Source organism: Planobispora rosea (assembly GCF_014648175.1).
GTDB lineage: Bacteria > Actinomycetota > Actinomycetes > Streptosporangiales > Streptosporangiaceae > Planobispora > Planobispora rosea.
Window position 1 is genome coordinate 1 of record NZ_BMQP01000012.1, and the last position, 57,671, is coordinate 57,671.

37 protein-coding genes and 1 pseudogene (1 of these 38 running past the window's edge) are annotated in these 57,671 nt (G+C 73.1%); 24 read left to right on the forward strand and 14 right to left on the reverse strand.

Annotation, left to right across the window (positions count from 1 at the left end; all coding sequences use genetic code 11):
* Positions 1–253, forward strand: a 253-nt coding sequence (locus IEZ08_RS13980) for a GGDEF domain-containing protein (protein WP_373294349.1), incomplete at its 5' end; no start/stop codon positions are given.
* Positions 254–277: 24 nt separating this feature from the next.
* Here IEZ08_RS13980 and IEZ08_RS13985 read toward each other — a convergent pair.
* Entirely contained in the window at positions 278–862 is a 585-nt protein-coding gene (locus IEZ08_RS13985) for a dihydrofolate reductase family protein (RefSeq protein WP_068928034.1), read from the reverse strand.
* A gap of 89 nt (positions 863–951) precedes the next feature.
* Positions 952–1,554 (reverse strand): NADPH-dependent FMN reductase, encoded by a 603-nt coding sequence (locus tag IEZ08_RS13990; protein WP_068928033.1) that lies wholly within the window; start codon positions 1,552–1,554, stop codon positions 952–954.
* 148 nt (positions 1,555–1,702) lie between these two features.
* Between IEZ08_RS13990 and IEZ08_RS13995 the strand changes: the two genes are divergently transcribed.
* Positions 1,703–5,314, forward strand: coding sequence for an AfsR/SARP family transcriptional regulator (locus tag IEZ08_RS13995; protein WP_189242271.1), 3,612 nt, complete (start codon positions 1,703–1,705; stop codon positions 5,312–5,314).
* Positions 5,315–5,367: 53 nt separating this feature from the next.
* On the opposite strand, the gene IEZ08_RS14000 is transcribed toward IEZ08_RS13995, so the two are convergent.
* Positions 5,368–6,399 carry an N-acetylglucosamine kinase gene (locus IEZ08_RS14000; RefSeq protein ID WP_189242272.1) on the reverse strand — a complete coding sequence of 344 codons (1,032 nt, stop codon included), beginning with the start codon at positions 6,397–6,399 and terminating at the stop codon, positions 5,368–5,370.
* A gap of 79 nt (positions 6,400–6,478) precedes the next feature.
* On the opposite strand from IEZ08_RS14000, the gene IEZ08_RS14005 reads away from it, so the two are divergent.
* The 7 genes from IEZ08_RS14005 to IEZ08_RS14035 all read left to right on the forward strand — a co-directional run bounded on the left by IEZ08_RS14005 (position 6,479) and on the right by IEZ08_RS14035 (position 15,476).
* Positions 6,479–7,348 (forward strand): MurR/RpiR family transcriptional regulator, encoded by an 870-nt coding sequence (locus IEZ08_RS14005; RefSeq protein WP_229803097.1) that lies wholly within the window; start codon positions 6,479–6,481, stop codon positions 7,346–7,348.
* Positions 7,349–7,412: 64 nt separating this feature from the next.
* A complete protein-coding gene (locus tag IEZ08_RS14010) occupies positions 7,413–8,261 on the forward strand; it encodes a sugar isomerase domain-containing protein (RefSeq protein ID WP_084780805.1) in 849 nt (282 codons plus the stop codon).
* Positions 8,262–8,394: 133 nt separating this feature from the next.
* Positions 8,395–9,795 carry a cellulose binding domain-containing protein gene (locus tag IEZ08_RS14015; protein WP_189242273.1) on the forward strand — a complete coding sequence of 467 codons (1,401 nt, stop codon included), beginning with the start codon at positions 8,395–8,397 and terminating at the stop codon, positions 9,793–9,795.
* Between the two features lie 48 nt (positions 9,796–9,843).
* Complete coding sequence (locus tag IEZ08_RS14020; RefSeq protein WP_068928029.1) at positions 9,844–11,136, forward strand: extracellular solute-binding protein; 1,293 nt, start codon at positions 9,844–9,846, stop codon at positions 11,134–11,136.
* A 4-nt stretch (positions 11,137–11,140) separates the two neighbouring features.
* Positions 11,141–12,121 carry a carbohydrate ABC transporter permease gene (locus IEZ08_RS14025; protein ID WP_189242274.1) on the forward strand — a complete coding sequence of 327 codons (981 nt, stop codon included), beginning with the start codon at positions 11,141–11,143 and terminating at the stop codon, positions 12,119–12,121.
* Positions 12,118–12,942 (forward strand): carbohydrate ABC transporter permease, encoded by an 825-nt coding sequence (locus IEZ08_RS14030; RefSeq protein WP_068928028.1) that lies wholly within the window; start codon positions 12,118–12,120, stop codon positions 12,940–12,942. The genes IEZ08_RS14025 and IEZ08_RS14030 overlap by 4 nt, the downstream gene beginning before the upstream one ends.
* A gap of 188 nt (positions 12,943–13,130) precedes the next feature.
* Positions 13,131–15,476 (forward strand): MMPL family transporter, encoded by a 2,346-nt coding sequence (locus IEZ08_RS14035; protein ID WP_176728637.1) that lies wholly within the window; start codon positions 13,131–13,133, stop codon positions 15,474–15,476.
* On the opposite strand, the gene IEZ08_RS14040 is transcribed toward IEZ08_RS14035, so the two are convergent.
* The 4 genes and pseudogenes from IEZ08_RS14040 to IEZ08_RS14055 all read right to left on the reverse strand — a co-directional run.
* On the reverse strand, positions 15,421–16,707 hold the full coding sequence (locus IEZ08_RS14040; protein WP_189242275.1) for an endonuclease Q family protein: 1,287 nt from the start codon (positions 16,705–16,707) through the stop codon (positions 15,421–15,423). The two genes, IEZ08_RS14035 and IEZ08_RS14040, sit on opposite strands and share 56 nt — an antisense overlap.
* A gap of 162 nt (positions 16,708–16,869) precedes the next feature.
* The gene (locus IEZ08_RS14045; RefSeq protein ID WP_189242276.1) at positions 16,870–17,691 is read right to left on the reverse strand and encodes a hypothetical protein; all 822 of its coding nucleotides are present in this window, start codon (positions 17,689–17,691) and stop codon (positions 16,870–16,872) included.
* Positions 17,688–18,500 (reverse strand): ABC transporter permease, encoded by an 813-nt coding sequence (locus IEZ08_RS14050; RefSeq protein WP_068928027.1) that lies wholly within the window; start codon positions 18,498–18,500, stop codon positions 17,688–17,690. Before IEZ08_RS14050 ends, IEZ08_RS14045 begins: the two co-directional genes overlap by 4 nt.
* 26 nt (positions 18,501–18,526) lie before the next feature.
* Positions 18,527–19,216: pseudogene (locus IEZ08_RS14055) on the reverse strand (ABC transporter ATP-binding protein); the annotation flags it as partial.
* Positions 19,217–19,383: 167 nt separating this feature from the next.
* On the opposite strand from IEZ08_RS14055, the gene IEZ08_RS14060 reads away from it, so the two are divergent.
* Entirely contained in the window at positions 19,384–20,535 is a 1,152-nt protein-coding gene (locus IEZ08_RS14060) for a sensor histidine kinase (RefSeq protein WP_068928025.1), read from the forward strand.
* Positions 20,532–21,191 carry a response regulator gene (locus tag IEZ08_RS14065; protein WP_068928024.1) on the forward strand — a complete coding sequence of 220 codons (660 nt, stop codon included), beginning with the start codon at positions 20,532–20,534 and terminating at the stop codon, positions 21,189–21,191. Before IEZ08_RS14060 ends, IEZ08_RS14065 begins: the two co-directional genes overlap by 4 nt.
* 77 nt (positions 21,192–21,268) lie before the next feature.
* On the opposite strand, the gene IEZ08_RS14070 is transcribed toward IEZ08_RS14065, so the two are convergent.
* Positions 21,269–22,306, reverse strand: coding sequence for a LacI family DNA-binding transcriptional regulator (locus tag IEZ08_RS14070; protein ID WP_068928023.1), 1,038 nt, complete (start codon positions 22,304–22,306; stop codon positions 21,269–21,271).
* Between the two features lie 387 nt (positions 22,307–22,693).
* Here IEZ08_RS14070 and IEZ08_RS14075 point away from each other — a divergent pair, with 387 nt between their 5' ends.
* The 7 genes from IEZ08_RS14075 (at position 22,694) to IEZ08_RS14110 (ending at position 31,806) form a co-directional block, all read left to right on the forward strand.
* Positions 22,694–24,451 (forward strand): ABC transporter substrate-binding protein, encoded by a 1,758-nt coding sequence (locus IEZ08_RS14075; protein ID WP_068928022.1) that lies wholly within the window; start codon positions 22,694–22,696, stop codon positions 24,449–24,451.
* Positions 24,452–24,520: 69 nt separating this feature from the next.
* Positions 24,521–25,516 carry an ABC transporter permease gene (locus IEZ08_RS14080; RefSeq protein ID WP_068928021.1) on the forward strand — a complete coding sequence of 332 codons (996 nt, stop codon included), beginning with the start codon at positions 24,521–24,523 and terminating at the stop codon, positions 25,514–25,516.
* Positions 25,513–26,406 carry an ABC transporter permease gene (locus IEZ08_RS14085; RefSeq protein ID WP_068928020.1) on the forward strand — a complete coding sequence of 298 codons (894 nt, stop codon included), beginning with the start codon at positions 25,513–25,515 and terminating at the stop codon, positions 26,404–26,406. The genes IEZ08_RS14080 and IEZ08_RS14085 overlap by 4 nt, the downstream gene beginning before the upstream one ends.
* Entirely contained in the window at positions 26,403–27,344 is a 942-nt protein-coding gene (locus tag IEZ08_RS14090) for an ABC transporter ATP-binding protein (RefSeq protein WP_068928019.1), read from the forward strand. Before IEZ08_RS14085 ends, IEZ08_RS14090 begins: the two co-directional genes overlap by 4 nt.
* On the forward strand, positions 27,344–28,225 hold the full coding sequence (locus tag IEZ08_RS14095; RefSeq protein ID WP_189242278.1) for an ABC transporter ATP-binding protein: 882 nt from the start codon (positions 27,344–27,346) through the stop codon (positions 28,223–28,225). The genes IEZ08_RS14090 and IEZ08_RS14095 overlap by 1 nt, the downstream gene beginning before the upstream one ends.
* Positions 28,226–28,310: 85 nt before the next feature.
* The gene (locus IEZ08_RS39540; RefSeq protein WP_229803098.1) at positions 28,311–30,836 is read left to right on the forward strand and encodes a glycoside hydrolase family 2 protein; all 2,526 of its coding nucleotides are present in this window, start codon (positions 28,311–28,313) and stop codon (positions 30,834–30,836) included.
* A 130-nt stretch (positions 30,837–30,966) separates the two neighbouring features.
* A complete protein-coding gene (locus tag IEZ08_RS14110) occupies positions 30,967–31,806 on the forward strand; it encodes a hypothetical protein (RefSeq protein ID WP_189242279.1) in 840 nt (279 codons plus the stop codon).
* Between the two features lie 38 nt (positions 31,807–31,844).
* Here IEZ08_RS14110 and IEZ08_RS14115 read toward each other — a convergent pair whose 3' ends face one another.
* Together IEZ08_RS14115 and IEZ08_RS14120 are read right to left on the reverse strand one after the other, a co-directional pair.
* Positions 31,845–32,501: a response regulator gene (locus IEZ08_RS14115; RefSeq protein ID WP_068928016.1), complete on the reverse strand. Its 657-nt coding sequence runs from the start codon at positions 32,499–32,501 to the stop codon at positions 31,845–31,847.
* Positions 32,498–33,697, reverse strand: coding sequence for a sensor histidine kinase (locus IEZ08_RS14120; protein WP_229803099.1), 1,200 nt, complete (start codon positions 33,695–33,697; stop codon positions 32,498–32,500). Before IEZ08_RS14120 ends, IEZ08_RS14115 begins: the two co-directional genes overlap by 4 nt.
* Positions 33,698–33,903: 206 nt before the next feature.
* Between IEZ08_RS14120 and IEZ08_RS14125 the strand changes: the two genes are divergently transcribed.
* Genes IEZ08_RS14125 through IEZ08_RS14135 form a run of 3 tightly spaced genes read left to right on the forward strand, consistent with a single transcriptional unit; the run spans position 33,904 to position 36,181 of the window.
* On the forward strand, positions 33,904–34,290 hold the full coding sequence (locus tag IEZ08_RS14125; protein WP_203863168.1) for a hypothetical protein: 387 nt from the start codon (positions 33,904–33,906) through the stop codon (positions 34,288–34,290).
* Complete coding sequence (locus IEZ08_RS14130) at positions 34,287–35,756, forward strand: multicopper oxidase domain-containing protein (protein WP_189242280.1); 1,470 nt, start codon at positions 34,287–34,289, stop codon at positions 35,754–35,756. Before IEZ08_RS14125 ends, IEZ08_RS14130 begins: the two co-directional genes overlap by 4 nt.
* A 32-nt stretch (positions 35,757–35,788) precedes the next feature.
* The gene (locus IEZ08_RS14135) at positions 35,789–36,181 is read left to right on the forward strand and encodes a nuclear transport factor 2 family protein (RefSeq protein WP_189242281.1); all 393 of its coding nucleotides are present in this window, start codon (positions 35,789–35,791) and stop codon (positions 36,179–36,181) included.
* A gap of 7 nt (positions 36,182–36,188) precedes the next feature.
* Here the strand turns inward: IEZ08_RS14135 and IEZ08_RS14140 are convergent, their stop codons facing one another.
* Positions 36,189–37,448 (reverse strand): ArgE/DapE family deacylase, encoded by a 1,260-nt coding sequence (locus tag IEZ08_RS14140; protein ID WP_229803100.1) that lies wholly within the window; start codon positions 37,446–37,448, stop codon positions 36,189–36,191.
* 2 nt (positions 37,449–37,450) lie between these two features.
* Positions 37,451–38,398 carry a methionyl-tRNA formyltransferase gene (locus IEZ08_RS14145; RefSeq protein ID WP_068928013.1) on the reverse strand — a complete coding sequence of 316 codons (948 nt, stop codon included), beginning with the start codon at positions 38,396–38,398 and terminating at the stop codon, positions 37,451–37,453.
* Between the two features lie 170 nt (positions 38,399–38,568).
* On the opposite strand from IEZ08_RS14145, the gene IEZ08_RS14150 reads away from it, so the two are divergent.
* A complete protein-coding gene (locus tag IEZ08_RS14150; protein WP_068928012.1) occupies positions 38,569–39,912 on the forward strand; it encodes a lysine N(6)-hydroxylase/L-ornithine N(5)-oxygenase family protein in 1,344 nt (447 codons plus the stop codon).
* Positions 39,913–39,987: 75 nt separating this feature from the next.
* On the opposite strand, the gene IEZ08_RS14155 is transcribed toward IEZ08_RS14150, so the two are convergent.
* Positions 39,988–41,145, reverse strand: a complete 1,158-nt coding sequence (locus tag IEZ08_RS14155; protein ID WP_084780801.1) for a FecCD family ABC transporter permease — start codon at positions 41,143–41,145, stop codon at positions 39,988–39,990.
* A 2-nt stretch (positions 41,146–41,147) separates the two neighbouring features.
* Entirely contained in the window at positions 41,148–42,149 is a 1,002-nt protein-coding gene (locus IEZ08_RS14160) for a FecCD family ABC transporter permease (protein WP_068928011.1), read from the reverse strand.
* Between the two features lie 272 nt (positions 42,150–42,421).
* On the opposite strand from IEZ08_RS14160, the gene IEZ08_RS14165 reads away from it, so the two are divergent.
* Complete coding sequence (locus IEZ08_RS14165; protein ID WP_068928010.1) at positions 42,422–43,474, forward strand: iron-siderophore ABC transporter substrate-binding protein; 1,053 nt, start codon at positions 42,422–42,424, stop codon at positions 43,472–43,474.
* A 63-nt stretch (positions 43,475–43,537) separates the two neighbouring features.
* Positions 43,538–57,671, forward strand: partial view of a non-ribosomal peptide synthetase gene (locus IEZ08_RS14170; protein WP_229803101.1) — the 5' portion only. The gene runs 2,381 nt beyond the window's last position; the window shows 14,134 of its 16,515 coding nt (coding positions 1–14,134); the start codon lies at positions 43,538–43,540; the stop codon falls past the right edge of the window.

Below are 57,671 nucleotides of genomic sequence, written 5' to 3' on the forward strand. Positions count from 1 at the left end.
GGTGGCGGCCGAGCCGGTGCGGGCCGGGGGGCGGCCGGTGCCGGTGACCTTCAGCGCGGGGGTGGCCTGCCGGACCGCCGGGCAGAGCCTGGAAGCCGGGCAGACTCTGGGGGCCGGACAGGGTCTGGAGATCGGGCAGGGTTTGGAGGAACTGCTGCATGCCGCCGACGAGGCGCTGTACGCCGCCAAGCGAGCCGGCCGCAACCGGGTCGAGCTGGCCGGAGGCCTCAGCTCGCCCGGTGTCGCGGCCTGACGTTCACTCGCGATTCGCTCCCGGTCAGCTCTCGCTGTCCGTGTCCCCGTCCGTGGCCGCAGCCGCGTTCAGCGGCCGGTAGGTGAGGACGACGACGCCCGACTCGAAGGCCGTCGTGTCGACGAGCTCCACGGAGCCGGTGCTCTCCTTGCGGAACAGGGGCTCGCCCTCGCCCTTGATGACGGGGTAGATCCAGATGCGGTACTCGTCCAGCAGGCCGTGCTTGGCGAGGTCGTCGGTCAGCCGGCCGCATCCCCAGATGAGGATGTCCTCGCCGGGCTGCTCCTTGAGCCGGGTCACCTCGGCGATGAGGTCGTCACCCGGGATGATCGACGAGTTGTTCCAGTCGGCGGGCTTGTCCAGGGTCGAGGAGACCGCGTACTTGGCGATGCTGTTGACGTGGTCGGCGTAGGGGTTGCCGCCCATGTTGGGCCAGGCCTGCGCCATGCCCTCGTAGGTGACGCGGCCCAGCAGCAGAGCGTCGGCCCCGAGCGCGAGGTTCAGCGCGTACGCCATGGCGTCGCCGCTGTTGTACTGCATCGACCACAGGTGGGGGTCGTCGATGAAGCCGTCGAGGGTGGCGTACGTCGAGCAGATGATCTTCCTCATGGTTTCCTCCGTAGGGGGTGGATCGCGTCATCGGAAAGATCTTGCTGGAGCAAGATCTCACACGGCGAGATGTGGTGGGGAGAGGTGACTTATACGGGATAGGCGTGCCTGGCCCGGGCGTCCCGTAGCGCGCGGGCCCACCACGACAGCCGGTCCAGCGTGGCCGCGACGGCGGTGTTGCAGTCCGCGGTGGCCTTGGGCCAGGTGCCGTCGGCGGCGAACAGTTCCCAGTAGCGGGGCAGGAGGACGGCGTCGCGGATGGTGACGGCGTCCAGCTCGGTGAAGATCTGGCACAGCTGGCCGACGGCGTGCAGGCCGCCGGACTCCCGGCCGTAGGCGACGAAGGCGACGGGTTTGGCCCGCCACTCCTCGCAGTACCAGTCGATGGCGGTCTTGAGCGGGGCCGGGAAGCTCCGGTTGTACTCGGGGGTGACCACCACGAAGGCGTCGGCGGCGGCCAGTCGCGCCGCCAGCGCCAGAACCCGTGCGGGGACGGGGTCGTCCTGGTCGATGAGGGTCTGCGGCAGGCCGGTCTCGGCCAGGTCGATCAGGTCGACGTCCAGGTCCCCGCGTCTGCGGGCCCGGGCGGTGAACCAGCCGGCCACGGTGGGACCGAACCGGCCGTTGCGGGTGCTGCCGATGATGACCGCCAGGCGCAACCGGTCGTTCTCCGCCGTCTGCGTCCGCCTCATCTCTCGCCTCCTTCGCGCTCGTCTCCGGTTCGACGTGTCCTACTGTGCCGGGGGCCCTTTACGGCTTGTTTCCGATCGCCTTACGGCTCCCGCCGGACAGGCGGTAAACACCGGTGAACCGGGGCGGCGTGTGGTTATCGTGGCTTTCATGCGTTTTGGGGTGCTGGGGCCGCTGGCGGTGTGGACGGACGGCGGCGAGCCGGTCCCGGTCCCCGGGTTGAAGGTCCGTGCCCTGCTGGCCGACCTCCTCGTGCACGAGGGGCGGCCGGTGCCCGCCGACCGGTTGATCGACGACCTGTGGGGGGACGACCTCCCCGGCAACCCGCCGGGCGCGCTGTCGGCCAAGGTCTCCCAACTGCGCCGGGTGCTGGAGGACGCCGAGCCCGGCGGCAGGGAACTGGTCGCCCACCATCCGGCGGGATACTCGCTCAAGGCCGTCACCGACGCCGACCGGTTCCACTCCCTGATCGCCGAGGCGGGCCGGGCCGGTGATCCCGGGACCAGGGCGGCGCTGCTGGCCGAGGCCCTGGCGGTGTGGCGGGGACCGGCGTTCGCCGACTTCGCCGACGAGGCGTTCACCAGGGCCGCCGCCACCCGCCTGGCGGAGCAGAGGCTGGCGGCGCAGGAGGACTGGGCGGAGGTACGGCTGGCACTGGGCGAGCACGCCTCGCTGGCCGCGGACCTCGGCGAGACGCTGGCGGAGCATCCCCTCCGGGAGAGGCTGCGCGCCGCGCACATGCGCGCGCTCTACCGCGCGGGACGGCAGAGCGAGGCGCTGAACAGCTACGAGGAGCTGCGGACCCTGCTCGCCGACGAGCTGGGGCTGGATCCGGGTCCTGAGCTGGTGGCCCTGCAGCGGGCGATCCTGACCCAGGACCCGGCACTGGCCGCGTCCGCCGTACCCGGCAGCTCCGGGGCGGGGACGCCCGTACCGGACTCTTCGGCGGCGGGATCGGTGGCGGGATCGGCGGCGCCGGGTTCCTCCGCGGCGGGGGCACCCGTGCCGGGCCCCTCCGCGGCGGGGCCGGTGGCGCCGGGTTTCTCGGGGACGGGAGCGGCGAGACCCGCCACGAACCTGCCCGCGCCGGTCGCCGGCCTGATCGGCCGGGAGGACGCGGTCACCGAGATCATCGCCCGGCTGGAGACGGACCGGCTGGTGACGCTCACCGGCCCCGGTGGGGTGGGCAAGACCCGGCTGGCCCTGGAGACGGCCCACCGCCTGGTCGAACGCTCCGCCGGTCCCTCCACCGGTCCCTCCACCGGCTTCTCCACCGATTTCTCCCCCGGCTCACAGGCGTCCTGCGGCCACGCGGCGGTCCACGGCGATCCCGCCGACCGGGCCGCTCCCCTCCCCGACGGGGTGTGGCTGGTGGAACTGGCCGCGCTCGACCGGCCCGCCGACCGGGACGCGGTGGCGAGGGTGGCCGAGGCGGTCATGGTGGTGCTGGGCGTCCGGGACGGCGCGGGCCCCGCCGAACCGGGGGCGCCGGCGACCGCCGCGGACCGGCTCGCCGAGGCGCTGCGCTCCCGGCGGCTGCTCCTGGTGCTGGACAACTGCGAGCACGTGGTGGAGCCGGTCGCCGAGCTGGCGGAGCTGCTGCTCCGGACCGCCCCGGGGGTGCGCCTCCTGGCGACCAGCCAGGAACCCCTCGCCCTGCCCGGAGAGGTGGTCTGGAACGTCCCGCCGCTGGAGGTCCCCGACCGGGCCGCCGGACTCCCCGCGTCCCACGACCATCCCGATCACGACGATCTCGCCGAGCTGGCCCGGGTCGGCTCGGTCCGGTTGTTCGTGGCGCGGGCGTCCGCCGCGGACCGGGGGTTCACCCTCGACGCGGACACCGCCCCGGCGGTCGCGGTGTTGTGCCGCCGGCTGGACGGCATCCCGCTGGCCCTGGAGCTGGCGGCGACGCGGGTGCGGGCGCTGGGCGTGCAGGGCCTGGTCGACCGCCTGGACGACCGGTTCCGGCTGCTGGCCACCGGCTACCGGGGTGCCCCGCCGCGCCAGCGGACCCTGATGGCGATGATCGACTGGAGCTGGGAGCTGCTGACCGATCCCGAGCGCGTCGTCCTGCGCCGCCTGGCCGTACACGCCGACGGCTGCACTCTGGAGGCGGCCGAGGCCGTCTGCGCCGGGGACGATCTCCCGGCCGCGGACGTGCTGGACCTGCTGACCCGCCTGGTGGACCGCTCTCTGGTGGTCATGGCCGCCGGGACCGGAGAGCCCCGGTACCGGCTGCTGGAGTCGGTGGCGGCCTACTGCGCCGACCGGATGCGGGAGGCGGGGGAGTCCGAGCGGGTACGGCGGCGGCACCGCCGTTACTACACCGATCTCGCCGAGCGGGCCGAGCCGCGGTTGTACGGGCACGAGCAGCGGCGGTGGTTGTGCCGGCTCGACGCGGAGGCCGCCAACCTGCGCGCCGCGCTCACCGCCGCGGCCGGGGACGGGGACGCGGACGGTGCGCTGCGCCTGGTCAACGCCCTGGCCTGGTACTGGTTCCTGCGCGGGCGGCTGGGCGAGGCCCGCCGCTCCTTCGCGGTGGCCCTGACCGCGGCCGGGGTCCCCGGTGCCGTCACCCGGCCGCCGGCGTCCCACCCGGGAACCCCGGAGGCCGGTCCCTCCCCCGCGCTCCTGGCCAGGGCGCTGGCCTGGGACACCGGGATCGCGTCCCTCCGCGGGGACGCCGCCGGCTGGGAGGAGCGCCGCCGGGCGGTCATGGACCGCTACGAGGACGTCGCCGACGATCCGGGCGGGCGGGCCAGGGCCGAGTGGTTTCTCGCTTACACCGGGATCGATCTGGGCGATCTCGCGGTGGCCGGTGAGCTGCTGGACCGGGCGCTGCCGGTCTTCGAGCGGCTCGGCGACCGGTGGGGCACGGCCGCCGCCCTCGCCGCCCGGGCGAAGCTCGCGCACGTCCGCGGTGACCTGGAGGTGATGCGGCGGGACGGCGAGCGCAGCGCGGAGCTCTTCGGTGAGCTGGGCGACCGCTGGGGCCGGTTGGAGGCCACGGGCTGGCTCGGCGGGCTGGCCGAGATGACCGGTGACCTGGAGCGGGCCGAGCGGCTCCAGCGGGACGGGCTGCGCCTGGCCGAGGAACTCGGGCTGTGGACGGAGGTCGCCGGGCAGCTGGGCTGGCTCGGCTGGACCGCCCTGCAGCGCGGTGCCTACGCGGAGGCCATGGAGCTGTGTGAGCGGGCGCTGCGGCTCTTCACCGAGCAGGGACACCAGTCCGGGCGGATCTTCGCCCTGATGGGGCTCGCCTTCGCCGCCCGCAGGGACGACGGGCTCGACCGCGCAGAGGCTCACCTGCGCGAGATCCTGGAGCGGACCCCGCAGGACGACGCGGGAGGGACCCCGCCCCCGTACCTGCCAATGATCATGACCGAGCTCGGTTTCGCAGCCGAGGGGCGCGGCGACGCCGCGGCGGCTCTCGGCCTGCACCTGGAGGCCCTTGACCTGGTGGCGAAGATGGACGCCTCCCGGGACATGCCGATCACCCTGGACGGGCTGGCCGGGGCCCTGAGCCTGGCCGGGCACCACGACCGCGCCGCCCGGCTTCTGGGCGCGGCGGCCGCGATCCGCGCGTCGAGCTCCATACCGATCTCCTCCGCCGAACGCGGTGACGTCGACCGGATCACCGCGCGGGTCCGGGACGTCCTGGGCGACGACCGGTTCGCCGCCGAGTCGCAACGCGGTGCCGCGCTGACCCCCGAGGAGGCGCGGTCCCTGGCGATGCCGCCGGGACCGGGCGCGGCGGGCTGACGCGGGTTCACCAGGCCGCGAGGTCCGGTGCCGGTCATGCCGTCCGGTGCCGGTCATGCCGGATGGACGAAGCGGTGATGGAGTCCGGCCGCCTCCCGCGGGTCGAGGAGGAGCCTGACCGCCAGCCACGCGGCGGCCCCGGCGCCGTCTCCCGCGACGGTGACCGGTGCCTCCTCCCACCGCCGCCGGAGGAGGTCCTGTACGGCACGGCGCACGGGCCCCTCACTCGTCAGCACGCTTCCGGCCAGCACGATGGGGGTGCGGTCACCGGGTTCGCGGACCCGGGACACGGTCGCGGCGAGCCGGGCGGCGGCCTCGGCCACGATGGCCTCGGCATCCGGGTCTCCGGCGGCGGCGGCCTCGCTCACCAGCGGGGCCAGTTCGGCCAGCGCGATCGGCGGCCGGGCCTGAACCGCGGTGGCGAGCAGGTCGGCCGTCTCCCTTCCGGGGACGACCGGAACGGCCGTCTCCCGGTCCGCGGTCCCGGGCGTCTCCCGGTCCGCGGCCCCGGCCGTCCCGGTGGCCGGGGCGAGCAGGTGGCGCACCACCGCCCGGCTCAGCGGCCCCGGCTCTCCCGCCGACTGCCTGACGGCGAGGCGTGCCGCCGCCCGGCCGAGCCAGAAGGCGGAACCCTCGTCGCCGAGCAGCCAGCCGTACCCGTCGGCCAGCGCCACCGGCCGGCGGTCAATAATTTTCGCCGCGATGGCCCCGGTGCCGGAGATCAGCACCGTCCCGGACGGCATGGCCGTACCCGCCGCGAAGGCCGCCGCGGCGTCGCCGACCGCACGGGGGGCGACCGCCAGCCCGCAACCGCGCAGGGCCTCCTCGAAGGCCGTGTGCACGGCCGGATCGTGCAGCATCCCCAGGCCGGCGAGCCCGACGGTCACCGCCGTGACCTCGGCCGGATCCACTGACGTCAGGGCCTCGCGTACGGCGAGGGCGAGGTTGGCGAACGCCCGGGGGGCGCCGAGCGCCATGGGGTTGCCCCCGCCCGCCCGGCCCCGGCCCGCCACGGCTCCCGCGGTCGTGACGGCCACCGCACGAGATGATGTCCCACCGGCGTCCACGCCGAGTACCACGGTCATGACAAAAATTATTCACCAAAAGCCTTGACCGCGGGAGAGTCTGAGCATAATTTTCACCATCACGAGGGAGGGGACGACGGTGGAGCTCCTGAGCAGGATCAGGGCCGAGCAGGCCGAGATGCCCGAGGCGCTGCGGAAGGTGGCCGAGGTGATCCTCGCCGATCCGGCGGAGGCCGCGCGGTCGACGATCGTCGACCTGGCCGAGCGGAGCGGCACCTCGACCGCCACGATCACCCGCCTCTGCCGCGCGCTCGGCTTCGGCGGCTACGCCGAGCTGCGCGTCGCCCTCGCCACCGAGACCGGCCGGGTCGCGCAGCAGCCCTGGGAGACCGACATCGGGCAGGAGATCCTGCCCGATGACGGGCTCGACCGGGTGCTGAGCGTGGTGTCGGGCAACGACATCCGGCTGATCCAGGAGACCGCGTCACAGCTCGACCTGGCCACCGTGGAGAAGGTCGCGGGAGCGATCGCCCAGGCCGGCCGGGTGCTGCTGTTCGGGGTCTCCAGCAGCGGGGCGGTGGCCAGCGAGATGGAGTACCGCCTGCAGCGCATCCGCATCCCCACCTGGTGCAGGTCCGACGCGCACAGCGCGCTCACCGACGCCGCGCTGCTCGGCCAGGGCGACGTGGCGATCGGGATCTCGCACAGCGGCAGGACCCGCGAGGCCATCGAGGTGCTCGCCGAGGCGGGCAGCCACGGGGCGATCACCGTGGCGGTCACCTCCCACCCGAGGTCACCGCTCGCCGAGGTGGCCGAGCTGGTGGTCACCACGTCCAGCAGGGAGACGACCTTCCGCGCCGAGGGCTTCGCCGCGATCCACTCCCAGCTGCTCGTCCTCGACGTGATCTACGTCTCGGTCGCGCAGCGCACCTACGAACGCACCCGGAAGGCGTTCGACCTGACCGTCCGCGCGGTGACCGGGCACCGGCTCCCGGAAGGAGACACATGACCGATCTCGCCGAGGTCGTCGGCAGACGCAGCACCGTGGTCACGCGGCCGGCAGAGGAGGGCGCATGACCACGGGAACCGGTGTGGCAGGGGGGAGCACCTCCCCTCCGGACCCGGATCCGCCGGATCCCGGACCGTCGGCCCAGAACCCGGCGGTGCCGGACTTCCCGGACCCCGACGTGTACGTCCGGCACATCGCGGACCTCGTCCGGTCCATCCCCGTCGAGCAGGCGGGACCCATCAAGGCCGCCGCCGCCCTGGTCGCCGGGGCGCTGGACGGCGGGGGCGTCATCCAGGCGTTCGGCTCGGGCCACTCCGAGGCGGTCGCCATGGAGATCGCCGGCCGCGCGGGCGGCCTGGTGCCCACCAACCGGCTCGCGCTGCGGGACATCGTCCTGTACGGCGGAGCCGACCGGAGCGAACTCGGCCGCTACGACCTCGAACGCGACCCCGCGGTCGCGCACCGGATCCTCGACGCCGCCCCCGTCGCGGACGGCGACCTGTTCGTCATCGTCTCCAGCTCCGGCGTGAACGGCGTCGTCGTCGAACTGGCCACCCTGGTGAAGGAGCGCGGTCACGACCTGATCGCCATCACCTCTCTCGCGCACAGCTCCGCCGCGCCGGCCAGGCACCCCTCGGGCCGCAGGTTGTGCGACCTCGCCGACGTGGTGCTCGACAACCGGGCGCCGTACGGCGACGCGGTGCTCCCGCTGCCCGGCGGCGGCGCCGTGGCGGCGGTCTCCACGATCACCTCGGTCCTGCTCGCCCAGCTCGTCGTCACCGGGGCCGTCGCCGAACTGCTCGCCGCCGGCCGGGTGCCGCCGGTCTACCTGTCGGCGAACGTCCCCGAGGGGGACGCGCACAACCTCGCCCTGGAGGCCCGGTACGCGGGCCGCATCCGCCGGGGCGGTTGACGGAAACCGGCGAAGGCCCGCTCCGTCCCGCGGGGAACCCGGCGGAGGGCCCCGCGCACGCGCCGGACATCGGGCGAGGGCTTCCTCGCCGTGCCATCGAACACCTCGGGGGCTGCTCAGAAGGAGATCCACCATGTCCAGAAACCCCCTGAAGGTCATCCTCGCCTTATCCCTCCCCCTCGTCCTGGCGGCCGTCGCCCTGGCCGCACCGGCCTCGGCCGCCCAGGCGCTGCGCCTGCAGTACAGGACCAGTTCCACCGGGGCCGTCACCGCCCAGGCCGAGCCGTGGTTCAGGCTCGTCAACGACGGGACCGCGCCCGTCCCGCTCAGCCAGGTGAAGATCCGCTACTACTTCACGGGCGAGACCTCCTACCGCTTCGCCTGCTCGTGGGCCGTGGTGAGCTGCTCCACCGTGACCGGGCACTTCGTCCCGCTGGCGAGCCCCGCCCCGGGAGCCGACCGCTACCTGGAGGTCGGCTTCACCTCCGGGACGCTGGCACCCGGCGCGAACACCGGCGACATGCAGCTGAGGTTCCACCGCGCCGACTGGCAGAACTTCACCCAGTCCGACGACTACTCCTTCGGCGCGAGCCGTACCTCCTACGCGGACTGGGACAAGGTGGCCGTCTACGTCGGCGGGCAGCTCGCCTGGGGCACGCCCGCGGGCGGCGGGGGCGGGGACCCCACACCGACGCCCACGCCCACCGTCACCCCGACCGGGAACCCCGGCGGGCAGGGCACGCTGTTCGACGACTTCTCCTACACCGGCTCGTCCGACCCCCGGCTGGCGCAGCGCGGCTGGACCGTGCGCTCCGCCTCGGGCGGCCCCGGCGTGCCGGGCGCGACCTGGTCCCCCGGCGCGGTCGGCTTCCCGTCGGTGAACGGCGGCCAGGTCCTGCAGCTCGACTCCTCCACCGACGGCACCGCCGCGGGCACCGTCCAGGCCGAGCTGTCGACCACCGCGCGCAAGTTCCACGAGGGCACCTACGCCGCCCGGGTGAAGTTCAGCGACACGCCGCTGTCCGGCCCCGACGGCGAGCACGTGGTGCAGACGTTCTTCACCATCACGCCGCTCCGGCAGAACATGGACCCGGACTACGGCGAGCTGGACTTCGAGTACCTGCCCAACGGCGGCTGGGGCGAGCCCGCGAACATCCTCTACGCCACCAGCTGGGAGACCTACCAGGCCGACCCCTGGCAGGCCGTCAACACCCACACCGAGGAGCGCACGAGCTTCGCCGGCTGGCACGACCTGGTCATCCAGGTCTCCGGCGGCCGGATCAAGTACTACGTCGACGGGCGTCTCTTCGCCGACCACGGTGACATCTACTACCCCGAGACCCCCATGTGGATCATGTTCAACCAGTGGTTCATCGACCTCCAGGGCGGCTCCGCCCCGCGTACCTACCGGCAGCAGGTCGACTGGGTCTACCACAGCAGGAACGAGGTCGTCGCGCCCGCCGAGGTGCTGAACCGGGTCGGCGCGTTCCGCGCGGCCTCGACGTCGTTCGTCGACACCGTCCCCGGCTCCTGAGCCCCGGCGCGGCCACCCCCCGATGATCCCCCGAAAAGAGAAGGCACCATGAGAAACCGCCTCCTGGCCGCCTCGGCCGTACTGGCCCTGGCCGCAGGTGCCGGCGCCTGCGGCTCCGGCGCGGACTCCGGCTCCGGTTCCGGCGGCGCGCCCGCCACCGGCGCCGCGAGCGGCGCACCGGCCAAGCTCACCGTCTGGATCATGGACGGGAGCGTCACCGACGAGCTGATCAAGCAGTTCGAGACCGACTACGAGGCCGCCCGCCCGAACGTCGACCTCGACATCCAGATCCAGGCCTGGGACGGCATCGGCGAGCGCGTCACCGCCGCCCTGGCCAGCACGGACGCCCCCGACGTGATCGAGGTCGGCAACACCCAGGTCGCCCAGTACGCCGCCAGCGGCGGCGTCAGGGACCTCACCGACAAGGTCGCCGATCTCGGCGGCGCCGACTGGATCCCCGGCCTGGCCCAGCCCGGCAACATCGACGGCAGGCAGTACGGCATCCCCTGGTACGCCGCCAACCGGGTCGTCGTCTACAACAAGGACCTGTTCGCCGAGGCCGGGATCACGGCCCCGCCCACGACCCGCGACGAATGGCTGGAGATCACCGCCAGGCTCAACAAAGGCGGCAACCAGGGCATCTACCTCACCGGTCAGACCTGGTACGCGCTCGCCGGGTTCATCTGGGACGAGGGCGGCGACTTCGCCGTCAAGGAGGGCGACAGGTGGAAGGGCGCCCTCGACACCCCGCAGGCGATGGCCGGGATGGACTTCTACAAGCGGCTCCAGGCGCTCGGCAAGGGGCCGAAGGACGCCGACGAGGCCAACCCGCCGCAGCACGAGGTCTTCGCCCAGGGCAAGGTCGCCCAGATGATCAACGTGCCGGGCGGCGCGGCCCGGGTGCTGGAGGTCGAGCCGGACATGAAGGGCAAGATCGGCTTCTTCCCGATCCCCGGGAAGACGGCCGACAAGCCCGGCGCGGTGTTCACCGGCGGCTCCGACCTGATCATCCCGGAGGCGTCGAAGAACCACGACGCCGCCTACGAGGTGGTCAAGGCCCTGGCGGGCGAGAAATTCCAGACCGACCTGGCCAAGGCGATGAACTTCGTGCCGAACAGGACGTCGCTGGCGCACGTGCTCGACGCCGACGAGGGCACCGCCGCCATGGCGAAGGGCGCCTCCAACGGCAGGGCCACCCCCAACACGCCCAACTGGGCGGCGGTGGAGGCGACGACGGTGATCAAGCAGTACATGACCGCGGTGCTCACCGGGAAGGACCCCGCGGCCGAGGCCCGCAAGGCCAGCGAGATCATCACCGAGACCCTCAACAGCGGGTCCTAGCGTGATGGCGGTCGCCCAGACCCCGGCCCCGCCGCGAGAGCGGCGGGCGCCGAGGCTCCCCGGCCGCGCGCCCCGCCGCCCCGGGGACCCCCGGGGCCCGCGGCGCCTGTGGCCCTACCTGCTCATCGCCCCGGCCGTGGCCGGAGGCGTCCTGCTGCTCCTCTACCCGATGCTGCGCGCCGCGGTGATCTCCTTCCAGCGCTTCCGGATGGGCGAGCTGGTCAGGGGCGGCGCGGCGTTCATCGGCCTGGACAACTACCGCGAACTGCTGGCCGCCGAGGAGTTCTGGGCGGTGGTGGCGCGCACGTTCGCCTGGACCGGGATCAACGTGGTGCTCATCATGGGGATCTCGACCGCCGTCGCCCTCATGCTGCTCCGGCTGGGCAGGCGCATGCGCGTCGCCCTGATGAGCGTCCTCGCCCTCGTGTGGGCCACGCCGGTCATCGCGGCCACAACGATCTTCCAGTGGTTGTTCCAGTCCGAGCTCGGCGTCGTCAACTGGGCGTTGACGAGCCTGGGCTTCGACTCCTTCCGGGGATACTCCTGGTTCGCGGACGGCACGGCGATGTTCGGCGTGCTGGTGGTCCTCGTGGTCTGGCAGTCGGTGCCGTTCGCCGCGCTCACCCTCTACGCGGGCCTGACCACGATCCCGGCCGAGCTGTACGAGTCGGCCCGGATCGACGGCGGCACCGGACGGCAGGTCTTCACCAAGGTGACCTTCCCGATCCTGCGCCCGCTGTTCGCGCTCGTCACCTCGCTGGAGATCATCTGGGTCTTCAAGTGCTTCCCGCAGATCTGGGTGCTCAGCCAGGGCGGGCCCGACGACGCGACGACCACGCTGCCGGTCTACGCCTTCAAGATCGCCAGGGTGCTGCACCGCTACGACCTCGGCTCGGCCGTGGCGATGCTCACCGTCGTCATCCTCGCCGTCGCGCTGGTCGGCAACCTGCGGCGGATGCTCAGACAGGAAGGGGCCGAGTCGTGAGGCCGCGCAGGGTCGTTCTCAACGTCGCGGCGGCGGCGGTGCTCGCCGTGATGATCTTCCCGGTCTACTGGATGTTCGCCACCGCCTTCAAACCGACCGCGGAGATCCAGAGCGAGACGCCCGGCCTGTGGCCCGCGCATCCGACGCTGGAGCACTTCGCCACGGCCGTGGGCGCCGACGGGTTCTGGACGTTCTGGCGCAACAGCCTGGCCGTCACCGGCGCCGCCGTCCTGCTGGCCCTGGTGGTGGCGCTGCTGTCGGCGTTCGCCGTGGCCCGGATGCGCTGGCGGGGCAGGGGTCCCTTCATCGTCATGGTCTTCGCCGCGCAGATGGCACCCTGGGAGGCGCTGCTCGTTCCGATGTTCGTCATCGCCAGGGACGCCGAGCTCCTCGACTCGCTGGCCATGCTCACCGGCGTCTACTTCATGGTCACGCTGCCGTTCACGATCGTGACCCTCCGCGGGTTCCTCGCCGCCGTCCCGGCCGAGGTGGAGGAGGCGGCCCTGGTCGACGGCTGCACCCGGTTCGCCGCCTTCCGCAGGGTGATCTTCCCGCTGCTCGCCCCCGGCCTGATGGCCACCTCGCTGTTCGGGTTCATCACCGCCTGGAACGAGTTCGCGTTCGTCAACGTGCTCATCATCAAGGACCAGGACAAGCGGACGCTCCCGGTGTGGTTGTCGTCCTTCCGCGACGTGTTCGGCACCGACTGGGGCGCCACCATGGCCGCCGCCACCCTGTTCGCCCTGCCGGTGCTGGTGCTCTTCCTGTTCCTGCAGCGCAGGGTCGGCGCCGGCATGATCTCTGGTGCGGTCAAGGGGTGAGCCCGGGTGAGGTCACGGGGTGACCCCGGGCGCGGTCAAGGGATGATCCAGCCTCGGCCACGGCTCGTTCTCGTCTCCCGGAGAGGCCGCCTCCCGTTGTTACAGTCGGTGATCGAATGATCGCGTAGTGACGGAGGGTGGCGGCCGGAGGCCGGCGGCGGTCTTCGACCGCTCGCGAAGGAGGACGGGTGCTCCACAGCCATCCGGGGACCACGCTCGAACCGCCCGCGGACCCGTCGGGGCGGGCGTCCGGTCCCCCGGGGCCGGGCCGTGTCGTACGGCGCCGCCGTCTGATCCTGTGGCTCACCGCCCTCTCCATCGCGCTGGCCGTCCTCGCCGGTCACGACGTGCACGACCGGCTGACCTTCGGCGGCGAGACGGCATCCGGCGCGGAGGCGGAGCGCGCGGAGAGGCTGCTGGCGGAGGGGTTCGGGACGGGCGTGCCGCACCTCGTCCTGATCGCCCGGGGCCCGGGGCCGGTGGACCGCGCCGACGTCGCGGCGGCCGGGAGGGGCGTGACGGCGCGGCTCACCCGCGATCCCGGCGTCATCGACGTCATCTCCTACTGGGACACCCGCTCGCCCACCCTGCGCAGCCGGGACGGCCGGGGCGCGCTCATCCTGGCCCGGCTGCGCGGCGACCACAGGGAGCGGACCGGCACGGCGGACCGCCTGGCGCCCGTCCTGGCCGGTGCGCACGGGCCGCTGACGGTCGTCCTGACGGGGGAGACACAGGTCAAGGCCGAGGCGCGGAGCCGGAGCGAGCGGGATCTCCGTACGGTGGAGTTCATCACCGTCCCGCTGACCTTCGCCATCCTCCTGCTGGTCTTCGGCAGCCTCACCGCCGCCGCGCTGCCGATCCTCGTCGGCGTGTTCGCGGTGACCGGGACCATGGCGGTGCTGCGCCTGCTCACCGAGTTGACCGAGATCTCTGCCTTCGCGATGAGCATCGCCAGCGCCCTCGGGTTCGCCCTCGCGGTGGACTTCAGCCTGTTCATCGTCACCCGCTTCCGCGAGGAACTGGCCGCCGGGCGCGAGGCCGCGGACGCGGTCCGGGTCACCATGCGCACCACCGGCCGGGCCATGGCGTTCTCCGCGCTCACGGTGACGATGTCGCTGGCCGCCCTCCTGCTCTTCCCGTTCATGATGTTCCGCTCGGTCGCCCTCGGCGGCATCGCGGTGACCCTGCTGGCCGCGGCCGGGAGCCTGGTGGTGCTGCCGGCGGCGCTCACCGTGCTCGGCCGGCGCGTCGACAGCCTCGCCGTGCCGGGGCCGTGGCGGGCCGGGCGGGAGCGGGGGACGGGCGGCGGGTGGTTCCGCCTGGCCACGGCCGTGATGCGCCGCCCGCTTGCCGTGGCCGTCCCCACCGTCGCGCTGCTGGCCCTTCTCGGGGCCCCCTTCCTCGACGCCCGCTTCGGGCTCTTCGACGACCGGCTGCTCCCGCCGGACGCCCCCGCCGCGCGGGCGACCGAGGAACTGCGCCGGGACTTCGACGCCCGCGACAGCGTCTCGGCCACCAGAGTGGTGCTGCCCGGGCTCCGGGTGACGAGCGGTGACACGACCGGGTCCGGCGACGGGGTGGGAGGCACGACCGGGTCCGACGGCGAGGCGGGGGGCGCGGGCGCGGCGCACGCCCGGCTGGACGCCTACGCGCGGAGCCTGTCGGCGCTGGACGGGGTCCTCCGGGTGGACACGGTCACCGGCTCCTACCTCGACGGGAGGTTCTCCGGACTGCCCCCCGGCCCGCCGGAGCGGTTCACCGGCCCGGCCGGGACCTGGCTGGCGGTCTCCACGGCGTACGAGCCCTACGCGGTGGAGAACAGCGACCTGGCCCGCGACCTGCGCGCCGTCCCCGCCCCCGGGGAGGCGGCGGTGGGCGGCCCCGGAGCCCAGCTGGCCGACATCCGGCAGGCCGTCGCGGACACCCTGCCGCTGGGCCTCTCCCTGGTCGCCCTGGCGACCTTCGTGCTGGTCGCCGGGCTGACCGGCAGCGTGGTCCTGGCGGTGAAGGCCCTGCTGATGAACGCGCTCAGCCTGGGCGCGACGTTCGGCGTGCTGGTCCACGTCTTCCAGGAAGGGCACCTGCGCGCCCTGGTGGGAAGCTTCACCGTGTCGGGCACGATCGACGCCCTGGTGCCCGCCCTGATGTTCTGCATCGCCTTCGGGCTGTCCATGGACTACGAGATCTTCCTGCTCTCCAGGATCACCGAGGAGTACCGCCGCACCGGGGACACCGTCACGGCGGTGGCCCTGGGGATGGAGCGCACCGGGCGCCTGTTCACCTCGGCAGCGGTGATCTTCGCCGTGGTGATGGCCTCCCTGGCGACCTCCAGCCTCGTCCTGCTCAAGATGGTCGGGGTGGGCCTGGCGCTGGCCGTACTCCTCGACTGCACGCTGATCCGCGGGCTGCTCGTCCCCGCGGTCATGCGCCTGGCCGGCCGGGCGAACTGGTGGTCTCCCCGCCGGTTCCGGAGACCGGTCAGAACAGGGTCGGGGGAGAACCCGCGCTCACCGGTCCCGGCTCGCCGGGCTTGAAGAGCCGGATCGTGCCGAACACACCGTCGTAGCCGGGCTCCCGGATCACCTCGCAACGGCGCAGCCGGGCGACGGCCTCGGCGAGCGGCGGCGAGTGGGCCGCGATCTCGCCCGGCGTCAGATCCTCCAGGATCGTCAGCTCGGGGCCGAGGGCGGTGGTGAGCCGGTCGACCTCCGCCACGACCTTCTTGCTCTTCGGCCCCACGCCGAGGATCTCCCCCACGATCTCCGGGAGCGGGACGGCGCTGTGGAAGCCGGCGGCTCCGGCCGGACGGGCGCCGTCCGGGCGGTCGGCCAGATCCTCGACCCGGCTCAGCACGCCGACCGTGAGCTTCCTGCCGCACACGGGGCAGATCCCGCCGCGTTCCCGTGTCTGCCGGGGCTCCAGCCGGACCCCGCACTTGCGGTGCCCGTCGACGTGGTACTTGCCCTCCTCGGGGAAGAACTCGACCGATCCCGCGTGCCCCTCGCCGGTCCGCAGCGCCTCCAGGACCGCGAAGTAGTCCAGGCCGGTCTCGAACACCGTGGTCTCCCGGCCGAGCATCGGCGGCGAGTGCGCGTCGGAGTAGCTGACCATCCGGTAGCGGTCGAGGCCGGAGACCCGCCAGTTCATGGCCGGATCGCTGGAGAGTCCGGTCTCCAGCGCGAAGATCTGGCCGGACAGGTCGCCGTAGCACTCCTCGATCGAGTCGAACCCCGCCTTGGACCCGAGCACCCCGAACCACGGCGTCCAGATGTGGGCGGGCACCAGGTAGGCGCCCTCGCCGCCGCCGAGGGTGATCTCCAGCAGGTCGCGGGCGTCCAGCCGGAGGGTCGGCCGTCCGTCCTCGTCCAGGTTGCCGAACCGGGCGAGCTCGCGGTTGAGCGTCCCGGCCACGTCGAAGTCCGGCGCGTACAGCAGGTGGTGGATCTTCCGGGTGCGCCCGCCGCGGGCGTAGACCGTGGAGACCTCCACCGAGAGCATGAACCGCACCGGCGCGGACGCGACGCTGGGCGGGAGCGTGCGGGAGATCTCCCCGTCCAGGTCGTCGCGGAGCCGGAACAGTCCGGGCTCCGCGGGCACCAGGTTCTCGCGCAACTCGGCGAACCACACCGGATGGGTGAAGTCACCGGTGCCCATGAGCGTGATGCCCTTGCGCCGCGCCCACCACGTCAGGTGCGTCAGGTCGCTGTCCTTGCTGCAGGCCCGGGCGTGTTTCGAGTGGATGTGCAGATCGGCATGGAAACGCACCTTCACCATCCTGTCGCAGTCCGGTCGGCCACGCCGGGGTGCGGGAACCGCCGTGGCCTCCCCGCTCCGGCCGTCACCGGGAACGTTCCGCCCCGGGGACCCGTCGCAGGCTCTCTGCCCGCGGAACCCGGGTGAATGCCTGATTCAGGGAACCCGCGGCATTCAGGGAACCCGCGGCATCCGGGGAACCCGCGGCATCCGGGAACCCGCGGCGGAAGGCGGGAAGACCGCGGCGAAGTCCTCTCCTCCGGCCAGACGCCCGATCAGACGGTGTACGGCGGCGGGCCCGCCGGCGGCGCTCATCCACCGGCTCACCCGGCAGGCGGACCGGGCGTAGAACCGCTCACCGTCGGTGGCCGCGCGCGGCCGTTCCCCCGGCATCCCGGGAAGGACGACCCCGGGTTCGGCCAGGCACCGGTCCGGGGCCGTCTCCGGCGCGAGGTAGCGCGGGTCGCCGGAGACCACGACGGCCAGGCCCTCGTCGAACCACTTCGGCACACCTGCCGTGCCGAGCCGGCTGTCCAGCTCGACGTGGGACAGCTCGTGCGCGGCGATCACCGGGTGGATGCCGCGCGGCGACAACATCACCGCGCGGTTGAGGATCGCGATGCCCCGCTCCCCGCCCCCGCCGATCCGGCGGTAACAGTCGTCCGTCGCGCAGACCAGGACGCGCGGCGCACTCCCCCGGCCGCCGTAGAAGTCGCGGACGCGCCGCCCGGCCGCCTCCATGATCTCGATCACCTGCCGTCGCCGGTCCGGCGGCAGGTCCGGCTCGGCGTACAGACCCGGCGCCACCTCCTCCAGCCCGTAGCAACCCGGGCAGGTCACGGCCACGACGGACGGGAAGGCCACCGCGACCACGGCGACCGCCGCGACGAGCAGCCCGCCGAGCCCGGCGAGCAGCCAGGCCCACCTCCTGCGCACCACGTCCGCGAGCCGCCGCGCCGGCCACCGCCGGCGCCGGTCCGTCCGGCCTGCCCTCACGCGTCCCTCCGCGTGAAGGAGACCATGCCGGCCGCCACCGCGACGACCGCGTACCCCGCCAGCACGGCCAGCGCCACGAGCGGCGGGAGCGCTCCGGCGCCGGCCTGCGTGGCGACGGGGTCACCGGCGATCTGCCGTACGAGGGCTATCGGGAACAGCGCGAAGACCCGCGTGTTCCACGGCTCGGGCAGGACACCGGCCACGCCGGGCAGGACGAACAGCAGGACGGCGACCGAGGCGACCCCGCCCGCGGTGGACCGGGTGACCGTACCCATCCCCAGCCCGAACAGTGCCAGCACGGTCACCGAGAGCCCGGCCGCGAGCAGCAGGGGCAGGTCGGCGGTGAACGGGCCGGCGTTGAAGCCCATCGTGCGCTCACCCGCGATGATCCGGCTCACCGCGTACGTCGCCAGCAGGACCGCGTGGCCGACGACGAGCGTCAGGACCGTCAGGACGCCCGTCTTGGCCAGGAACAGCCGCCGCCGGTCGGGGACGGCGACGAGACTGGTGCGGACCATCCCCGTGGCGTACTCGGAGGTGATCGCCAGCACGCCGAGGACGCCCAGCACCATCTGCAGGAACGGAAGGAACCCGTCCTCCGGCGCCGCGGCGCGGAAGGCGGCCCGCGCGGCCGGGTCACGACCGTCCCAGACGGTCCCGACGTAGTAGGTCCAGACGGCGCCGAGGAGCACGATCGCGGCGGCGGCGCCGAGCGCGTGGTGGGTGGAGCGGACGGAGCGCAGCTTCAGCCACTCCGAGGACAGGACGCCGGTCGTCTTCGGCCGCCCCGGGGACAGGGCGCCGGTCATCGGGGTGCCCCGTACTCGACGCTCCCGGCGGTCAGTGCCAGGTAGGCGTCCTCCAGCGTCGGATAGCGGCCCGTCAGCTCCTCGACCGTGGTGTCGGCGATGAGCCTGCCGCGGCCGATGACGACGAGACGGTCGGCCGTGAGCGCCATCTCGCTCATCAGGTGGCTGGAGAGCAGCACCGTCCTGCCCTCGGCGGCGAGAGAGCGCAGCAGCTCGCGGATCCAGCGCACCCCCTCGGGGTCGAGCCCGTTGACCGGCTCGTCGAACATCAGCACCTCCGGGTCCCCCAGCAGCGCGGCGGCGATGCCGAGCCGCTGCTTCATGCCCAGCGAGAACCCGCCGACCAGCCTCCGCGCGACCCCCGTCAGCCCGACCGTCTCCAGCACCTCGGCGACCCGCGACGGACCGATCCCGCCCGCGAGGGCCAGGCAGGACAGGTGGTCGAACGCGTTGCGCCCGCCGTGCACCGCGGTGGCGTCCAGCAGCGCCCCCACCGTGTGCGCCGGCCGGGGGAGCGTGGCGTAGCGCCGCCCTTTCACGAGCGCCTCCCCGGAGGTGGGCGCGTCGAGCCCGAGCACGATGCGCATCGTGGTCGACTTGCCCGAGCCGTTCGGGCCGAGGAAACCGGTCACGTGTCCCGGCTCCACCCGGAAGGACAGCCCGTCGAGGGCGGCGGTGTCCCCGTAGCGTTTGGTCAGCTCTCTCACTTCGATCACACACCGACGTTCTCGTACGGCGGGCGCCCCGCACATCGGACCGGGGTATGACCGCCCGGAGGCTGAGGCCGGGCGGCCCGCGGCCGGATACCGTCGGGGATGTGGACACGGCCCCTTCCCCTACCGTCACGCGTGTGGACACCGCCCCTTCCCCTACCGTCACGCGTGTGGACACGGCCCCCTCCCCCTTCGCCCGGCGGCTGAGCCGTGGTCAGCTGATCGTGTTCGACTGCCTGGCGGGAGCGGCCGTCTCACTCTTCCTCCTCACGATCGCGGCCCGTTCCGCCGCCCCGGAGTGGGCCAGGCTCGCGCTGCCCCTCGCGCTCGGGCTGCCGCTGGCCGTGCGGCGGCTCTGGCCGAGGACCGTCTTCTGCGTCGTGCTCGTACCGGCGGTGGCGGCCATGGCCCTCCAGGTGACGGCCGCCGCGTACGTCGCGCCCGCCTATGCGCTCTACACGGTGGCGCTGACCAGCCGGCGCGGCGGGCGGACGCCGTCCCAGGGCGTCACCGGGCTCGCCGTGGCGGTGGTGGCCGGGGTGGCGGTGGCGGGGACGCCCGCCCCGTCGACCGGGCTCTTCGGCGGCGTCATGTTCGGTGTGGCGGCCCTGGTCGGAGCCTGGACGGTGGGACGGGCCGTCGGCGAGCGCCGGGCCTACGCCGCCTGGACCGCCGAGCGGCTGGCCCGCGACGCGGTGGTGGGGGAGCGGCTGCGCATCGCCCGGGAGCTGCACGACGTGGTCGCGCACAGCATGGGACTGATCGCGATCAAGGCGGGGGTGGCCAACCACGTCGTGCGCACCCGCCCCGAGGAGGCGCACGACGCGCTGCGCGTGATCGAGACCGAGAGCCGGAGCGCGCTGGTGGAGATGCGCCGCCTGCTCGGGGTGCTGCGCGCGGACCCGGCCGGTCCGGGTCCCGTCCCGGGCATCGCCGGGCTCCCCGGCCTGGCCGAGCGGGCGGGGTCGGCGGGCGTCACCGTCGAACTCGACGTGCGCGGCGCCGACGGGCTGCCGGAGGGGGTGGGGCTGTCGGTGTACCGGATCGTGCAGGAGGCGCTCACGAACGTGGTCAAACACGCGGCCCCCGGGCACTGCCGGGTGGCGGTGGAGGCCGTCGGCGGCCGGGGCGGCAGGCGGGTGCGGATCGAGGTGACCGACGACGGCCCCGGGTACGGGACACCGCCGTCGGAGGGGGAGGGGCACGGGTTGATCGGGATGCGGGAGCGGGTCATGCTGTACGGCGGCGCGTTCGAGGCCGGTCCCGGGCCGGGACGGGGCTTCCGTGTGGCGGCCTGCCTGCCGTACGAGGAAAAATCGTGATCCGGGTGCTCATCGCCGACGACCAGGCCCTGATCCGGGGCAGCTTCCGGGTGCTGGTCGAGTCCGAGCCCGACCTGACGGTGGTCGGTGAGGCCGGGACGGGGGCCGAGGCCGTCGAGCTCACCATGCGGGAGAGCCCCGACGTGGTGGTGATGGACGTGCGCATGCCCGAGATGGACGGGATCGAGGCGACCCGGCGGATCGACGGCCGGGCGAGGGTGCTGGTCGTGACCATGTTCGACCTCGACGCCTACGTCTACGCGGCCCTGCGCGCCGGGGCCGGCGGCTTCCTGCTGAAGGACGCGCCGCCGGCCGACCTGCTCGCCGCGATCAGGGTGGTGGCCTCGGGCGAGGCACTGCTCGCACCGGCCGTCACGCGCAGGCTGATCGAGGAGTTCACCCGCGTCCCCGTCCAGCCGGTCGTCCGGGGACTGGAGGGGGTGACCGAGCGGGAGCGGGAGGTGCTCACGCTGATCGCCCGCGGCCTGTCGAACGCCGAGATCGCCGCCCACCTGCACCTGAGCCTCGCGACGGTCAAGACCCACATCGGCCGCCTGCTCGCCAAACTCGCCGCGCGCGACCGCGCCCAGCTCGTCATCGCCGCCTACGAGAGCGGCCTCGTCACCCCGGCGCGAGGCGATGTCCGGCCGGGATGAGAGGCGGTCCGCGGGGGCGGCGATGTCCGGCCGGGATGAGGCGGTCCGCCGGGGCGGTGACGTCCGGCAGAGGCGGGTCAGCCCGCCGGGGGCGGGGCGGTGCTGCCGCGGGGGACGAGCCGGGCCGCCCGGTCCTCGAAGCCGGTGATCTCCCCGCCGGTGACCTCACCCTCCCCGGCGACCAGCGAGAGCAGGGTCCTGGCGGCGTGGGCGCCGTAGGCGGGGATGTCACGGCTGAGCGCGGTCAGCGCGGGGCGGACCACCTGGGAGAGCGGGGAGTCGTCCCACGCCACGATGGACAGGTCCCCCGGCACGTCGAGCCGCATCTCCTGGGCCGCGGACAGGCCGGCCACGGCCATGATGTCGTTGTCGTAGACGATCGCGGTCGGCCGGGCGGGCGAGCCGATCAGGCGGCGGGTGGCCCGCGCGCCCTCATCTCCGGTGTAGTCGGTGTGCATGATGGTGTGGCTCTCCAGCCCGAGCTCCCGGCACACGGCGGTGAAGGCCTGGTCGCGCAGGACGGTGTGGACGAGCTCGGGCAGCCCGGCGACCCGGGCGATCCGGCGGTGCCCCAGCGCCGTCAGATACTCGACGGCCTCCCGGACGGCCACGGTGTCGTCGGACCAGACGGGTACGAGCGTGCCCGCCTCCGAGGGGTGGCCGAGCACGACGACCGGCAGCCCGAGTTCCTCCAGCTCGGTGACGCGCGGGTCGGAGAAGCGCAGGTCCACCAGGATCGCGCCGTCCACCCGCCGCTCGCCCCACCAGCGCCGGTAGATCTCCACCTCCTGCCCGGGATCGGTCACCACCTGGAGCATCAACGCGTACGACCGGGCCGAGAGCTCGCTCTCGATCCCGCTGATCAACTCCATGAAGAACGGCTCGACGCCCAGGATCCGGGCCGGGCGGCACACGGTCAGGCCGATGGTGTGGGCCCGCGCCCCGCTGAGCGCGCGCGCCGCGCTGTTGGGGCGCCAGCCGATCTCCTCGGCGATGGCCTTGATGACGGCCCGTTTCGCCTCCGACACCCCGGGGCGGTCGTTCAGCGCGTAGGAGACCGCCACTTTGGACACGCCCGCCCGGCGAGCGATATCGGCGATCGTCGGTCGCTTCACTGAACCCCCTGGTTGAACCGATTAATCATGTGTCGAGCAGACTTTACTCCCGGTGTCCGCGCGCGGTAGCACTCTCTCTGTCCCTTGGCCCGGAGGACCTCCCGGGAGACGTCTCAAACGAGTCACGGCTATTGACGGCGCGGTTACGCGGAATTTACGTTCGCCGTACTTACCCGGTTCACCGTTTCGGCGGCGTGAGCGGGGAGTGCCGACTGCCTGTCCGCGGGTGGTGGGGGACACCCCCCTCCCTGTGGTTCGGGAAAGGGGACGTGCGTGCCTACGACGTGGGAGCGCTCCCACTGCCGGAGGATCTCTGACCTCCGGATTCTCATCGGGGCTGGAAGACGTTCGGACCTCCGCACAGTGCGCGGGGGAAGGAGAGAGACGATGCGAAACCCCGTGCGGATCGTGATCCCGGTCCTGGCCGCGGGCCTGCTCGCCGCGGCCTGTACGAGCGGCGAGCCCACGCCCGCCCCGCAGAACACCCAGGCGGGGAACACGTCCGCCGTCAACCCGGCCAACCCCAACTCGCTGCCGCGCCACGAGACGCTCTACACCAGCGGCACGCAGTGGGGCCCGCCGTCCAACTTCAACCCGATCCGCGAGTGGGACTACGCGACCGGGACGGAGGGGCTGGTCTACGAGTCGCTGTTCCACTTCGACCCGAACACCTCCAAGCTCGTCCCGTGGCTGGCCGAGAGCGGGAGCTGGACGGACGACAAGACCTACGAGATCAAGCTCCGCCAGGGCGTCACCTGGTCGGACGGGAAGCCCTTCACGGCCAAGGACGTCGTCTTCACCCTCGAACTCGGCAAGATGGAGACGGTTCCGTTCCACAACATCTGGGAGTGGATCGAGAAGGCCGAGGCGGTCGACGACCAGACCGTGAGGGTCACCTTCTCCACGGCCAACTACCAGGAGTGGGACTTCCAGCTCTACAGCCGGGCCATCGTGCCCCAGCACGTCTGGCAGGGCCGCTCCGAGCAGGAGGTGCTGGACGGCAAGAACGAGAACCCGGTCGGCACCGGCGCCTACACGTACATGAGCCACGACCAGGACCGGGTCATCTGGCAGCGCCGCGACAACTGGTGGGGCAAGACGGCGCTCAACATGGAGCCCAAGCCCAAGTACATCGTCGACATCGTCAACTCCAGCAACGAGGTGGCGATGGGCCTGCTGCTGCAGAAGGGCATGGACCTCAGCAACAACTTCCTCCCCGGCGCGGCGAACCTGGTCAAGGGCAACTTCGGCATCTCCACCTACTACCCCGAGCCGCCGTACATGCTCTCGGCCAACACCGCCTTCCTGGTGCTCAACACCACCAAGAAGCCGATGGACGACCCGGCCTTCCGCAAGGCCCTCGCCAGCTCGATCAACACCAAGCAGATCGTCGAGGGCGTCTACGGGAACCTGGTCAAGCCCGCCAGCCCGACCGGTCTGCTGCCCCAGTGGGAGCAGTTCGTCGACCAGGGCGTGGTGGGTCAGAGCGGCTTCTCCTACGACGTGGGCAAGGCCAAGAAGATGCTGGCCGACGCGGGTTACCGGGACCGCGACGGCGACGGGCTGGTGGAGAACAAGGACGGCTCGAAGATCGATCTGAGCATCATCGTGCCCTCCGGCTGGACCGACTGGATGGAGGCGATCCGGGTCATCTCGGCCAGCGCGAAGGAGGCGGGGATCAGCGTCACCCCCGACTTCCCCGACTTCAACGCCCTGGTCGACAGGCGGAGCAAGGGCGACTTCGACATGCTCATCAACAACGAGCGCCAGCTGTCGAACACCCCGTGGACCTACTACGACTACATGTTCCAGCTCCCGATCCAGAAGACGCAGAACACGGTCAACTTCGGCCGGTACGAGAACAAGGAGCTCTGGAAGCTGGTCCAGCAGCTCGACCAGGTCAAGACGGACGACGTCGAGGGCATGAAGAAGGCCATCTCCGAGATCCAGAAGATCCACCTGGAGGAGCTGCCGATCATCCCGCTCTGGTACAACGGTCTGTGGTCCCAGGTCAGCAACACGACCTGGAAGAACTGGCCGTCCTCGGTGGGCAACGCGCCCAAGACGGCACCCACGATGTGGCGCAACTGGATGGAGCTGGGCGGGTTCGAGACGCTCACGCAGCTGCAGCCCAACGCCTCCTGACCGAATGACCCCGCCCCCTCCTTCCTCCTCCTCCGGGGGGAGGGGGCGGCCTGTCCTGGGAGACTCCTCGTGCGCCGATACTTCGGTCGGAAACTTCTGGTCTACGGGCTGACGTTCTTCGTCGCCGTCACGATCAACTGGATGGTCCCGCGGTTCATGCCGGGCGATCCGATCTCGAGCATGGTCGCGAGAGCGGGGGCGAGCAATCCCGCGGCGGCGGAGACGATGCGGGCCTACTACACCGAGCTCTTCGGCCTCGACCAGCCGATCTGGCAGCAATACCTCAACTTCTGGGCGGCCCTGTTCCAAGGTGACTTCGGGATCAGCATCTGGGCGTTCCCCAGCCCGGTGAGCGAGGTCATCCTGGGGGCCGTGCCGTACACGCTGGCACTGATGATCCCGGCGGTGCTGCTCAGCTGGGTCGTGGGCAACTGGTTCGGGGCCTTCGCCGCCCGGCGCAAGGCACTGGACAACGCGGTCCTGCCGGTCGGATACGTCCTGACCGCGATGCCGTACATGTGGCTGGCGGTGCTCCTGGCCTGGGGGCTGGGGGTCGTCGCGGGGATCTTCCCGGTCGCGGGGGGCTACAGCTTCTCGATGCGGCCCAACTGGTCCTGGGACTTCATCCTCGACCTGCTCCACCACTGGACGCTCCCGTTCGCCTCCCTCTTCCTGGTCGCGCTCGGCGGCTGGGCGATCGGCATGCGGAACATGATCATCTATGAGCTGGAGTCGGACTACTCGAACTACCTGTCCGCGCTCGGCGCGCCGCAGCGGCTGATCCGCAGGTACGCCTTCAGGAACGCGGTCCTGCCGCAGATCACCGGCCTGGCGCTGCAACTGGGCGTGCTGGTGGCGGGCGCCCTGGTGACCGAGATCGTCTTCTCCTATCCCGGGCTGGGCAGCCTGATCCTCAAGGCGATCCAGAACCAGGACTTCTTCCTGCTGCAGGGCACGTTCCTGTTCATCGTGCTCGGCGTCCTGATCGCCAACTTCATCATCGACATCGTCTACGTCGTGGTCGATCCCCGGACGCGGGCGGGAATGGCGGGTGCGCAGGCATGACGGCACTTCAGGAAGTCCCCGCCCAGGACGCGGCGGCCCCCGCGGCCGTACGGCGTGAGGCCCTGCACTTCGCCCTGCGCAACGGCAAGCTGGTGACCGGCCTGGCCATCGTCCTGCTCCTGCTCCTGCTGGGCCTGCTCGGCCCCGTGCTGATCGGCGGGACACCCAACGCGTACGGCACCCAGCCCATGCAGCCGCCCTCGGGGGAGCACTGGTTCGGTACCACGACGTTCGGCCAGGACGTCTTCACCCAGTTCGTGCACGGCCTGCGCACGACCTTCGCGGTCGGCGTCCTCGGCGGCGGCATCGCCGCGGTCATCGGCATGCTGGTCGGCTTCGTCGCCGGCTACCGGGGCGGGCTGGTCGACGAGGCGCTGAACATGCTCACCAACATCGTCCTCGTCATCCCCACGCTGGCCGTACTGCTGATCATCAACGCCTACCTGGGCGTGCGCAGCGTCGGCGCGCAGGCCCTGTTCATCGGCCTGACCTCCTGGCCGTGGGCGGCGCGGGCGATCAGGGCGCAGACGTTCTCGCTGCGCACCCGCGACTTCGTGGACCTGGCCAGGCTCAGCGGGGCGAGCACCTGGAGGATCATCACCAGGGAGATCGCGCCGAACATGAGCTCCTACCTGTTCATGACGTTCATCCTGCTGTTCGGCGGCTCGATCCTCATCGCCTCCTCGCTCGACTTCATCGGGCTCGGCCCCACCGAGGGCATCTCGCTCGGGCTGATGCTGCAGAACGCCAACCAGTGGAGCGCGATGCAGCTGGGCATGTGGTGGTGGTTCATCCCGCCGGGCGCCGGGATCACCGCGGTGGTGGGCGCCCTGTACGTCGCCAACGTCGGCCTCGACGAGGTCTTCAACCCGAAGCTGAGGGAGACATGAGCCTGCGGGTCAACGATCTGAAGGTGTACTACAAAACCCTCAAGGGCGAGGTGAAGGCGCTCGACGGGGTCTCGTTCGAGGTGGGGGACGGGGAGATCCTCGGCCTGGCGGGGGAGTCGGGCTGCGGCAAGACGACGCTGGCCAAGAGCCTCATCCGGATGGACGGCCGGATGCGCCACACCGGCGGCACGGTCGAACTCGACGGCGAGGAGCTGCCGATCGGGGACGACCGGCGGATGAACGCCTTCCGCTTCCACCGCGTCTCCCTCGTCCCGCAGTACTCGATGAGCGCCCTGAACCCGACCCGCAAGATCGGCAAGATGGTGACCGAGCTCCTGCGCTCCCGCGGGGTCACGCCGGACGCCGGGAAACTGCGCGGGCGGCTGGACGCCGTGGGGCTCCCGCACGAGGTCCTGGACCGCTACCCGATCGAACTGTCCGGCGGCATGAAGCAGCGCATGGTCATGGTCGTCTCCACCCTCCTCGACCCGTCGCTGCTCATCGCCGACGAGATCACCTCCGCCCTGGACGTGTCCACCCAGAAGGCGGTCGCCGGGGCGTTGGCCGGCTTCCGCGACGACGGCCTCGTCAAGAGCATGATCTTCGTCACCCACGACCTCTCGCTGACCTACCAGATCGCCGACACGATCATGATCATGTATGCGGGCAGGCTCGCCGAGAAGGCCCCGGCCAAGGAGATCATCGAGGCGCCCCGGCACCCGTACACCCGCCTGCTGATCAACTCGCTGCCCGAGGTCGGCGTGCGGTACGCCGAGCGGAAGCTGGCCGGCATCGCCGGCAGCCCGCCCTCGCTGCTGAACCCGCCCAAGGGCTGCCGATTCAGGGACCGCTGCCCCCTCGCCTTCGGCCAGTGCGAGCAGGAGCCGCCGGTGGTCGAGGTCGCGCCCAACCACTCCGTCGCGTGCTGGAAGGCCTGATGCTGAAACTCGACAACGTCACGAAGGTCTACCGGGTCGGCGCCTTCGGCGGCAAGACGCTGACCGCGGTCGGCGACGTGAGCTTCGACGTGCGGCCCGGCGAGGTCGTCTCCCTCATCGGGGAGAGCGGCAGCGGCAAGAGCACGATCGGCAAGATGATCCTCGGCCTGACCCCGGTCACCGGGGGCTCGATCACCCTGGACGGCGCCCCCGTCAGGCCGGGCAAGGAGTACTACCGGCACGTCCAGGGCGTCTTCCAGGACCCCTTCAGCAGCTACAACCCGGTGTTCAAGGCCGACCGGGTGTTCCAGATGATCAGGCAGGCGTACTACCCGGAAGTCCGGGAGACGGACTGGGCCGAGCGGGTGCACGCCACGATCCGGGACGTGCGGCTCGACCCCGACCAGGTCCTCGGCCGGTACCCGCACCAGCTCAGCGGCGGCCAGCTGCAGCGCCTCCTGATCGCCCGGGCGCTGCTGCTGGACCTCAAACTGCTGGTCGCCGACGAGATCACCAGCATGCTCGACGCCTCCACCCGCATCGACGTGCTCAACCTGCTGGCCGAGCTGAAGGAGCGCGGCCTGGGGGTGCTGTACGTCACGCACGACCTCTCGCTGGGCACCTACCTGGCCGAGCGCACCGTCGTGCTCCGGCACGGGAAGGTGGTCGAGATGGGGCTGACCGACAAGGTCTTCGGCAACCCCCTGCACCCCTACACGCGGCAGCTGCTGGCCGCCGTCCCCCGCCTCCACGCCCCCTGGGAGGACGCCGAGCCGGTGACGGACTGCCTCTACCACCGGGGCGGGGCGTCCGGAGGGCTGTCCGAGGCCGAGGAGGGGCACTTCGTGGCGTGCGCCCGGCTCGACGGCTGCCCGGAGTGACCGTCCCGCCGGTCCGCGACAAATGATCACGCCGGGCGCCCCGCCGAACCGGGGCGCCGCCGGAAGCGACCCAGAAGGAGCCTCCTTGCGTTCGTACCGTCCGCTGCACGACGGCTGGACCCTCACGGCCGTCTCGCGGGATGCCGGAGTGGCGGGCGTGCCCGCGACCGTTCCCGGCTGCGTGCACACCGACCTGCTCGCCGCCGGGCTCATCGAGGACCCCTACCTGGACGACAACGAGACACGGCTGGCCTGGATCGGCCGGACCGGCTGGATCTACGAGACCAGGTTCTCCTGGACCGCGGACGGGCACGAGCGGACCGACCTGGTCTGCGAGGGGCTCGACACGGCCGCCACCGTGATCCTCAACGACGTGCGGATCGCGGAGACCGCCAACCAGCACCGTTCCCACCGCTTCCCGGTCCGGCACCTGCTGCGCGAGGGCGACAACACGCTCACCGTGCTCTTCGAGTCCCCGTACGCCTACGCCGAGGCCCGGCGGGCCGCGTTGGGCGGGCGTCCGGGCCCCTACGCCGAGCCGTACCCGTTCATCCGCAAGATGGCCTGCAACTTCGGCTGGGACTGGGGCCCGACGCTGGTCACCTCCGGCATCTGGCGGCCGATCGGACTGGAGAGCTGGAGCGGCGCCCGGCTGGCCGGGGTACGGCCGCTGGTGACCATGGAGGGCGCCGACGGCCGGGTCGAGGTGCACGTCACCGTCGACCGCGTCACGGAGGATCCGCTCACGGTCACCGCCGAGGTGGCGGGGGTTCCGGGGGCCCCGGACGTCACAGCGGAGGTACGGCTCGCGGCCGGCGAGCGGCGCGGCGTCCTCACGCTGACCGTCCCGGAGCCGGAGCGGTGGTGGCCGCGCGGGTACGGCGCGCAGCCCCGCTACGACCTGACCGTGCGGCTGGACGAGGCCGCCGCCAAGACCGCCGCCAAGGCCGTCACCGAGGCCGTCACCGAGGCCGTCACCGAGGCCGTCACCGAGGCCGTCACCGAGGCCGTCACCGAGGCCGTCGTCACCGCGGCCGGGACTCTCGGCACGGTGACCAGGAAGATCGGGTTCCGCTCCGTCCGGCTCGACCGGACCGACGGCGCCTTCACCCTGCGCGTCAACGACGTCCCGGTCTTCGTCCGGGGCGTCAACTGGATCCCCGACGACTGCTTCCCCAACCGGGTGACCCGGGAGCGCCTGGCCGGGCGGTTCGAGCAGGCGCTCGACACGGGCGTCAACCTGCTGCGCGTCTGGGGCGGCGGCCTGTACGAGAGCGAGGACTTCTACGACCTCGCCGACGAGCGGGGCCTGATGGTCTGGCAGGACTTCCCCTTCGCCTGCGCGGCCTACCCGGAGGAGGAGCCCTTCCGCTCGGAGGTGGAGGCCGAGGCCCGCCAGAACGTGGCCCGGCTCGCGCACCGCCCCAGCCTGGTGCTGTGGTGCGGCAACAACGAGAACCTCGAAGGTCACGCCGACTGGGGCTGGCAGGAGGAGCTCGGAGGGCGCAGCTGGGGCTCCGGCTTCTACTACGACCTGCTCCCGTCGATCGTCGCCGAGCTGGATCCCACCCGTCCCTACTGGCCGGGCAGCCCTTACTCGGGCGCTCCCGACCTGCCGCCCAACGACCCGGCGAGCGGCACCATCCACATCTGGGACGTGTGGAACCGCGAGGACTACACCCGCTACGCCGCCTACGCCCCCCGGTTCGTCGCGGAGTTCGGCTTCCAGGGGCCGCCCGCGTACGCGACCCTGCGCCGCGCCGTCAGCGGTGAGCTGGTCCCCGACGCCCCGCTGGTGCTGCACCACCAGAAGGCGGTCGACGGCAGCGGCAAGCTCCTGCGCGGCCTGGGAGAGCACCTGCCCAGACCCGGGACGTTCGACGAGTGGCACTACCTGACCCAGCTCAACCAGGCGCGGGCGGTGGCCTTCGGCATCGAGCGGTTCCGCGGGCTGGCGCCGCACTGCATGGGCACGATCGTCTGGCAGCTCAACGACTGCTGGCCGGTGATCTCCTGGGCCGCCGTCGACGGCGACGGCCGGCGCAAACCGCTCTGGTACACCCTGCGGCGCGTCTACGCCGACCGCCTGCTCAGCGTCCAGGGCGACGTGGTCGCGGTGGTCAACGACAGCGCCGAGGCGTGGCGGGGCGAGCTGGAGCTGGTCCGGCACAGCCTGGACGGCGAGCCGCTGGCCAAGGAGACCGTCGCGGTGGAGGTGACGCCGCGGTCGGTGACCAGGGTGGAGGTGCCCGCGGCGGCCGGGACGCCCGGTGACCCCGCGCGGGAGCTGCTCGCGGTACGCCTCGGCGAGGTCCGTACGGTGGCCTTCTTCGCCGAGGACACCCGCGTGGCCCTCCCCGAGGCGGCCTATGACGCGCGGGCCGAGCCGGTCCAGGGCGGCTACCGGGTGACCGTCACCGCCCGCACCCTCCTGCGCGAGCTGGCCCTGTTCCCCGACCGGCTCGACCCCGCCGCATCGGTGGACGACATGCTGGTGACCCTGCTCCCCGGCGAGAGCGCGGTCTTCCACGTCGCCACCGGACGGGACCTGGATCCGGCGGAGCTGACCGGCTTCCCGGTCCTGCGCTGCGTGAACGAGGCGCGGCGGTGACCGCTCCCGGGCGGCCCCGACCGGCGGGCCGCCCGGGAGCGACCATGCCCGATCCACCGTCGGATGCGAACCTCCGTGCGGTCTCCGGAGTCTTACGTATGGAGAAATCACGACTGGGGGAGACCACCCGATGCCGCGCCCGCCCGCCACCGCCGTACCCGCCACGCGTCCGCCCGCCGCCGTGCCCGCCACGCGTCCGCTCGCCGCCGCCGTGTTCACCGCGGCCCTCGCCGCCTGCGCCACCGGTCTGGCCGCCCTGCCCGCCGCCGCCTCCACCGGCCCGGCCGCCGCCGCGCCCGCCGGGTCCGCGCCGTCCGAGGTGCTGTACGGCTTCGCCTGGGCCGACGGCCCCTCCACCCTGCGCATCACGCCGGCGAAGGCGACGCCCGTCAAGCAGCACGGCATCGTGCGCTACAAGCTCACGCCCGTCCCCGGTGCCAAGGAGCGGCGGATCGGCTACGCCGGCGCCGACTTCCGCAGGATCACCGCCGCGTGCGACCTGAAGGAGACCGAGGGCGTCGTCAAGCTCGACAAGAAGGGGCTGGGCAAGACCCGCTGCAAGGAGGACGACCTGTCCTTCGTGCTCAGCCTCGGGCCCGCACCGGTCCGGATCTCGACGGGCGCCGTCCCGCGGGTCCACGAGTTCATCGCGCTGCCGACCGCCGCCAGGACCGCCTTCGGCACGGTCAAGCGCGTGAACGACACGACCGTGGTCTTCGCCAAGGGCAGGTCGCGGGTCACGCTCCACTACACCTTCCTGGACTTCCACCGCGCGACGAGGAGGTGCGGTGACTCCTGGCTGGCCAATCACGTCAACGCCGACCGCGACGGCCTCGGCACCAAGGCGTGCGACACCCGGTCCTTCGCCAGGGCGGTGAAGGGCGCCCGGTACCCCGTCCTCACCAAGGTGGAGTACGACCCGGTCAGCCGGCAGCTCATCCAGGCGTGGGAGGTCTTCGGCGACGCCTGATCTCCTCCCGCCGCGGTGCCCGGCGCGTCCGGGCGGGTTCAGCCGCGCGGGGCGACCAGCCCGGACTCGTAGGCGAAGACGACGAGCTGGGCGCGGTCGCGGGCATGGAGTTTGATCATGGCCCGGCTGACGTGGGTCTTGACGGTGGCCGGGCTGATCACCATGTGCGCGGCGATCTCGTCGTTGGACATGCCGCGCGCGACCAGCGCCGTCACCTCGCGTTCACGGTTGGTGAGAGGATCCAGCACCCGGCCCGAGGGAACGGGACGGCGGGCGACGTACTCGTCGATCAGGCGGCGGGTGATCCCCGGGGAGAGCAGCGCGTCGCCCCGCGCGGCCACCCGGACGCCCTGCAGCAGGTCGGCCGGGTCGGTGTCCTTGACCATGAACCCGCCCGCGCCCGCGCGCAGGGCGTCGAAGACGTACTCGTCCAGCCCGTAGTTGGTCAGGATCACCACGTGGACGCCGCTCAGCCGCGGGTCGGCCGCGATCCGCCGGGTCGCCTCGATGCCGTCCATCACCGGCATCTGCACGTCGACGAGCGCGACGTCGGGAAGGTGCTCGCGGGCCAGGGCGACGCCCCGCTCGCCGTCGGCGGCCTCGGCGACCACCTCGATGTCGTCCTCGGCCTCCAGCAGCGCGCGGAAGCCCGCCCGGATCAGGGCCTGGTCGTCGACGAGCAGCACGCGGATCACGATGTCTCCTCCACGGGGAGCCGGGCGCGGACGGTGAAGCCGCCCTCCGGGCGGGGTTCGGCGTGGAGCAGGCCGCCGAGGGCCGTGACGCGTTCGCGCATGCCGGTCAGCCCGTTCCCGGGGGTCGGGGGCGCGTCCGTGCTCGCGTGGCCGTCGTCGTCCACCTGCACCACCAGCTCGCCGGGACGGTAACCGATGTGCACCGCGGCCGACGCCCGGCCCGCGTGCCTGGCGACGTTGGTGAGCGCCTCCTGGACGATCCGGTAGGCGGAGTGGTCGACGGCGGAGGGCAGGGCGCGGCGTTCGCCGACGACCGTCACGGTGGTGGGCAGGCCGGCCGCACGGGCCCGGTCCACCAGGTCGCCGAGGTGGGCCAGCCCGCTGCCCGGGGACTGGCCGGACGGCTCGCGCAGCACCTCCAGCGTCGCGCGCAGCTCGCGCATCGCGTCGCCGGCGGCCTCCTGGATGGCCAGCAGCGCGTCCGGCGCCTCCTCGCCGCGCTTGCGGGCCAGGTGGACCGCGACGCCGGCCTGCACCTTGATGATCGAGATGCTGTGGGTGAGGGAGTCGTGCAGCTCCCGGGCGATGCGCAGCCGTTCCTCCCCGGCCCGGCGCAGCGCGGCCTCCTCCCGGGTGCGCTCGGCCTCGGCGGCCCGCTCCTCCGCCTGCCTCAGGTAGGCCTGCTGATGCCGGCCGACCGTCCCCATGACGCCGGCCGCGAGGAACCAGCCGAGCAGCAGGATCGTGCTCTGCACGATCTCCTGCGCGGACTGCCCGGAGGCGGTGGCCAGGCGGGAGGCCAGGGCGCCGCCCAGGAACACGGTGCCGGCGACGGCCGCGGGCAGCGGACGGCCCGCCCGGACCACGGTGTAGATGGCGATCAGGACGGGGAAGGACGGCGCCGGGCCCGGGGTGTTCCGCATGGTGTAGAACAGCATGCAGGCCGTGACGGTCAGCAGGACCGCGACCGGGGCCCGGCGGCGTACGGCGAGCGCGAGCGAACCGGCCAGGACGGCCAGGTGGTCCGGGAGGCCGGCGCCGGGCGTGGTCAGTGCCCCGGCCTCCTGCAGGACGGCGATCAGCACCGCCAGTGCCGCGTCCGCCGCCGGAGATCCCTTCCCCGCGGCGCGGACCGCGGTCAGGACCCGGGCCGCCGGGCCCGCTGCCTGCGGGCGCATCCCACGATCGAGCCTCATCCCAGCACCTTAGAACCACTCAGGGCGTAGATCATCCCCATAACGCCGTATTTCCGTGCTACTTCCGGCGTCGTAGACCGGTCGAGTCTGCGCCCGGTGATGTAGTCGGGAAGTCTCCTCCCGGACGACGACCGAGGACGGTTCCCCGAGCGACGATCTCGGACATGGCCGCCGGCTTTGAGATGACCTCTGAAGGAGAAGCTCCCATGGCATCACCACGTTTCCTTCCGCTGCTCCGCGTCGCGGTCGTCCTGCAGACGGTCGCGATCCTGGTCCAGGCGATCACCGCGGGCCTGTTGCTCTCCTCACCCGGCGGGCGGACGCTGCACGCCGCCTCGGCGGGGATTCTGCTGCTCGCCGTGCTGCTGCACCTGGTCGCCGCGGTCCTGGTGTGGCGTCCCGGCGGCGGCTCGCCGCGCGCCATCGCCTCCGCCGCGGCGTTCCTGGTCGCCACGCTGGTGCAGATGGCGCTCGGCATGGCGCACCTGAAGACGCTCCACGTGCCGCTCGGGGTGCTGATGTTCGGCGGGAGCGTCGTCGGGCTCGTCCGGCTCTGGGCGGACCGCCGTTCCGATGTGGCCGTCGCGGCATGACGATGACGAGACGGCGGGCACTGGGCCTGCTCGGGCTGGGGGCGGTCGCCGCGGTCTCCGGCCTCTCCGGCTGTTCCCTGCTCGCCGGGACCCCGCAGCCCAAGCTGCTGCCCAGCACCGCGCCGCTGCCCGCGCCGTTCACCGTGCCGCTGCCGCTGCCGGAGGTGGCGGCGCCGTACCGGACCGACGGCCGGGCCGACTACTACGAGCTGACCCAGAGCGTGGCCGAGGTGGAGATCCTGCCCGGCCTGCGCACCCGGGTCTGGGGGTACGGCGGGAGCTTCCCCGGCCCGACGATCGAGGCGCGCAGCGGGCGTGAGACCGTCGTGCGGGTCTCCAACGGGCTCGGCGCGCCGACCGTGACGCACCTGCACGGCGGCCGCACTCCGCCGGAGTCCGACGGGTACCCGACCGACCTGGTGCAGCCGGGCGCCCGGCGCGACTACGTGTTCCCGCTCGACCAGCGGGCGGCCACGCTCTGGTACCACGACCACCGCATGGACTACACCGGGCAGCAGGTGTGGCGCGGGCTGGCGGGCTTCTTCCTGGTGCGCGACGACGAGGAGGACGCGCTCCCGCTGCCGGAGGGCGAGCGGGACATCCCGTTGATGATCTGTGACCGGTCGTTCGCCGAGGACGGCTCCATGCCGTACCCGGGCTTCGCCGACCGGCCCGGCGTGCGCGAGCCGTACATGGGCGGGGTGCTGGGCGACGTCATCCTGGTCAACGGCGCGCCCTGGCCGGAGCTGCGGGTCGAGCGGGCGCGCTACCGCTTCCGGCTGCTCAACGGCTCCAACGCCCGGCCGTACGAGCTCGCGCTCTCGCCGGGCGGGACGATCGTGCAGATCGGCAGCGACGGCGGCCTGCTCACCGCGCCGCGGGGGATGCGCCAGGTACGGCTGGCACCGGGCGAACGGGCGGACGTGATCGTCGACTTCGCGGCCTACCGGGCCGGTGACCGGGTGGAGCTGCGCAACCTCGCCGACGAGGGCCCGCAGGGCAGGGTCATGCGTTTCGCCGTCGGCGGTGACGCGCGCGACGACTCGGCGATCCCCCGGACGTTGTCGCGGATCGAGCGGCTGGACCCGGCCGCGGCGAAGGCGACCAGGGACTTCGCGTTCACCAGCGGGAGCCTGCACGGCGGCACGGGATGGTTGATCAACGACCATCCCTTCGACACCCGACGGATCGAGGCCCGCCCCCGCCTGGGCGATACCGAGATCTGGCGGCTGACCAGCGATGTCGCCCACCCCGTCCACCTGCACCTGGACCACTTCCAGGTGCTGTCGGTCAACGGTGAGCGCCGGCAGGGCCCTCCGGAGTGGAAGGACACCGTCGAGCTGCGCGACGCCCAGACCGTCGAGATCGTCACGAGGTTCACCGGCTACCGCGGCCGGTACGTCATGCACTGCCACAACCTCGAACACGAGGACATGGCGATGATGGCCAACTTCGAGGTCGTGTGACCCGTCCCCGTCGACCGCTCGGGAGGAGAGACATGTCCGCAGACTCCACCGTGGACCTGGAGGAGAGGTTCCACGCCTTCCTCACCCGGTCCCCCCACGAACTGGGTCTCGGCCGGGAGGATCCGGCGGAGATCATCGACCGGTACTACACCCCCGACATCGAATACTGCAACGACGGCGTCCGGCTCGACCGCGACCGGCTCATCGCGCACGTCGGGCCCGCACGCAGGAACGGGCGTGAGCTCGAGATCGAGGTGCGGGAGGCCCTGGTCCGCGGCGACCGGGCCGCCGCCCGCTACACCCTGCGCGCCGTCATGCGGAAGGGGAACACCGTGGAGATGGAGATCTATCTGTTCGCCCGGTTCGCCCCCGACGGGCGCATCCGCCGCGTCGACTCGATCACCCGGACGATCCCGCGGAAATGAGCGGGACTCAGCCGGTGCCGCAGTGGTCGAGGGCGAGCAGGGCGAGGGTCCGGGCGGCGGTGACGACCTGAGCGACGGGCACGGACTCGTCGGGACCGTGCGCGAGGTCGATGTCGCCGGGGCCGTACTGCACGGTCGGGATGCCGCCGAGCCCGGTGAGCAGCCGCAGGTCGCTGCCGTACGGGGCGCCCCAGACCGCGGGCGGGTCGCCTGCCGCCGCCGTGTGCGCCCCGGTCAGCCGGGCCAGCAGGCCGCCGTCGTCGGCGGGCAGGCGGCCGGAGGCGTACTGGCCGCCCCACCACTCCACCTCGACCGGGTGGGCGGACAGCCAGTCGTCGGCCGCGCAGGCGTCCGCGACCGCCTCCTCCAGCGCGCGCCGGGCGTCCTCCACGGGCTCGTCGAGCGCGATCCCGAGCCGTCCCTCCGCCACCAGCTCGCCGGGGACCGAGGAGGACCAGTCACCGGCGCGCACGGTCCCGATCTCGATCGCGTACGGCAGCGTCCAGCGCCGCATCAGCGGGTCCACTTCGGCGTTGCGCCGTGCCTCCAGTGCGCGCAGCGCAGCGAAGACCGGCCAGAACTTCTCCACCGCGCTCACCCCGGCGTCGCGGCGGGCGGCGTGCGCGGCCCTGCCGGGGACCCGCAGCCGGAAGGTCAGCGCTCCCGCGTTGGCGGGCACCACATCCAGGCCGGTCGGCTCCGGGATCACACAGGCGTCGGCCCGCCAGCCGCGGCGCAGCAGGGCGTAGGCGCCGAGCCCGCCGTCCTCCTCGCCCGCCACGCAGGCGACGAGCACGTCGCCGCGCAGCCGCGCGCGGAGCAGGACGCGGACCGCGAACAGCGCGGCGACCAGGCCGCCCTTCATGTCGCAGGCGCCCCGGCCGTACAGCGTCCCGTCCTCGACCCGGCCGCTGAAGGGGTCGTCGCTCCAGGCGGCGGGGTCGCCGGGCGGGACCACGTCCACGTGCGCGGTGAACATCAGGGAACGGCCGCCGCCGACGCCGGGCAACCGTCCGACCAGCCCCGACGCCCGGGAACGCGGCACCTCCATGCCCGGGAACCCCGGCTCGGCGGCCAGCTCGTCCACCGGGACGGGCCAGTGGTCGACCTCCAGGCCCTCGGCACGCAGCCAACGCGCCAGCCGGTCCTGGACGCCGGACTCGCCGGCGGTGCCCCCGACGCTCGGGATGCGGACCAGCTCGGCCAGGAGCTCGGTCATGGCGGCCGTCTCGCTCTCGACCGCGGCGAGGACCTCGTCGGCGTCCACGTTCAGGGCTGCCGGGTGAGGTAGCCGCCCATGGTGCGGAAGACCGCGGTGGCGGGCAGGTCGGTGCCGTCCTCGGTGCGGACGCGCTCGATGACCAGGCCGCGGCTGCGTCCCCGGCGGGCCTCCGCGCCGGCGACGATGACGACGCCGTCGCCCTCGCGGATGAAGACGCGCCCGGGGGTGCCGCCGTAGATCCCCTCGGAGACCGATGCTTTCAGCACGCGGACGCGCTCGCCCCGGTAGTAGGTGAAGGCGTTGGGATACGGGTCGGACTGCGCCCGGACGAGCCGGGCGATGTCCTCGGCCGGCCAGGTCCAGTCGATGTTGCTGTCCTCGATGGACCGCTTGTGGAAGAAGCTGGCCTTGGAGCGGTCCTGGGGGGTCCAGTCGGTCCGGCCGGAGGCGATGAGTCCGAGCGCCTCGGTGACGACGGGCTCGATCAGGTCCACGGTCCGGTGGAACAGGTCGGTGGCGGTGTCCTCGGGCCCGACCGGGACGGCCCGCTGGAGCACGATGTCCCCGGCGTCCAGCTCCTCGTCCATCATGTGCGCGGTGACCCCGACCTCCTTCTCGCCGTTGATCAGCGCCCAGATCAGGGGGGAGAACCCGGCGTAGGCGGGGAGCAGGGAGTCGTGGACGTTGAGCGTGCCGTGCCGGGGGAGGTTGAAGATCTCCGGCGGGATCCACGTCCGCCAGTTGTTGGCGACGATGAGGTCCGGGCGGGCCTCCTTGAGCCGGAGCATCAGCTCCTCGTCGTCGGGCCGGTTGCGCAGCAGCACCGGGACGCCGTGCTCCTCGGCCAGGTCGGCCACCGAGTCGCTCCAGATCCTCTCGTAGGCGTGATCGCTCTTGGGATGCGTCACGACGAGCACCACCTCGTGCCCGGAGCCCAGGAGTGCCTGCAATGTGCGATGGCCCCAGGTCTGGTAGCCGAACATCACGATCCGCATGGTGCCTCCTTGTTAGGGAGAGGAGCAGAGGTTAGGCTCGCTTTAATTAGGTGAGCCTAACCTAATCGATATATCTGCTCATTGGAAGCCCGTTCCTCGCACACTCTGGCTGTCCGTGTGCCGCCCGGGTTTCCCTCGTGTCACATGTCCGGCTCCTGGAAAGGCGTTAGATGTCCCCCTCGGAGAACCATGTCCACGACCTCGTCGGTATCGGGTTCGGACCGTCCAACCTCGCTCTGGCGATCGCGCTCCAAGAGCACGAGACGCAGACGGGCCGGCCGATCGACGCGGTGTTCCTGGAGAAGCAACCGGCGTTCGGATGGCACCGCGGCATGCTCCTGGAGGGCGCGACCATGCAGGTGTCCTTTCTGAAGGACCTGGTCACCATGCGGAATCCGACGAGCGAGTTCAGCTTCCTGCGCTATTTGCAGGACCGGGGGCGGCTGGCCGATTTCATCAACCACAAAACGATGTTTCCCTCGCGAATGGAATTCCACGACTATCTTGAGTGGGCCGCCGCGCCCTTCGCCGACCGGGTGGAGTACGGGTCGGAGGTCGTCGCGGTCACCCCGGTCGTCGTGGACGGTGCGGTCGAGTGCTTCGACGTGGTGATACGGCGCGGCGGCGGCGCCGACGAGCTGACCATCCGCCGGACGCGCAACCTGGTGATCGCCATTGGGCTGGAGCCGTTCCTGCCCGAGGGCGCGGTGAACGACGAGCGCGTCTGGCACAGCGAGGAACTCCTGACCCGGGTCCCCGCGCTGCGCGACCCCAGACGGATGATCGTGGTCGGGGCCGGGCAGAGCGCCGCCGAGGTCACCGACTACCTGCACGGCTCCTTCCCGGAGGCCGAGGTCTGCGCCGTCTTCGCCAAGTACGGCTACACCCCCGCCGACGACAGCTCCTTCGCCAACCGCATCTTCGACCCCGTGGCGGTCGACCACTTCTACACCTCCCCCGACGAGGTGAAGGAGATGCTGCGGAACTACCACGCCTCCACCAACTACTCGGTGGTCGACCTCGACCTCATCGACGAGCTCTACCGGCGCCACTACCAGGAGAAGGTGCGCGGCACCGAGCGGCTGCGCATCTTCAACGCCTCCCGGCTCGCCGGCGTCGCCGCGGACGGGACCTGCCTGCGGGTCACGGTGGAGTTCCTGCCGACCGGGGAGCGCACGGAGCTGGAGGCCGACGCGCTGGTCTACGCCACCGGCTACCGGCCGGGCGACCCCCTCACCCTGCTCGGCGAGGCGGGCGCGTACTGCCACCGGCTGCCCGGGGGCGGCCTGCGGATCGGCCGCGACTACCGGGTGGCCACCACCGAGGCGATGCGCTGCGGCATCTACGTCCAGGGCGCCACCGAGCACACGCACGGCATCACCTCGACGTTGCTGTCGGCCACCGCCGTACGGGTCGGCGAGATCGTCCGGTCGATCGACGGACGGCTGCACGGCGCCGACCACGGCGAACGGGACGATCGGAGCGACCGGGACCGCTACGCGTTCCGGCGCTGAGCGGATCCCGGCGCATCGACCGGACCCCGGCCCCGGCGTGCCGGCCGGGGTCCGGCGGCGGAAGGGACCGGGCGACTAGAGGGTCCGCTCGGCGCGGGCGAGCTGCCACATCAGGAACGGCGCGCCGAGCACCCCGGTCACCACGCCGACCGGCAGGACCATGTCGGTCAGGAGGCGCTGGCTGATCAGGTCGCTCACCAGCACGATCACCGAACCGGTGAGGGCGGCGGCGGTGACCGGCGGGACGGCGGCGCGGGCCAGTCGCTGGGCGATCTGGGGCGCGGCCAGCGCGACGAACAGGACGGGGCCGGCCGCCGCGGTGGCGAACGCGGCGAGCGCGGCCCCGCACAGCATGACGATCATGCGGGTGCGCTGCACCGGGGCGCCCAGGGCGACGGCCACCTCGTCGCCCAGGTGCAGGGCCCGCTGGAGCCGTACCAGCAGCAGGACCAGCGGGACCAGTACGGCCAGGGCCAGGGCCAGCGGCCGCGCGTGCGCCCAGCCGCGATCGTTGAGGCTGCCCACGAGCCAGCCCAGCACCCGCTGCGCCTGGTACACCTCCGCCCGGCTCACCAGGTAGTAGGTCAGGCTGACGCACATCCAGCTGACCCCGATGCCCACCAGCACGATCCGGTATCCCGTGGTGCCCCGGTTCCAGGCCAGCAGGTAGATCAGCAGACCGGCGGCGAGGGCGCCGCCCAGCCCGAGCGTCTGCGAGGAGAGGCCGGGCCCGGCACCGGCGACGATCCCGGCGGCGACGGCGGTGCCGGCCCCCTGGGTGATGCCGAGCATGTCCGGGCTGGCCAGCGGGTTGCGGGTGACGGACTGGAAGATCGCTCCCGCCATGCCGAACGCGGCCCCGGCGAGCAGGGCCACCGCGGCCCGGGGCAGCCGCAGCTCCTGGACCACGAACACGGCGGCGGTGTCGTCTCCCGCCCCCCACAGCGCGGGCACCACGTCGGGCAGCGGGACGGTGTAGTCGCCGGTGCCGACGCCGACGGTCAGGCAGAAGACCAGGAAGACGGCGGCGGCCATGGCGAGCCAGAGCAACGCCAGCCGGAGGCTCAGGGTGCCGGAGACGGCGGACCCGGCCAGGCGGAACGCGACGCGGCCGTGGGAGCGGGCGACGGTCAGGAAGGGCGCGGCGGAGGACGCGCCGGAAGACGGCGGCGAGGGGGCCGCGGAGGGGGTTGGGGAGGGGGTCGGGGGCGTCGGAGACGCGGGCGAGGGCATGATCACAGCTCCGCGAGTCGGCGGCGGCGGACCAGGGCGATGAAGAACGGCGCTCCGAGGAACGCCGCGACCAGGTTCACGTCGATCTCCTGCGGGCGCGCCACGACGCGCCCGATGATGTCGCCCACGAGCAGCAGGCACGGCGCGAGCAGCATCGAGGCGGGCAGCAGCCAGCGGTGGTCGGGGCCGGTGATCATGCGGGCCACGTGCGGCACCACCAGTCCGACGAAGACGATCGGGCCGGTGACCGCCACCGCCGCGCCGGTCAGCAGGGTGACCGCCACGGCGACGCGCAGGCGGACCGCGCCGACCCGGTGCCCCAGCGCGGTGGCGACGTCGTCACCGAGGGAGATGCTGTTGAGGGCGGGCGCGGCGCTCAGCGCCAGGAACGCGGCGAAGGCGATGAAGGGCAGGACCTTGAGCAGCACCTCGAAGTCGTGCCCGGTCAGGGACCCCGACGACCAGTAGCGGTAGCGGTCCAGGGCCTCCGGATCGGTCAGCGCGATACCGCTGGTCAGCGAGTCCAGCAGGTAGGTGACCGCGACTCCGGCCAGGGCCAGCTTGACCGGGGAGGCGCCGCCCCGGCCCCGGCTGCCCAGCAGGTAGACCACGACGGCGGCGATCGCGGCGCCGCCGAAGGCGAACCAGATGGAGGTCAGCAGCCCGCTGAGCCCGAGCACTCCGGCGGCCACGACGGTGCCGAGGGCCGCGCCCGCGCTGATCCCGAGCAGCCCGGGGTCGGCCAGCGGGTTGCGGGTGAGGCCCTGCATGATCGCCCCGGCCAGGCCCAGCGCGGCCCCGGTGAGCACGGCGACCAGGGTGCGGATCGTCCGGGTACCCCGGACGATGGCCTCCACCTCGGCGTCGAGCTGCGGATGGCCGGGGTCGGTGAGGGCGCGGATCACCTGATCGAGGGGGATGGCCCGGCTCCCGATCGCCAGGGAGAGCAGGCAGAGGGCGACCAGGGCCCCCGCCGCCGTGATGATCAGCAGCGGACGCCGCACGCGCCGGGTTCCGTGCGGAGGCGTTGTTCTCGGGGAGATCACGAAGGTCCCATCTGGCCTTTTAGGCAAGGCATACCTTACTTACCTTGAGGATGCAAGCCTTGCGAGATCATTCGTCATAGGTAAGGCTTACCTTAGTGTGACATGTTGATCTATCCGCGGTGGTCTGTCGTGCCGGTACGGCGTGTGCTCCATCCGGTTCGGCGGCCTCGTGATCCGGAGGAACCCCAGAGGCCGACCCTGGACGTCGGCCAGAGCCCGAAGAGGAAACGATGTTCCATCGCCCCACGTCCGCTCCAGGCACCCGGCTCGTCAAGCGTCTCCTGCAGGCCCTCACCGCGCTGGCCCTGACCGCGGTCGCCGCCGGCTGCGGCGCGGACCGGCCCGCCGACCGGGCCGGGACCACACCGGCGGCCTCCGCGTCCGCGCCGGCCACGGGGGCGGCCTTCCCCGTGACGGTCGAGCACATGTACGGCACGACGGAGATCAAGAAGAGGCCGGAGCGGATCGTCACCTTCGGCCTCAGCGACCATGAGCCGGTGCTGGCGCTCGGCTACAAGCCGATCGGCGTGGTGGACTGGTTCCAGCGGACCCCGTTCACCGACTGGCCGTGGACCAAGGACGTCTGGGGAGGCGCCGAGCCCACGGTCCTCGGCCTGCGCGAGGACGGCGTCAAGTTCGAGAAGCTGGTCGCGCTCAAGCCCGATCTGATCTTCGCCATGTACTCCGGCATCCAGAAGGAGCACTACGACCAGCTCTCGAAGATCGCTCCGGTGGTCGCCCAGCCCAAGGGCTACGACCCCTACGCCGCGCCGTGGCAGGAGATGACCCTGCTGGCCGGGCGCGCCCTGGGCGAGGAGACCAGGGCCAAGGAGCTCATCGCCGGGATCGACGAGAAGTTCGCCCGGGTGCGCAAGGAGAACCCGCAGTGGTCGGACATGACCGCCGTCGCCGCCGACAGCTTCAAGCCCGGACAGTACTCGGCCTTCCAGAAGGGTGACCCCAAGTCGGCGTTCCTGGCCGAGATGGGCTTCACCATCCCCGAGGAGATCACCGAGAAGGCGGGCGCGTCCAACGTCGCCGAGTTCGGCTCCGAGGGCCTGAACATGCTGGAGGTCGACCGGCTGGTCTGGCTCACCACCGGCAGGGAACCCTGGGAGCGCATCAAGAACGACAAGGTCTACAAGGAGCTGAAGGTCGCCAAGGAGGGACGCGACCTCTTCCTGACCTACCAGGACCCGCCGATCGGTGCGGCGCTGTCCTTCAACACGGTGCTCAGCATCCCGTACGCCATCGATCAGGTCACGCCGCTGATCAAGAAGTAGTCCCGCATCCGGCGACACCGACGACATCCGACGACATTCCCCGGTGGCGGGGCACGGGAAGGCATGGAGACGATGGTCGAGGACGGACGTGCGCTGCCGCTGACCGGGGCGCAGACCGGGATCTGGCTGGCCCAGCAGATCGAGCCGGACAGCCCGGTGTACAACATCGGCTGCTACGTGGAACTCTCCGGCTCCGCCGGAGAGGAGAACGCCTCCGCCGGAGAGGAGAACGCCTCCGCCGGAGAGGAGAACGCCTCCGCCGGAGAGGAGAACGCCTCCGCCGGAGAGGAGAACGCCTCCGCCGGGGAGGGCGCCGCGCCGGAAGGGTCCGACCTGCGGGATGGGCCCGAGGCGGTGGGCGGGCCCGACGTGACGCGCCTGGCCGCCGCGGTGCGCCGGGCCGTACGGGAGGCCGAGGCCCTGCACGCGGTGTTCACCGAGGTGGAGGGCCGTCCCGTCCAGACCCCCCGCCTCCCCGGGGACTGGGCGCCCGCCGTCCTGGACCTGACCGGTGAGCCCGACCCGGAGGCGGCGGCCCACGCGTGGATGGACGCCGACATGGCCCGGGTCGCCGACCTCGCGTGCGGCCCCCTGTTCACCCACGCGCTGCTGCGGATCGGCCCCCGCCGGGTCTGGTGGTACCAGCGCTATCACCACCTGCTCACCGACGGGTACGGAATCCTGCAGATCACCGCCCGGACCGCCGAGCTGTACGGCGCGGAGCTCGCGGAGCTCGGGAAGTCCGGGGACGGCGTCCCGGCCGCGCGTGACTGGTCGCTGAGGAGCCTGGTGGCCGGCGACACGGCCTACCGCGGTTCGGAGCGGTACGCGGCCGACCGCGAATTCTGGCACGACCGGCTCGCCGGTCTGCCCGATGAGCCCGCCCGCCTGGTGGAGTGCCCGCCCCTCCAGGCGGCCCGGACCCTCCGGCGCACCGTGGAGCTGTCCGCCGAGCGGGCCGAGCGGCTGCGCGAGGCCGCCGCCTCCGCCGGGGTCAGGCTGTCCCGCCTGGCCATCGCGGCGATGGCGGCCTACCTGCACCGGGTCACCGGCGAACAGGACGTCGTGCTCGGCCTGCCGGTGACCGGCCGGGTGGACGCCGCGCTGCGGGACACGCCCGGCCTGATGTCCAACGTCCTCCCGCTCCGTCTGGCCGTACGGCCGGACACGACTCCCGCCGAGCTCGTCGAGGCGGTCGCCGGGGACCTCCGCGAGATGGCCGCGCACGCGCGCTACCGGGGCGAGGACCTGGCCAGGGAACTGGGACGCCCCGAGGGCCTGCGCGCCCTCATCGGTCCCACCGTCAACGTCATGCCGTTCCACGGGGAGTTCCGGTTCGGCACCCTCCCCGGCGTCATCCACTACCTGTCCCTCGGCCCGGTCACCGACTTGTCCGTCGCCGTCTTCGACCGGCCCGCCGGGCAGGGCCTGCGCGTCGTCTTCGACGTGGACGCCGCCGTCTGCGGCCCTGAGGAGCTCGCCGCGCACGAGCGGCGTTTCCTGACGGTGCTGGAGGCGATGGCCACCGCCCTGACCGGCGCTCCGGACCGGCCGCTGGGCGTCATCGACCTGACCACCGACGACGAGCGCCGGTTGGTGCTCGACCGGTTCGCCGGAACCCTGCCCCCGGTCCAGGAGCTGTCGTGGACCGCGGCGTTCGAGCGGCGGGTCGCGCACGCGCCGGACGCGCTCGCCCTGATCTGCGAGTCGGAGCGGCTGTCGTACGCCGAGCTGAACGTCCGGGCCAACCGGCTGGCCCGGCTGCTGCGCGCCCGCGGGGTCCGCGCCGAGGACGTCGTCGCGGTCGCCGTGCCCCGCTCGGCCGACATGGTCGTCGCCCTGCTCGGCGTGATGAAGGCGGGCGCCGCCTACCTCCCCCTCGACCTGGACCACCCGGCGGACCGGGTGGCGTACATGATCGAGGACGCGCGGGCCCGCGCCGTCGTCTCCGTGACGGAACTCGCCGGAGAGCTTCCCGAGCTTCCCGAGCCCCGCGACGCCTGTGACCCACGCGAGCCTCGCGGAGCTCGCGAGACCTCCGTCCCCCGGCTGCTCCTGGACGACCCCGCCGTCGTCGCCGAGCTGGCCGGCCTGGAGGACACCGACCTCACCGACCTGCCCGACCTGGCCGGCCCGGGTCTGGACCGGGCGGCGTACGTCATCTACACCTCGGGATCGACCGGCCGCCCCAAGGGGGTCGTGATCTCCCACGACGGCATCGGCAGCCTGATCCTCACCGCCACCGAACGGCTCGGCGTGGACGCCGCCAGCCGGGTCGTGCAGTTCGCCTCGATCGGGTTCGACGTCGCCGTCTGGGACCTGGTCATGTCCCTGTGCGTGGGCGGTACGGCGATCATCGTGCCCGCCGGGCGGCGCGTCGCCGGGGAGGAGCTGACTGGGTACCTCGCCGAGCACCGGGCCACCCACATGATCCTGCCGCCGTCGCTGGTGGCCGCGCTCCCCGCCGAGTGCGAGCTGCCCGAGGGCGGGGTGCTCGTGGTGGGCACCGAGGCCGTCCCGGCCGAGCTGATCGCCCGGTGGGGGCGGCGCATGCGGGTCGTGGTGGCGTACGGCCTCACCGAGGCGACGGTCAACTCCACGCTCTGGCTCGCCGACCCCGACCTGCCGGGCCCGGTGCCGATCGGCGTCCCCGACCCGGGGACCCGCTGTTACGTGCTCGACTCCGCGCTGCGGCCGGTGCCGCCCGGCGTCGTGGGCGAGCTGTACGTCGCGGGACGCGGGCTGGCCCGCGGCTACCACGGCCGCCCCGGCCTCACCGCCGAGCGGTTCGTCTCCGACCCGTTCGGCGCGCCCGGTGACCGCATGTACCGCACCGGGGACCGGGCCCGCTGGCGCCCCGACGGGAACATCGACTTCCTCGGCCGCGAGGACGGCCAGCTCAAGATCAGGGGCTACCGCATCGAGCCCGGCGAGGTCGAGAGCGCCCTGATGGCCCATCCCGCCGTCGCGCAGGCGGCGGTCGTCGCGCGCGAGGACCACCGCGGCGTCAAGCGGCTCGTGGCCTACGTGACCGGGAGCGAGACCCGGTCCCGGGCGGTCGATCCGGCGGAGCTGCGGAGCCTGGCGGCGAGCACGCTGCCCGACTACATGGTGCCCGGCACGATCGTCGTGCTGGACGGCGTGCTCCCGCTGACCCCGAACGGCAAGCTGGACAGGCGGGCCCTGCCGGAGCCCGAGTGGACGGCGCAGGCGGGCGGTGCCGCCCCGTCCACCCCCGCCGAGCGCGTCCTCGCCGATCTCTTCGCGGAACTGCTCGGGCTGCCCTCGGTGGGCGTCCACGACAGTTTCTTCGAACTCGGCGGCGACAGCATCGTCGCGATCCAGCTGGTGAACCGGGCCCGCCGCGCCGGACTGGTCATCACCCCCCGCGACGTCTTCCGGCTCCGGACCGTCGCCGCGCTCGCCCGTGAACGGGCCGGTCAGGCCCCGGAGCAGGTCCATGACCCCGGTGTCGGCACCGCACCGGCGACGCCGATCATCCACTGGCTGCGCGAGCTCGTGCGGTCCGTGGGTGACGGCGGGCCGATCGACGGCTTCCACCAGTCCGTGACGCTACGGGTCCCGGCGGATCTCACCGCCGAACTGCTGACCTCGGCGCTGCAGGCCGTACTGGACCATCACGGCATGCTGCGCGCCCGGCTGCGGCGGACCGACGGCTGGACCCTGGAGGTCCCGCCCCCGGGCACGATCCGGGCGGCCGACCTCCTGGAGCGGGTCGAGGCCGACGTGAACCGTCCACAGGCTGTGGACGGTTCGGACGCGGCGGCCGTCATCGCCGAGCACCGCCGCCGGGCCGCCGGCAGGCTGGCCCCGGAGGAGGGGCGGATGTTCCAGGCGGTCTGGCTCGACGCCGGGCGGAGCGCCCCCGGACGGCTGGTGCTGGTCGCCCACCACCTCGTCGTCGACGGCGTGTCCTGGCGCATCCTGCTGGCCGACCTCGCCCAGGCCGCCCAGGCCCTCGCGGCGGGGCAGCCGGCCACCCTGCCGCCGGTCGGCACGTCCTTCCCCCGCTGGTCGCGGATGCTGGCGGCGGACGCGCTGACCGCCTCCCGCCGGGCCGAGCTGGAGACCTGGCGCGAGACGCTCCGCGAACCCGCCCCGCTCCTCGGCCTGCGGCCGCTGGACCCGGCGATCGACACGGCCGAGAACGAACGTTCGCTGACGGTCGCGCTGCCCGTCGACCAGACCGCCCCGCTCCTCGCCGACCTCCCGGCCGCCTACCACGGCACGGTCAACGACGTTCTGCTGACCGCGCTCGCCGTCGCGGTCGCCCGCTGGCGTCAGGACCGTCCGGCCGGCTCCGGCGTGGGCTCCGGTCCGGGCGCGGGCCGGGGACTCCTGCTGGAGCTGGAAGGGCACGGGCGCGAGCAGGACGAGCTGACGGGCGGAGACGACCCGGCGGGCGGGGCCGATCTGTCCCGCACCGTGGGCTGGTTCACCAGTGTCTTCCCGGTACGGATCGACGCGGGCGACGTCGACTGGGCGGAGTTCCGGGCCGGCGGGCCCGTCGCCGGTCGCGCGCTCAAGCGGGTCAAGGAGCAGCTGCGCGCCCTGCCCGGATCCGGTCTGGGATACGGGCAGCTGCGCCACCTGAACGGGGAGACGGCGGGAGCGCTGGCCGCCGCGCCGGAACCGCAGCTGCTCTTCAACTACCTGGGACGCTTCCGGGCGGACGGGAGCGGGGAGTGGCGGCCGGCCGACGACGCCGAGCCGCTGACGGCCGGTCGCGATCCGCGGATGCCGCTGTCGCGCCCGCTGGAGATCAACGCGGTCGTCCGCGACGGGACCCGGGGACCGGAGCTCAGCGCGACCTGGTCGTGGCCGGACGGGATCCTCGACCACGCGGGTGTCGCCGATCTGGCGGGTCTCTGGCTGGAGGCGCTGCGAGGGCTCACCGCCCACCTGGCCGCGCCGGACGCGGGAGGGCACACCCCCTCGGACTTCCCGCTGGTGGAGATCGGCCAGGACGAGATCGACGAGCTGGAGGCGGCCCCGCACGGCCTGCGGGACGTCCTTCCGGTCACACCGCTCCAGCAGGGACTGTTCTTCCACACGCTCTTCGACGAGAGCGCCTCCGACGTCTACACCGTCCAGCAGATCATCGAGCTGACCGGTGTCGCCGGGGACACAGGGAACGCCGGGGACGCGGGGAACGCTGCAGGAGCCGGACGCGACGCCGTCGACGGCGCCGCCGGAGGCGCCCTGCACCGCGCGGTGCAGGGCCTGCTGGAGCGTCATCCGCTCCTGCGCGCCGGGTTCCGGCAGCGGCCCGACGGCCGCGTGGTCCAGTTCGTCCCCGATACGGTGACCGTACCGTGGCGGGAGATCGACGCTCTGCGCCCGGAGGACGGGACGGCCCGCACTGCGGAGACGGGGCGGAGCCCGGAGGAGATCGTTCGGGCCGTCGCGGAGGAGGAGCGGGCGCACCGGTTCGACCTCGCCGCGCCGCCGTTGACGCGCGCCGTGTTCGTGCGCGGCGCGGACCGCCACTGGCTGGTCCTCACGCTCCACCACCTCGTCGCCGACGGCTGGTCGGTGCCGATCATGCTGCGCGACCTGCTCGCCGGGTACCGAGCCGGTGGGGAGGAGGCCGGCGGGGCGGGCACCGGGGCGGAACGGACCGGCGGGACGGTGGCCGACGTTCGCGCCGCGGGCTCCCTCTGCCGCGAATACTTCTCCTGGCTGAGGGGCCGCGACCGGGAGGCGGCACGCGAAGCGTGGCGGCGGGCGCTGTCCGGGCTGGAGGAGCCGACCCTGCTGGCGCGGGCCGTGCGGGGGGCCGTACCGGAGGGTGAGGCCGCGCCCGGACCGATCGGGCAGGTCCGCGCCGAGCTCACCGCGGAGCTGACCGCCGAGCTGACGGCGTGGGCGCGGGCGCGCGGGCTCACGCTGAGCACCGTCATCCAGGGCGCGTGGGGACTGCTCACGGGACGTCTCACCGGCCGCCATGACGTGGTGTTCGGCACCACCGTCTCGGGTCGGCAGGCAGCCGTCGAGGGCGTCGAGTCGATGGTGGGCCTGCTGGTCAACACGTTGCCGGTACGGGTGACGTGGCGGCCCGACGAGCACCCGGCCGACCTGCTGGCCCGCCTCCAGGACGCCCAGGCGGAGCTGCTCGACCACCAGCACCTCGGGCTGGCGGAGATCCAGCGGCTGGCCGGGTTCACCGATCCGGACACGCGGAGCCTGTTCGACACCCTCGTCGTGATCGAGAACTACCCCGTCACCGGGGACCTGCGCGCCCCCGGCGGGGCCTTCGAGATCACCGGGGTCGACATCCGCGACGCCTCCCACTATCCCCTCTCCCTCACCGTGGTGCCCGGGGACCGGCTCGACCTGCGGCTCGACTACGACACCGAGCGGTTCGACGCCGGGACGGCCGCATCGCTCCCGGCCGGGCTGATCCGGCTGCTCGAAGAGATGGTCGCGGGGCCCGACCGCCCGGTCGGCCGGTTCGACCTGCTGTCCGCCGCCGACCGCGATCGGGCGGCGCTCACCGGAGTGGTCAGACAGGTCCCGGAGGAGACGCTGGCGACGGTCTTCGCCGCGCGGGTCGCCGCCTCGCCCGGGGCCACGGCGCTGGTCTCCGGCGCGGAAGAAGTCTCCTACGCCGAGCTGGACCGCAGGGCCGGGGACCTGGCCCGGCGGCTGGCCGCCCGGAGGATCGGCGCGGGGCAGTTCGTGGCGGTGGCGGTCCCGCGCTCGATCGAAATGGTCGTCGCGCTGCTGGGCGTGCTGAAGTCGGGCGCGGCGTACGTGCCCCTGGACGTCGAGTACCCGGCGGACCGGCTGGCGTTCATGCTCGCCGACTGCGGCGCCCGCGCCGTCGTCACCACGGAGGAGACCGCCGCCCGGCTCCCCGAGGCGTACGGCGTCGAGCGCGTGATGATCGACGCCGGGGGAACCACGGCCGCCGGACGGGAACGGACCGGGTCCGAGCCGACCGGGCCGGAGAACGCCGAGCCGGCCGGACCGGAGAGCACCGAGGCGGGGACCGGATCGGGGACGCCCGTCTCGCGTCCGGCCACGCCCGGCGATCCCGCCTACCTCATCTACACGTCGGGCTCCACCGGCCGCCCCAAGGGCGTCGTCGTCACGCACCGGGCGATCATCAGCCATCTCGCGTGGGCGCAGGGCGAGTTCGGCCTGGACTCCGGCGACCGCATGCTCCAGCAGGCGTCGGCGAGCTTCGACGCCTCCGTCTGGCAGATCTTCTGGCCGCTGAGCACCGGGGCCGCCGTCGTGCTCGCCGAACCCGGCGGGCACTTCGACCCCGTCTACCTGGCCGGTCTCATCCAGGAGCGGCGCGTCACGGTCCTGGACATCGTCCCCTCGATGATCCAGGCGTTCCTGGCCACCGAGGAGGTCGCCGGTGACTCGGCGTGGGCCGCGAGCCTGCGCAAGGTCTTCGGCGGCGCCGAGGCGCTGACCGCCGGGGTGGCCCACCGCTGGCGGGAGCTGACCGGCGTGCCGGTGGACAACTGCTACGGGCCGACCGAGGCCACGGTCCAGGTCACCTGGCAGGACGGGTTCTCCCGGCCCGGATCCCGGCTGTCCGAGCCCCCGCCGCCCGGGGCCCGGACGTCCGGGGGCGAGGCCGTCCCGATCGGCGGGCCGGTCTGGAACACCCGCCTCTACGTCCTCGACGCCTGCCTGCGGCACGTCCCCGAGGGCGTGCCGGGAGAGCTCTACATCGCCGGGGACCAGGTGGCCCTCGGCTACCACGGCCGCCCCGGCCTCACCGGCGAGCGGTTCGTCGCCGACCCGTACGGCCCGCCGGGCACGCGCATGTACCGCACCGGCGACCTGGTGCGGCGCCGTCCCGACGGTGTCCTGGAGTACGCGGGCCGGACCGACCACCAGGTCAAGATCCGTGGCAACCGCGTCGAGCTCGGCGAGGTCGAGGCGCGCCTGGCGGGCGAGCCCGGGGTCGCGCGGGCCGTGGCCGCGGTCCACGGATCGGGGGCGACCGCGCGGCTGATCGGCTACGCGCTGCCGGAGCCCGGAGCCCGGCTCGACGGAGCCGCGCTCCGTTCCGCGCTGGCCGCGGCGCTGCCCGCCCCGATGGTCCCCGCCGCGGTCGTCGTGCTCGACGCGCTGCCGCTGACGCCGAACGGCAAGGTGGACCGCGCCGCCCTGCCCGTCCCGGAGGCCGCCGGAGCCGCCCGGAGGCAGGTGCGGGCGCCGCGCACGGAGCGGGAGGCGCTGCTCTGCCAGATCTTCACCGAGGTCCTGGGGATCGAGGCGGGGGCGGACGATGATTTCTTCGTGCTCGGCGGCGACAGCATCGCCTCCATCGCCGTCTCCGGACGGGCCCGCCGGGCCGGGCTGCCGCTCAGCCCCCGCGACGTCTTCGCGCACCGGACCCCGGCCGCGCTGGCGGCGGCGCTGACGGAGACGCCGCCGGGGACGCCGCCGGGGACGCCAGCGGAGGCGACGGCTGCCGGAACGCAGGCGGCCGACTCCGTTCCCGCGGCCCGGGCGGGGCAGACGGACCTGATCCGCCTGACCGCCGCGGAGGGGGACCGGGTACGGCAGGCCAGCCCCGTCCCCGTCGAGGACGTCTGGCCGCTCTCCCCCCTGCAGGAAGGCATCTTCTTCCACTCCACCTACGACGCCGGCGACGCGGACGCGGTCGACGTCTACACCTCGCAGGACGTCTTCACGTTCGCCGGGAGGATCGACGCCGACCGGCTCCGCGCGGCCTGCGCGGCGCTGCTGGCGCGCAACCCGAGCCTGCGCGCCGGGTTCACCGGCGAGGGGCTCTCCCGGACGGTGCAGTTCATCGGCGCCGACGTGCCGTCCCCGGTGCGCGAGATCGACCTGTCCCACCTGCCCGCCGCCGAGCGGGCCGAGCGGGTGGCCGCCCTGCTGGCCGAGGACCGCACCCGACGGTTCGACCTGGCGGACCCGCCGCTGATGCGGCTGCTGCTGCTCCGGCTCGGCGACCACGACCGGCTGGTGGTCACCCACCACCTGATCCTGTGGGACGGCTGGTCGGCGTGGCTGTTCCTGGAACAGCTGTTCGCCCTGTACGACAGCGCGGGCGACGACCGCGGCCTGCCCGTCCCCGGCTCCTACCGTGACTACCTCGCCTGGCTCGCCGGGCAGGACGCCGGGGCGGCGCTGGCGGCCTGGCGCGGAGCCCTGTCCGGACTGGCCGAGCCGACGCTGGTACGGCCCGCCGACGACGGCCTGCGCCCGGTGATTCCGCTGAACCTCGACGCCCTGCTCCCCGCGGAGCTCGGCGACCGGCTCCGCGCCACGGCCCGCGAGCACGGCCTGACCCTCAACACCGTGCTCAACGCCGCCTGGGGGCTCGTCCTGGCCGCCGCCGTCGGCCGCGACGACGTGGTCTTCGGCGCGGCGGTCGCGGGCCGCCCGGTGGCGGTCCCCGAGGTGGAGAACATCATCGGGATGTTCCTCAACACGGTTCCGGTGCGGATCTCCTTCGACCCGCGCGAGCCCGTGCTCGACCTCCTGCGGCGGGTGCAGGACGAGCGCGTGGCGCTGATGCCGTACGAGCACCTGGGCCTGGGCGAGCTGCAGCGGGAGAGCGGGCACCGCAGGCTCTTCGACACGCTCTTCGTGCTGCGCGACGCCGGTGGCGAGGAGCGGATGACCGCGTTCATGCGGGACAACGGCATCGTGGATGTGACCGGGATCGACGCCACCCACTACCCGCTCACCCTCATCGTGACCCAGGGCTCCCGGCTGCGTGTGACGCTGTCGTACCGGCCCGACGCGTTCGGGGCGGACGAGGCCGCCGTACTGCTGGAGCGCTACACGGCGGTGCTGGAACGCCTGGTGGACGGCCCGGCGGAGCGGACCGGCGCGCTCGACCTGCTCCTGCCGGGCGAGCGGCGGAGCCTCGGCGCGGAGTGGGACGCCACGCGGCGCCCGCTGCCCCCGGTGACCGTCGCCGAACTGCTCGCCGAGCGGGCCGCGCGCACCCCGGAGGAGACGGCCCTGGTCTTCGGCGCCGAGCGCCTGACCTACGCCGAGCTGGACGCGCGGATCAACCGCATGGCCCGGCTGCTGCTGGCGTACGGCGCCGCGCCGGAGCGGGTGGTCGCCCTGGCGCTGCCGCGCTCGGCCGACATGGTCGTGGCGCTGTTCGCCGTGCTCCAGACGGGCGCCGCCTACCTGCCGCTGGACCTGGAGTACCCGGCCGAGCGGCTGGAGTTCATGCTCCAGGACACCGTCCCGGCGTGCGTGGTGACGACCACGGCGGTCGCCGCGACCCTCCCGGACACCGGGGTGGCGCGCGTCCTGCTCGACGACCCGGCCACGGTCGCGGCTCTGGCGGAGCTGCCCGCCGGGGAACCGGCCGACGACGAGCGCCCCGCCTTCGCCCGCCACCTGCCGCACCGGCTGGAGCACCCGGCTTACGTGATCTTCACTTCGGGCTCCACCGGTCGTCCCAAGGGCGTCGTCACGCCCTACCGCGGGCTGACGAACATGCAGTTCAACCACCGCGAGGCCATCTTCGACCCGGCCATCGCGGCCGCCGGCGGGCGGCGGCTGCGCATCGCCCACACCGTCTCCTTCGCCTTCGACATGTCGTGGGAGGAGCTGCTCTGGCTGGTCGAGGGGCACGAGGTCCACATCTGCGACGAGAACCTGCGCCGCGACGCCGAGGCGCTGGTGGCCTACTGCGACCGCGAGCGGGTCGACGTCGTCAACGTGACGCCCACCTACGCCCACCACCTCATCGAGGAGGGCCTGCTCGACGGGCACCGGCCCCCGCTGGTGCTGCTCGGCGGCGAGGCGGTGTCCGAGACGGTCTGGAGCACGCTGCGGGACACCCCGGGGACGTTCGGCTACAACCTGTACGGGCCGACCGAGTACACGATCAACACACTCGGCGCCTCCACCGGCGACAGCCCGACCTCCACCGTGGGGCGGCCGATCTGGAACACCCGCGCCTACGTGCTCGACTCCGCGCTGCGCCCGGTCCCGCCGGGCACCCCGGGCGAGTTGTACATCAGCGGGGTCGGCCTGGCACGCGGTTACCACCGCAGACCCGGCCTGACCGCCGCGAGCTTCGTCGCCGACCCGTTCGGTGACGAGCCCGGCGCCCGCATGTACCGCACCGGCGACCTCGTGCGCCGCCGTCCCGACGGCAACCTGGACTTCCTCGGCCGGACCGACGACCAGGTGAAGATCCGCGGCTACCGGGTCGAACTGGGCGAGATCGGGGCGGCGCTGGAAGACCACCCGCTGGTCTCGCACGCCGCCGTCGTGGCCGACGCCTCCGGGCCGGGCGGCGCCAAGCGGCTGGTCGGCTACGTCGTTCCCCAGGACCACGCCGTTCCCCAGGACCACGCCGTTCCCCAGGACCACGCCGTTCCCCGGGACGAGCGGGCCACCGAGGGAGCCGGGACCGGGGACCTCGTCACGGTGCTGCGGGAGTCGCTGAAGGCCCGGCTGCCGGGCTACATGATCCCGGCCGCGCTCATGGTGGTGGACCGGCTGCCGCTCACCGTGAACGGCAAGCTGGACGTGCGGGCGCTGCCCCGGCCCGCGGTCACCGCCGGCGGCGGCCGGAGCCGGCCGCCGCGCTCGCCGCGGGAGGAGGTCCTGTGCGCGCTCTTCGCCGAGCTGCTCGGCGCGGAGCGAGTCGGGATCGACGACGACTTCTTCGACCTGGGCGGTCACTCCCTGCTGGCCACCCGCCTGATCAGCCGGGCCCGCGCCGCGCTCGGCGCCGAGCTGGCCATCCGGGACCTGTTCGAGGCCCCGACGGTCGCCGAGCTGGCGGCCCGGGTCGCCGCCGCCGGGGCCGTACGGCGCCCAGCCCTGGTCCCCGCGGCCGTGCGGCCCGAGGAGCCCCCGCTCTCGTCCGCCCAGCAGCGGCTCTGGGTGATCGAGCAGCTCGAAGGCCCGTCGGCTGTCTACAACTTCCCGCTGGTCATCCGGTTGCGCGGCGCGCTCGACGTCGAGGCGCTGCGGGCCGCGCTGGCCGACGTGGCGGGACGGCACGAGGCGCTGCGCACCCTCGTCGCCGAGCGGGAGGGCCGCCCGTACCAGCACGTCGTCCCGGCCGAGACCGCCCGCCCGGTGCTGGAGGTGGTCGACGCCGACGAGGAGCGGCTCGGCGAGGTCCTGGCCGAGATCCTCGCCCGCCCGTTCGACCTGGCCGCCGAGCTCCCCCTGCGCGCCACCGTCGTACGGCTGGACGCCCACGAGCACGTCGTGGCCCTGCTGCTGCACCACATCACCACCGACGAATGGTCCGACGGGCCGTTCCTGCGCGATCTGTCGGCCGCCTACGCCGCCCGCCGCGACGGGCGGGCGCCGCGGTGGGAACCCCTGCCGGTCCAGTACGTCGACTACACCCTCTGGCAGCGGGAACTGCTCGGCGACCGCTCCGACCCGGAGAGCCTGGCCGCGCGCCAGCTCGCCTACTGGGCCGAGGCCCTGAGCGGGGCGCCCGAGCAGCTCGAACTGCCGGCCGACCGGCCCCACCCGGCGCGGCCGAGCCCGGCCGGCGGGGAGCTGGTGGTCGAGCTGGACCCGCAGGACTGCGCGCGCCTGCGCGAGGTCGCCCAGCGGGCCGGGGCGAGCATGTTCATGGTGTGCCACGCGGCGGTCGCCGCGCTGCTGCACCGCCTCGGGGCCGGCGACGACCTCCCGCTCGGCGCGCCGGTCTCCGGCCGCACCGACGGAGCCCTGGACGAGCTGGTCGGCTTCTTCGTCAACACCCTCGTGCTCCGCACCGACGTGTCGGGCGACCCGACCTTCGCCGAGCTCGTCGGCCGGGTACGGGAGACCGCCCTGGCCGCCTTCTCCCACCAGGACGTGCCGTTCGAGGCCGTGGTGGAGGAACTGAACCCGGTGCGCTCGCCCGACCGCAACCCGCTGTTCCAGGTGATGGTCGGCTACCGCAACCGTACGGACGACGGCTTCGCCATGGCCGGGCTGGAGGTGCTGCCGCAACCGGTCGAGGCCCGCACGGCCAAGTTCGACCTGGTGTTCGGCTTCGCCGAGGACGCCGGGAGCGGCCGGATCACCTGCGTGATCGAGTACCGCTCCGACCTGTTCGACCGGGCCACGGTCGCGACGCTGGGCCGCCGGCTGTCCGCGCTCGTCGGCGCGGTGGCCGCCGACCCGCTGCTCCCGGTCAGCGGCGTCGACGTGCTCATCGGGGCCGAGCGGGAGCAGGTCGTCACCGGTTTCAACCGGACCGACCGGGTGGTGGCCGAGGAGACCTTCCCCGGGATGTTCCGGCGGCGTGCGGCCGAGCGCCCCGGCGCCGTCGCCGTGGTGGACGGGCCGCGCTCGGTCACCTACGCGGAGCTGGACGCCCTGTCGGACCGCATGGCCCGGCTGCTGGCCCGCTGCGGCGTGCGCGCCGAGAGCGTGGTCGGCGTGGCGGTGCCGCGCTCGGTGGAGATGGTTGCCGTGATGCTCGGCGCGAACAAGCTGGGCGCCGCCTTCCTCCCGCTCGACCTCGCCCATCCCGCCGATCGCCTGGCCTACATGCTCGGTGACGCGCGGGCGGCGGTCGTCGTGGCGACCGAGCAGGTCGCGGGCAAGGTCCCGGAGGTCGAGGGGGTGCGCACCCTGCTGCTCGACGCCCCCGAGGCCGCCTCCGCGATCGCTCCCGGGGCCGCCGGGGAACCGGCCGCGGGCGGGGCGGGCGGGCCGTTCCCGCCGGTCGCCATGGACCAGGCCTCCTACGTCATCTACACCTCGGGCTCGACCGGACGGCCCAAGGGCGTCGTCGTCCCGCACGAGGGGATCGGCAGCCTGGTGGCCACGGCCGTGGACCGGATGGGCCTGACCCCCGACAGCCGGGTGCTGCAGTTCGCCTCGATCGGCTTCGACGTGACCATCTTCGAGCTGTCCATGGCGCTGTGCCACGGCGGGTGCCTGGTGCTCGTCCCCGACGAGGCCCGGGTGCCCGGCCGTGAGCTGACCGACTTCATGAACGAGCAGCGGATCACCCACGCGATCCTGCCGCCCTCGCTGGTCGCGGCCCTGCCCGCGGGGTGCGAGCCGCCGGCGGGGGCCACCGTACTGGTCGGCACCGAGACCGTGCCGCCTGCCGTGATCGCGCGGTGGGCCGGTCACCTGCGGCTGCTGGCGGCCTACGGGCTGACCGAGGCGACGGTGAACTCGACGTTGTGGCCGGCCGAGCCGGGCTGGTCCGGGGCGGTGCCCATCGGCG

Coding starts and splice junctions, on each gene's coding strand:
- IEZ08_RS13985 (WP_068928034.1), bottom strand. CDS start 862: ATGAGGAAGATCATCTGCTCGACGTACGCCACCCTCGACGGCTTCATC.
- IEZ08_RS13990 (WP_068928033.1), bottom strand. CDS start 1,554: ATGAGGCGGACGCAGACGGCGGAGAACGACCGGTTGCGCCTGGCGGTC.
- IEZ08_RS13995 (WP_189242271.1), top strand. CDS start 1,703: ATGCGTTTTGGGGTGCTGGGGCCGCTGGCGGTGTGGACGGACGGCGGC.
- IEZ08_RS14000 (WP_189242272.1), bottom strand. CDS start 6,399: ATGACCGTGGTACTCGGCGTGGACGCCGGTGGGACATCATCTCGTGCG.
- IEZ08_RS14010 (WP_084780805.1), top strand. CDS start 7,413: ATGACCACGGGAACCGGTGTGGCAGGGGGGAGCACCTCCCCTCCGGAC.
- IEZ08_RS14015 (WP_189242273.1), top strand. CDS start 8,395: ATGTCCAGAAACCCCCTGAAGGTCATCCTCGCCTTATCCCTCCCCCTC.
- IEZ08_RS14020 (WP_068928029.1), top strand. CDS start 9,844: ATGAGAAACCGCCTCCTGGCCGCCTCGGCCGTACTGGCCCTGGCCGCA.
- IEZ08_RS14025 (WP_189242274.1), top strand. CDS start 11,141: ATGGCGGTCGCCCAGACCCCGGCCCCGCCGCGAGAGCGGCGGGCGCCG.
- IEZ08_RS14050 (WP_068928027.1), bottom strand. CDS start 18,500: ATGACCGGCGCCCTGTCCCCGGGGCGGCCGAAGACGACCGGCGTCCTG.
- IEZ08_RS14075 (WP_068928022.1), top strand. CDS start 22,694: ATGCGAAACCCCGTGCGGATCGTGATCCCGGTCCTGGCCGCGGGCCTG.
- IEZ08_RS14085 (WP_068928020.1), top strand. CDS start 25,513: ATGACGGCACTTCAGGAAGTCCCCGCCCAGGACGCGGCGGCCCCCGCG.
- IEZ08_RS14090 (WP_068928019.1), top strand. CDS start 26,403: ATGAGCCTGCGGGTCAACGATCTGAAGGTGTACTACAAAACCCTCAAG.
- IEZ08_RS14095 (WP_189242278.1), top strand. CDS start 27,344: ATGCTGAAACTCGACAACGTCACGAAGGTCTACCGGGTCGGCGCCTTC.
- IEZ08_RS14110 (WP_189242279.1), top strand. CDS start 30,967: ATGCCGCGCCCGCCCGCCACCGCCGTACCCGCCACGCGTCCGCCCGCC.
- IEZ08_RS14120 (WP_229803099.1), bottom strand. CDS start 33,697: ATGAGGCTCGATCGTGGGATGCGCCCGCAGGCAGCGGGCCCGGCGGCC.
- IEZ08_RS14125 (WP_203863168.1), top strand. CDS start 33,904: ATGGCATCACCACGTTTCCTTCCGCTGCTCCGCGTCGCGGTCGTCCTG.
- IEZ08_RS14130 (WP_189242280.1), top strand. CDS start 34,287: ATGACGATGACGAGACGGCGGGCACTGGGCCTGCTCGGGCTGGGGGCG.
- IEZ08_RS14135 (WP_189242281.1), top strand. CDS start 35,789: ATGTCCGCAGACTCCACCGTGGACCTGGAGGAGAGGTTCCACGCCTTC.
- IEZ08_RS14145 (WP_068928013.1), bottom strand. CDS start 38,398: ATGCGGATCGTGATGTTCGGCTACCAGACCTGGGGCCATCGCACATTG.
- IEZ08_RS14150 (WP_068928012.1), top strand. CDS start 38,569: ATGTCCCCCTCGGAGAACCATGTCCACGACCTCGTCGGTATCGGGTTC.
- IEZ08_RS14155 (WP_084780801.1), bottom strand. CDS start 41,145: ATGCCCTCGCCCGCGTCTCCGACGCCCCCGACCCCCTCCCCAACCCCC.
- IEZ08_RS14165 (WP_068928010.1), top strand. CDS start 42,422: ATGTTCCATCGCCCCACGTCCGCTCCAGGCACCCGGCTCGTCAAGCGT.